The sequence below is a fragment of the Micromonospora sp. WMMC241 genome (assembly GCF_027460165.1).
GTDB classification, from domain to species: domain Bacteria; phylum Actinomycetota; class Actinomycetes; order Mycobacteriales; family Micromonosporaceae; genus Micromonospora; species Micromonospora humi.
The window spans coordinates 1-54,664 of the sequence record NZ_JAPZBF010000001.1 but is presented as its reverse complement, the minus strand read 5'-3'; the positions used below and the strand labels follow the sequence as shown (position 1 = coordinate 54,664).

General features: G+C 72.2%; 65 protein-coding genes and 2 tRNA genes (1 of these 67 cut by a window edge). 49 read left to right on the top strand and 18 right to left on the bottom strand.

Annotated features, from left to right (window positions below; genetic code table 11):
- Window positions 1–808 carry the 3' end of a hypothetical protein gene (locus tag O7598_RS00335; RefSeq protein WP_269689478.1) on the top strand. It extends 1,220 nt beyond the left edge of the window, so 808 of the gene's 2,028 nt are visible here — the last part of the coding sequence; its start codon lies beyond the left edge, outside the window; the stop codon is at window positions 806–808.
- An 11-nt stretch (window positions 809–819) separates the two neighbouring features.
- Window positions 820–3,078, top strand: coding sequence for a hypothetical protein (locus O7598_RS00330; RefSeq protein WP_269689477.1), 2,259 nt, complete (start codon window positions 820–822; stop codon window positions 3,076–3,078).
- Window positions 3,079–3,125: 47 nt separating this feature from the next.
- On the opposite strand, the gene O7598_RS00325 is transcribed toward O7598_RS00330, so the two are convergent.
- Genes O7598_RS00325 through O7598_RS00315 form a run of 3 tightly spaced genes read right to left on the bottom strand, consistent with a single transcriptional unit; the run spans window position 3,126 to window position 5,577 of the window.
- Complete coding sequence (locus tag O7598_RS00325; RefSeq protein WP_269689476.1) at window positions 3,126–3,407, bottom strand: SCO0607 family lipoprotein; 282 nt, start codon at window positions 3,405–3,407, stop codon at window positions 3,126–3,128.
- 48 nt (window positions 3,408–3,455) lie between these two features.
- Window positions 3,456–4,598, bottom strand: a complete 1,143-nt coding sequence (locus O7598_RS00320) for a glutathione-independent formaldehyde dehydrogenase (protein ID WP_269689475.1) — start codon at window positions 4,596–4,598, stop codon at window positions 3,456–3,458.
- A gap of 19 nt (window positions 4,599–4,617) precedes the next feature.
- Window positions 4,618–5,577 carry a TIGR03557 family F420-dependent LLM class oxidoreductase gene (locus tag O7598_RS00315; protein ID WP_269689474.1) on the bottom strand — a complete coding sequence of 320 codons (960 nt, stop codon included), beginning with the start codon at window positions 5,575–5,577 and terminating at the stop codon, window positions 4,618–4,620.
- A gap of 230 nt (window positions 5,578–5,807) precedes the next feature.
- Here O7598_RS00315 and O7598_RS00310 point away from each other — a divergent pair, with 230 nt between their 5' ends.
- From O7598_RS00310 to O7598_RS00295, 4 genes are all read left to right on the top strand, one after another.
- Window positions 5,808–6,227 carry a TOBE domain-containing protein gene (locus O7598_RS00310; protein ID WP_269689473.1) on the top strand — a complete coding sequence of 140 codons (420 nt, stop codon included), beginning with the start codon at window positions 5,808–5,810 and terminating at the stop codon, window positions 6,225–6,227.
- Between the two features lie 87 nt (window positions 6,228–6,314).
- On the top strand, window positions 6,315–7,058 hold the full coding sequence (gene modA / locus O7598_RS00305; protein WP_269694694.1) for a molybdate ABC transporter substrate-binding protein: 744 nt from the start codon (window positions 6,315–6,317) through the stop codon (window positions 7,056–7,058).
- 6 nt (window positions 7,059–7,064) lie between these two features.
- Window positions 7,065–7,916 carry an ABC transporter permease gene (locus O7598_RS00300; protein WP_269689472.1) on the top strand — a complete coding sequence of 284 codons (852 nt, stop codon included), beginning with the start codon at window positions 7,065–7,067 and terminating at the stop codon, window positions 7,914–7,916.
- On the top strand, window positions 7,913–8,971 hold the full coding sequence (locus tag O7598_RS00295; RefSeq protein ID WP_269689471.1) for an ABC transporter ATP-binding protein: 1,059 nt from the start codon (window positions 7,913–7,915) through the stop codon (window positions 8,969–8,971). The genes O7598_RS00300 and O7598_RS00295 overlap by 4 nt, the downstream gene beginning before the upstream one ends.
- A gap of 60 nt (window positions 8,972–9,031) precedes the next feature.
- Here the strand turns inward: O7598_RS00295 and O7598_RS00290 are convergent, their stop codons facing one another.
- From O7598_RS00290 to O7598_RS00280, 3 genes are all read right to left on the bottom strand, one after another.
- On the bottom strand, window positions 9,032–10,576 hold the full coding sequence (locus O7598_RS00290; RefSeq protein WP_269689470.1) for a non-reducing end alpha-L-arabinofuranosidase family hydrolase: 1,545 nt from the start codon (window positions 10,574–10,576) through the stop codon (window positions 9,032–9,034).
- Window positions 10,577–10,891: 315 nt separating this feature from the next.
- Window positions 10,892–13,162, bottom strand: coding sequence for a glycoside hydrolase family 44 protein (locus O7598_RS00285; RefSeq protein WP_269689469.1), 2,271 nt, complete (start codon window positions 13,160–13,162; stop codon window positions 10,892–10,894).
- Window positions 13,163–13,263: 101 nt separating this feature from the next.
- Entirely contained in the window at window positions 13,264–14,247 is a 984-nt protein-coding gene (locus O7598_RS00280) for an AraC family transcriptional regulator (RefSeq protein ID WP_269689468.1), read from the bottom strand.
- Window positions 14,248–14,480: 233 nt separating this feature from the next.
- Here O7598_RS00280 and O7598_RS00275 point away from each other — a divergent pair, with 233 nt between their 5' ends.
- The 5 genes from O7598_RS00275 (at window position 14,481) to O7598_RS00255 (ending at window position 19,303) form a co-directional block, all read left to right on the top strand.
- The gene (locus O7598_RS00275; RefSeq protein WP_269689467.1) at window positions 14,481–15,728 is read left to right on the top strand and encodes a serine hydrolase domain-containing protein; all 1,248 of its coding nucleotides are present in this window, start codon (window positions 14,481–14,483) and stop codon (window positions 15,726–15,728) included.
- Window positions 15,721–16,407 carry a VanZ family protein gene (locus O7598_RS00270; RefSeq protein WP_269689466.1) on the top strand — a complete coding sequence of 229 codons (687 nt, stop codon included), beginning with the start codon at window positions 15,721–15,723 and terminating at the stop codon, window positions 16,405–16,407. Before O7598_RS00275 ends, O7598_RS00270 begins: the two co-directional genes overlap by 8 nt.
- Window positions 16,408–16,412: 5 nt before the next feature.
- A complete protein-coding gene (locus tag O7598_RS00265) occupies window positions 16,413–17,096 on the top strand; it encodes a response regulator transcription factor (RefSeq protein ID WP_269689465.1) in 684 nt (227 codons plus the stop codon).
- A gap of 16 nt (window positions 17,097–17,112) precedes the next feature.
- Window positions 17,113–18,270: a sensor histidine kinase gene (locus tag O7598_RS00260; protein ID WP_269694693.1), complete on the top strand. Its 1,158-nt coding sequence runs from the start codon at window positions 17,113–17,115 to the stop codon at window positions 18,268–18,270.
- Window positions 18,271–18,343: 73 nt separating this feature from the next.
- Complete coding sequence (locus O7598_RS00255) at window positions 18,344–19,303, top strand: helix-turn-helix domain-containing protein (protein WP_269689464.1); 960 nt, start codon at window positions 18,344–18,346, stop codon at window positions 19,301–19,303.
- Window positions 19,304–19,372: 69 nt separating this feature from the next.
- Here the strand turns inward: O7598_RS00255 and O7598_RS00250 are convergent, their stop codons facing one another.
- Window positions 19,373–21,034 carry a cellulose-binding protein gene (locus tag O7598_RS00250; RefSeq protein ID WP_269689463.1) on the bottom strand — a complete coding sequence of 554 codons (1,662 nt, stop codon included), beginning with the start codon at window positions 21,032–21,034 and terminating at the stop codon, window positions 19,373–19,375.
- Window positions 21,035–21,337: 303 nt separating this feature from the next.
- Between O7598_RS00250 and O7598_RS00245 the strand changes: the two genes are divergently transcribed.
- Together O7598_RS00245 and O7598_RS00240 are read left to right on the top strand one after the other, a co-directional pair.
- On the top strand, window positions 21,338–22,879 hold the full coding sequence (locus tag O7598_RS00245) for a tannase/feruloyl esterase family alpha/beta hydrolase (RefSeq protein WP_269689462.1): 1,542 nt from the start codon (window positions 21,338–21,340) through the stop codon (window positions 22,877–22,879).
- An 83-nt stretch (window positions 22,880–22,962) separates the two neighbouring features.
- The gene (locus O7598_RS00240) at window positions 22,963–23,829 is read left to right on the top strand and encodes a hypothetical protein (protein ID WP_269689461.1); all 867 of its coding nucleotides are present in this window, start codon (window positions 22,963–22,965) and stop codon (window positions 23,827–23,829) included.
- 31 nt (window positions 23,830–23,860) lie between these two features.
- Here O7598_RS00240 and O7598_RS00235 read toward each other — a convergent pair whose 3' ends face one another.
- The 3 genes from O7598_RS00235 to O7598_RS00225 form a co-directional block, all read right to left on the bottom strand.
- Window positions 23,861–23,986 (bottom strand): lasso RiPP family leader peptide-containing protein, encoded by a 126-nt coding sequence (locus O7598_RS00235; RefSeq protein ID WP_269689460.1) that lies wholly within the window; start codon window positions 23,984–23,986, stop codon window positions 23,861–23,863.
- Window positions 23,987–24,181: 195 nt separating this feature from the next.
- Window positions 24,182–24,257: transfer RNA gene (locus O7598_RS00230), tRNA-Arg, on the bottom strand.
- A gap of 36 nt (window positions 24,258–24,293) precedes the next feature.
- Window positions 24,294–24,384 (bottom strand) — tRNA-Ser (locus O7598_RS00225).
- Between the two features lie 136 nt (window positions 24,385–24,520).
- Between O7598_RS00225 and O7598_RS00220 the strand changes: the two genes are divergently transcribed.
- Window positions 24,521–26,281: a hypothetical protein gene (locus tag O7598_RS00220; protein WP_269689459.1), complete on the top strand. Its 1,761-nt coding sequence runs from the start codon at window positions 24,521–24,523 to the stop codon at window positions 26,279–26,281.
- Here O7598_RS00220 and O7598_RS00215 read toward each other — a convergent pair.
- A complete protein-coding gene (locus tag O7598_RS00215) occupies window positions 26,242–27,015 on the bottom strand; it encodes a CPBP family intramembrane glutamic endopeptidase (protein ID WP_269689458.1) in 774 nt (257 codons plus the stop codon). The genes O7598_RS00220 and O7598_RS00215 overlap by 40 nt on opposite strands.
- Window positions 27,016–27,137: 122 nt before the next feature.
- On the opposite strand from O7598_RS00215, the gene O7598_RS00210 reads away from it, so the two are divergent.
- A complete protein-coding gene (locus O7598_RS00210) occupies window positions 27,138–28,259 on the top strand; it encodes a globin domain-containing protein (RefSeq protein WP_269689457.1) in 1,122 nt (373 codons plus the stop codon).
- 70 nt (window positions 28,260–28,329) lie between these two features.
- On the opposite strand, the gene O7598_RS00205 is transcribed toward O7598_RS00210, so the two are convergent.
- Entirely contained in the window at window positions 28,330–29,862 is a 1,533-nt protein-coding gene (locus O7598_RS00205; protein ID WP_269694692.1) for a peptide deformylase, read from the bottom strand.
- Window positions 29,863–30,179: 317 nt separating this feature from the next.
- Here O7598_RS00205 and O7598_RS00200 point away from each other — a divergent pair, with 317 nt between their 5' ends.
- Window positions 30,180–30,962: a ferric iron reductase gene (locus tag O7598_RS00200; RefSeq protein ID WP_269689456.1), complete on the top strand. Its 783-nt coding sequence runs from the start codon at window positions 30,180–30,182 to the stop codon at window positions 30,960–30,962.
- Window positions 30,963–30,975: 13 nt separating this feature from the next.
- Here O7598_RS00200 and O7598_RS00195 read toward each other — a convergent pair whose 3' ends face one another.
- A complete protein-coding gene (locus O7598_RS00195; RefSeq protein WP_269689455.1) occupies window positions 30,976–32,745 on the bottom strand; it encodes a hypothetical protein in 1,770 nt (589 codons plus the stop codon).
- Between the two features lie 208 nt (window positions 32,746–32,953).
- Between O7598_RS00195 and O7598_RS00190 the strand changes: the two genes are divergently transcribed.
- Window positions 32,954–33,658, top strand: coding sequence for a class I SAM-dependent methyltransferase (locus tag O7598_RS00190; RefSeq protein ID WP_269689454.1), 705 nt, complete (start codon window positions 32,954–32,956; stop codon window positions 33,656–33,658).
- 81 nt (window positions 33,659–33,739) lie between these two features.
- Here O7598_RS00190 and O7598_RS00185 read toward each other — a convergent pair whose 3' ends face one another.
- The 4 genes from O7598_RS00185 to O7598_RS00170 all read right to left on the bottom strand — a co-directional run bounded on the left by O7598_RS00185 (window position 33,740) and on the right by O7598_RS00170 (window position 36,665).
- Window positions 33,740–34,273 carry a YbhB/YbcL family Raf kinase inhibitor-like protein gene (locus O7598_RS00185; protein ID WP_269689453.1) on the bottom strand — a complete coding sequence of 178 codons (534 nt, stop codon included), beginning with the start codon at window positions 34,271–34,273 and terminating at the stop codon, window positions 33,740–33,742.
- 41 nt (window positions 34,274–34,314) lie between these two features.
- Window positions 34,315–34,992 carry a DNA alkylation repair protein gene (locus O7598_RS00180; RefSeq protein WP_269689452.1) on the bottom strand — a complete coding sequence of 226 codons (678 nt, stop codon included), beginning with the start codon at window positions 34,990–34,992 and terminating at the stop codon, window positions 34,315–34,317.
- 69 nt (window positions 34,993–35,061) lie between these two features.
- Window positions 35,062–36,240 carry a tyrosine-type recombinase/integrase gene (locus tag O7598_RS00175; RefSeq protein ID WP_269689451.1) on the bottom strand — a complete coding sequence of 393 codons (1,179 nt, stop codon included), beginning with the start codon at window positions 36,238–36,240 and terminating at the stop codon, window positions 35,062–35,064.
- A gap of 5 nt (window positions 36,241–36,245) precedes the next feature.
- On the bottom strand, window positions 36,246–36,665 hold the full coding sequence (locus tag O7598_RS00170; protein WP_269689450.1) for a helix-turn-helix domain-containing protein: 420 nt from the start codon (window positions 36,663–36,665) through the stop codon (window positions 36,246–36,248).
- A gap of 275 nt (window positions 36,666–36,940) precedes the next feature.
- Here O7598_RS00170 and O7598_RS00165 point away from each other — a divergent pair, with 275 nt between their 5' ends.
- From O7598_RS00165 to O7598_RS00035, 27 genes are all read left to right on the top strand, one after another.
- A complete protein-coding gene (locus O7598_RS00165; RefSeq protein WP_269689449.1) occupies window positions 36,941–37,180 on the top strand; it encodes a helix-turn-helix domain-containing protein in 240 nt (79 codons plus the stop codon).
- Window positions 37,181–37,273: 93 nt separating this feature from the next.
- A complete protein-coding gene (locus O7598_RS00160) occupies window positions 37,274–37,666 on the top strand; it encodes a hypothetical protein (RefSeq protein WP_269689448.1) in 393 nt (130 codons plus the stop codon).
- Window positions 37,663–37,995 (top strand): hypothetical protein, encoded by a 333-nt coding sequence (locus O7598_RS00155; protein ID WP_269689447.1) that lies wholly within the window; start codon window positions 37,663–37,665, stop codon window positions 37,993–37,995. Before O7598_RS00160 ends, O7598_RS00155 begins: the two co-directional genes overlap by 4 nt.
- Window positions 37,992–38,252 (top strand): hypothetical protein, encoded by a 261-nt coding sequence (locus O7598_RS00150; protein WP_269689446.1) that lies wholly within the window; start codon window positions 37,992–37,994, stop codon window positions 38,250–38,252. The genes O7598_RS00155 and O7598_RS00150 overlap by 4 nt, the downstream gene beginning before the upstream one ends.
- Entirely contained in the window at window positions 38,249–38,515 is a 267-nt protein-coding gene (locus O7598_RS00145; RefSeq protein WP_269689445.1) for a hypothetical protein, read from the top strand. The genes O7598_RS00150 and O7598_RS00145 overlap by 4 nt, the downstream gene beginning before the upstream one ends.
- Window positions 38,512–38,835, top strand: coding sequence for a hypothetical protein (locus O7598_RS00140; protein WP_269689444.1), 324 nt, complete (start codon window positions 38,512–38,514; stop codon window positions 38,833–38,835). Before O7598_RS00145 ends, O7598_RS00140 begins: the two co-directional genes overlap by 4 nt.
- Entirely contained in the window at window positions 38,832–39,275 is a 444-nt protein-coding gene (locus O7598_RS00135) for a hypothetical protein (protein ID WP_269689443.1), read from the top strand. Before O7598_RS00140 ends, O7598_RS00135 begins: the two co-directional genes overlap by 4 nt.
- Window positions 39,275–39,457, top strand: a complete 183-nt coding sequence (locus O7598_RS00130; RefSeq protein ID WP_269689442.1) for a hypothetical protein — start codon at window positions 39,275–39,277, stop codon at window positions 39,455–39,457. Before O7598_RS00135 ends, O7598_RS00130 begins: the two co-directional genes overlap by 1 nt.
- The gene (locus O7598_RS00125; protein ID WP_269689441.1) at window positions 39,454–39,696 is read left to right on the top strand and encodes a hypothetical protein; all 243 of its coding nucleotides are present in this window, start codon (window positions 39,454–39,456) and stop codon (window positions 39,694–39,696) included. The genes O7598_RS00130 and O7598_RS00125 overlap by 4 nt, the downstream gene beginning before the upstream one ends.
- Window positions 39,693–39,869: a hypothetical protein gene (locus O7598_RS00120; protein WP_269689440.1), complete on the top strand. Its 177-nt coding sequence runs from the start codon at window positions 39,693–39,695 to the stop codon at window positions 39,867–39,869. Before O7598_RS00125 ends, O7598_RS00120 begins: the two co-directional genes overlap by 4 nt.
- Window positions 39,870–39,981: 112 nt before the next feature.
- Window positions 39,982–40,659 carry a hypothetical protein gene (locus O7598_RS00115; RefSeq protein ID WP_269689439.1) on the top strand — a complete coding sequence of 226 codons (678 nt, stop codon included), beginning with the start codon at window positions 39,982–39,984 and terminating at the stop codon, window positions 40,657–40,659.
- Window positions 40,659–40,922 carry a hypothetical protein gene (locus O7598_RS00110; RefSeq protein ID WP_269689438.1) on the top strand — a complete coding sequence of 88 codons (264 nt, stop codon included), beginning with the start codon at window positions 40,659–40,661 and terminating at the stop codon, window positions 40,920–40,922. Before O7598_RS00115 ends, O7598_RS00110 begins: the two co-directional genes overlap by 1 nt.
- Window positions 40,919–41,230, top strand: coding sequence for a hypothetical protein (locus tag O7598_RS00105; RefSeq protein WP_269689437.1), 312 nt, complete (start codon window positions 40,919–40,921; stop codon window positions 41,228–41,230). The genes O7598_RS00110 and O7598_RS00105 overlap by 4 nt, the downstream gene beginning before the upstream one ends.
- 73 nt (window positions 41,231–41,303) lie before the next feature.
- A complete protein-coding gene (locus O7598_RS00100; RefSeq protein ID WP_269689436.1) occupies window positions 41,304–41,597 on the top strand; it encodes a WhiB family transcriptional regulator in 294 nt (97 codons plus the stop codon).
- Complete coding sequence (locus tag O7598_RS00095) at window positions 41,594–42,130, top strand: helix-turn-helix transcriptional regulator (protein ID WP_269689435.1); 537 nt, start codon at window positions 41,594–41,596, stop codon at window positions 42,128–42,130. The genes O7598_RS00100 and O7598_RS00095 overlap by 4 nt, the downstream gene beginning before the upstream one ends.
- On the top strand, window positions 42,127–42,546 hold the full coding sequence (locus O7598_RS00090) for a WhiB family transcriptional regulator (RefSeq protein ID WP_269689434.1): 420 nt from the start codon (window positions 42,127–42,129) through the stop codon (window positions 42,544–42,546). Before O7598_RS00095 ends, O7598_RS00090 begins: the two co-directional genes overlap by 4 nt.
- Window positions 42,543–42,707, top strand: coding sequence for a hypothetical protein (locus tag O7598_RS00085; protein WP_269689433.1), 165 nt, complete (start codon window positions 42,543–42,545; stop codon window positions 42,705–42,707). Before O7598_RS00090 ends, O7598_RS00085 begins: the two co-directional genes overlap by 4 nt.
- Window positions 42,704–43,552 (top strand): hypothetical protein, encoded by an 849-nt coding sequence (locus tag O7598_RS00080; protein ID WP_269689432.1) that lies wholly within the window; start codon window positions 42,704–42,706, stop codon window positions 43,550–43,552. Before O7598_RS00085 ends, O7598_RS00080 begins: the two co-directional genes overlap by 4 nt.
- The gene (locus O7598_RS00075) at window positions 43,552–44,250 is read left to right on the top strand and encodes an ERF family protein (RefSeq protein WP_269689431.1); all 699 of its coding nucleotides are present in this window, start codon (window positions 43,552–43,554) and stop codon (window positions 44,248–44,250) included. The genes O7598_RS00080 and O7598_RS00075 overlap by 1 nt, the downstream gene beginning before the upstream one ends.
- On the top strand, window positions 44,247–44,702 hold the full coding sequence (locus O7598_RS00070; RefSeq protein WP_269689430.1) for a single-stranded DNA-binding protein: 456 nt from the start codon (window positions 44,247–44,249) through the stop codon (window positions 44,700–44,702). The genes O7598_RS00075 and O7598_RS00070 overlap by 4 nt, the downstream gene beginning before the upstream one ends.
- A 104-nt stretch (window positions 44,703–44,806) precedes the next feature.
- Window positions 44,807–45,160, top strand: a complete 354-nt coding sequence (locus tag O7598_RS00065; protein WP_269689429.1) for a hypothetical protein — start codon at window positions 44,807–44,809, stop codon at window positions 45,158–45,160.
- Window positions 45,157–46,497: an AAA family ATPase gene (locus tag O7598_RS00060; RefSeq protein ID WP_269689428.1), complete on the top strand. Its 1,341-nt coding sequence runs from the start codon at window positions 45,157–45,159 to the stop codon at window positions 46,495–46,497. The genes O7598_RS00065 and O7598_RS00060 overlap by 4 nt, the downstream gene beginning before the upstream one ends.
- Before the next feature lie 404 nt (window positions 46,498–46,901).
- Entirely contained in the window at window positions 46,902–47,093 is a 192-nt protein-coding gene (locus tag O7598_RS00055; RefSeq protein WP_269689427.1) for a hypothetical protein, read from the top strand.
- Window positions 47,090–47,497, top strand: coding sequence for a hypothetical protein (locus tag O7598_RS00050; RefSeq protein ID WP_269689426.1), 408 nt, complete (start codon window positions 47,090–47,092; stop codon window positions 47,495–47,497). The genes O7598_RS00055 and O7598_RS00050 overlap by 4 nt, the downstream gene beginning before the upstream one ends.
- Window positions 47,494–47,856: a restriction endonuclease gene (locus O7598_RS00045; protein ID WP_269689425.1), complete on the top strand. Its 363-nt coding sequence runs from the start codon at window positions 47,494–47,496 to the stop codon at window positions 47,854–47,856. The genes O7598_RS00050 and O7598_RS00045 overlap by 4 nt, the downstream gene beginning before the upstream one ends.
- Window positions 47,853–47,981, top strand: a complete 129-nt coding sequence (locus O7598_RS00040) for a hypothetical protein (RefSeq protein WP_269689424.1) — start codon at window positions 47,853–47,855, stop codon at window positions 47,979–47,981. The genes O7598_RS00045 and O7598_RS00040 overlap by 4 nt, the downstream gene beginning before the upstream one ends.
- A gap of 142 nt (window positions 47,982–48,123) precedes the next feature.
- On the top strand, window positions 48,124–48,858 hold the full coding sequence (locus tag O7598_RS00035) for a hypothetical protein (protein WP_269689423.1): 735 nt from the start codon (window positions 48,124–48,126) through the stop codon (window positions 48,856–48,858).
- Between the two features lie 36 nt (window positions 48,859–48,894).
- On the opposite strand, the gene O7598_RS00030 is transcribed toward O7598_RS00035, so the two are convergent.
- Window positions 48,895–49,599, bottom strand: a complete 705-nt coding sequence (locus O7598_RS00030) for a recombinase family protein (protein WP_269689422.1) — start codon at window positions 49,597–49,599, stop codon at window positions 48,895–48,897.
- A 345-nt stretch (window positions 49,600–49,944) separates the two neighbouring features.
- On the opposite strand from O7598_RS00030, the gene O7598_RS00025 reads away from it, so the two are divergent.
- The 5 genes from O7598_RS00025 to O7598_RS00005 form a co-directional block, all read left to right on the top strand.
- Window positions 49,945–50,346: an endonuclease domain-containing protein gene (locus O7598_RS00025; protein WP_269689421.1), complete on the top strand. Its 402-nt coding sequence runs from the start codon at window positions 49,945–49,947 to the stop codon at window positions 50,344–50,346.
- 101 nt (window positions 50,347–50,447) lie between these two features.
- Window positions 50,448–51,077: a DUF7341 domain-containing protein gene (locus tag O7598_RS00020; protein ID WP_269689420.1), complete on the top strand. Its 630-nt coding sequence runs from the start codon at window positions 50,448–50,450 to the stop codon at window positions 51,075–51,077.
- A gap of 719 nt (window positions 51,078–51,796) precedes the next feature.
- A complete protein-coding gene (locus tag O7598_RS00015; RefSeq protein WP_442929908.1) occupies window positions 51,797–52,156 on the top strand; it encodes a terminase small subunit in 360 nt (119 codons plus the stop codon).
- A 91-nt stretch (window positions 52,157–52,247) separates the two neighbouring features.
- Window positions 52,248–53,666, top strand: coding sequence for a terminase large subunit (locus O7598_RS00010; protein WP_269689418.1), 1,419 nt, complete (start codon window positions 52,248–52,250; stop codon window positions 53,664–53,666).
- Window positions 53,667–53,685: 19 nt separating this feature from the next.
- Window positions 53,686–54,664, top strand: a 979-nt coding sequence (locus tag O7598_RS00005; RefSeq protein WP_269689417.1) for a phage portal protein family protein, incomplete at its 3' end; no start/stop codon positions are given.

The window sequence follows — 54,664 nt, the reverse complement described above, 5'->3', positions numbered from 1 at the left end:
GGTGCGCGCCGCCATCGCCAAGCAGCTGGAACAGCGCCTCACGACCGTGTTCAACCGGGTCCTGCAGACCGTGGCGTACGAGGAGTTCCGCGCGCTGCGCAAGGCCGGGCAGGCGCAGCCCTGGCGACTCGGCCAGGCGGTGCACCGGCGGATGGCGGCCGAGATCACCCAGCTACTGGGCGGTTCGCCCGGGCTTCAGCCGTTCGCGGAGAAGTCGCTCGCCACCGTCGTCGAGGCGGTCGCCAAGGCCAACCCGGAGCTGGGCGCGGCGATGCGGGGCTCGGAGACGGTGCTGCGGCAGACCGTGGCGCAGATGCTGCTCGGCCACCCGGACCGGGACCTGCTGCTGCGTCTCGTCGGCTTCACCGGCAACCCCTCCGCGAAGGGTGCGGAGAAGGCGCTCGCCTCGCACCTCGCCGAGCGGTTCGGCTGGAAGGCGTCCACCACGGTCGGCGAGCTCCGCTCCGACCTGTTGCTGGTCGACCCGGAGGCGGCCCGGGTGACGAACGTCGACTGGACGTCGTCGACGAAGCTGGAGCGCTTCGAGAAGACCTGGGGCACCGTCGCCGACGACCTGGGCGAGACGTTCGACGGCCGGTGGGAGGCGCTCGCCGAGGCGTACGGGCGGGCCGCCAAGGGCGGGGTGCCGGAGCAGGTCGTCGCCGGCCTGGAGGAGCTGACCGCGCACGCCGTGCGGGAGACGGTCGTCCGGCAGGCCGCCCTCAGTCAGTTGTTCCCCGGGTTCTTCGTCACCTCGCACGAGATGACGTACCAGGGCCTGCACTCCCTGTTCAAGATTCCACTGTAGAAGGAGCACCGATGGGAAGAGTCGTCGTCGCCGAGGCCGATCCGGCGACGCTGGGGTTCAGCAGCGCACCCTCCGACCGCTACGTCTACTCGAACTACTTCGTGCCGGTCCAGCTCACCTTCGGCGACGGCGAGACGCCCGTGCTGCCGTTCTACGTGAAACAGGCGTTGATCGAGGCGATCCGCTACGGCGGGCTCTCCCGGGACCGGTTGCCGCACCTGTTGAAGGAACTCGGCCTGTCCGAGGTGTGGAAGGCCAACGGGATGGACGCCGCCGAGGACGCGCTGCCCGGCACCGACTCGGGCATGACGTACCGCGAGCCGCCGGCCCGGCGCCAGACGGTGCTCGGCGACCAGGAGGCGGAGTTCGTCGCCGGGCTGCTTCAGTCCGACGTCGGCATCGCGTTCCTCGACCGGACCCGGATCCGCCCGGTGGGCTTCGCGCTCGGCGAGCACGTCTACGCGCTGGCGCTCGCCCCCGGCGAGGAGGCGGTGCTGGAGCAGCGCACCTACACCAAGCGCGAGCTGACCCTGGAGGAGCAGAACGAGACGGAGCAGCAGACCGACATCGAGCTGACCAGCGCACTCACCACCGAACTCCAGGAAGGCTTCGAGCGGCAGAAGTCGCTGACCGACACCTGGGGGCTCAACGCCAGCCACACCGGGCAGTACACCAGCCCGACCGGGGTGTGGGGCACGTTCAACGCCAGCCACACCATCGGCTACACCCGCAGCGTCACGGCGGCGAGCCAGGAGACCAGCCGCCGCGCGGTCAAGGACAGCCAGAGTGCCACCTCGAAGGTCGCCGCCCGCTACCGCACCCAGCACAAGACCGACTTCAAGCTGGTCAGCGAGACCGGCATGGAGTCGACCTCGAAGCGGACCGTACGCAACCCGAACCGGGTCACCCCGATCACGCTGCACTACTTCAAGGTGCTGCAACGGCTCGAACTGGCCCACGAGCGGTACGGCGCGCGGGTGTGCTGGGCGCCGACGGTCAAGGACCCGGCCCTCGCCTTCGCCCGGAAGATCACCGACGGGCGGCAGCGGATCCGCGAGAACGCGCTCACCGCACTGCCCCCGATGCCGGTCAAGCCGGAGCGGCCGGCGCCCGGCGCGCCCGCGGCGGTGGAGACCCGCACCATCTACTCGCCCGTGGTGACGCTGGACAAGTGGGGCTTCACCGGCGACATGAGCGCCGACTACGACATCGACATCGCGTTCGACAGCGGCTGGGAGTGGGACGGCGACATCGAGACCATCAGGCAGAACCTCAACCTGATCACCCGCCGGCCGCCGTCCGGCATCGCGGCCCGGGTGGTCGGCGTGCCGCTGGTCACCGACGCCGACGGCCGCCCGGTGCTGCGGGTCCGCGTCCACGTCGGCGCCGCCAGCTGGCTCGGCGGTCCCGGTGCCGACGTGCAGCTCGCCGCCATGTTCCGGCGCACCCCGTCGGTGGTGAACCAGAACGCCGACGACGCCGCGTACAACGCGCTGGTCGCGGGCTACCTCACCGACCTGAAGGAGTGGCAGGACCGGCGCGACGAGGCGCTGGCGGACGCCGAGACGGCCGGGGACGACTTCGAGGCGCGGCTGCGCGCCGGGTTCTCGCCGGTCAACGAGATGGTGTCGCAGATCGTCGACACCCACTTCCCGGCCAGCGTGCGGGACGAGGCGTGGGAGATCGACTTCTGGCACCGGGTCTTCGACTGGGAGCGGGCCTCGTTCGTCACGTACCCCGGCTGGTGGTCCGGCGGCGACGCCCGCGCCCCGGAGCGCGACCCCGACGACTTCCTCAACGCCAGCTGGGCGAAGCTCTACCTGCCGGTGCGCGCCGGTATGGAACTGGCCGCGCTGCGGTGGATCTTCGGCAAGGCGGTGGCCACCCGGCTGTCCGGTGAGGTGGAGCGGATCCTGGCCGACTTCGTCGACGAGCTGGCCGCGTTCCGCACCGACCACCTCGGCACCGCCGACGAGATGCCGGAACTGACCACCGAGTGCCAGGAGGTGCCGGAGAAGGTCTACTGCCTGGCGAAGTGGAGCGAGCTGATGCCCACCGACGGCACCCACCTGGAGGTGGTTCAGGGCGCCACCACCGCCGCCGACGCGGTCACCAGCCGGGAGATCACCGACGCGGAGGCGCTGCGGGCGGCGCTGCTCGACGGCGAGGTGCAGACGAACCGGCTGCGAACCAAGGCGTACGACCAGTTCACCGAGCCGGCCGACGTCGACATCCACCTCGGCGCCGCCCCCGGCGGGCCGGCGGCGTAGGCGACCGGCGCACCGGCTCCGGCGTCCCACCCGCCGGAGCCGGGCGCTCAGCGCTCCACGATGTTGTTGTTCTCGTCGATGCCGTGGGTCCGCCAGTAGACGTCCCACTCGTCGTCGACGTGCCGCGGCTCCTTGCCCTCCGGGTAGCGGACGTAGGGCGGGGTCGGCTCCTGACCGTTCGGGAAGCAGGCGCTGCCGCCCTGCGCGCCCACCGCGATGGCCGGGTATTCACCGCTGCCGCAGATGGACTCCTCGAACGAGCAACCGGTGGTGAGCATCAGCGCGCTCAGGCCGACCGCGGCCAGGGCGATCGAGATTCGGGTTCGCATGGGCAGAATTCTCGTCGCCCCGGCCGCTCCCGCCATCCGTACGGGTACTCAGTCGTTGGGGTGCAGCAGCACCTTCGTCCAGCCGTGCTCGCGCCGGTCGAAGTGCCCGTACGCCTCCGGCGCCTCGGCCAGCGGCAGCTCGTGCGAGACGAGGAACGACGGCTGGGCGCGCCCGGCGATGATCAGGTCACGGAGCTGCCGGTTGTAGCGCATCACCGGGGCCTGGCCGGTGCCCATCCGCTGGCCCTTCGTGAAGAAGGTGCCGTACTGCCAGCCGATGCGACCCTCCTGCGCCTGCTTGTCCGGGCCGTTCGGGTCCTGCGGCACGTAGACGCCGACCACGCCGATCCCGCCGGTCGAGCGGACCACGCTGACCAGGTTGTCCAGCACCAGTTCCGGGTGCTCGTCGCCGGACGGGTCGTGGGCCTGGTAGCCGACGGCCTCCACGCCGCAGTCGGCGCCCACGCCGTCGGTGGCGTCCATGATCTGCTGGACCGGGTCGCCCTCGGCGAAGTTGATCGGGAGCGCGCCGAGCTTGCCGGCCATGGCCAGGCGGTCGGGCTCCTTGTCCACCACGAACACCCGGTCGGCGCCCTTGATCATCGCGCTGTGGGCGGCCATCAGCCCGACCGGGCCGGCGCCGAACACCGCGACGGTGTCGCCCGGGGCCTGCCCGGCCAGCTCGGTGCCGTGCCAGCCGGTCGGGAAGATGTCCGACAGCATGGTGAAGTCGTTCTCGTGCTCGGTGCCGGACGGCAGGCGCAGCAGGTTGAAGTCCGCGTACGGCACCCGCAGGAACTGGGCCTGCCCTCCGTCGTACGGGCCCATGTTGGCGTAGCCGTAGGCCGCGCCGTCCATCCCCTCGGTCGGGTTGGTGCGCAGGCAGAAGCTGGTCCAGCCGTGCAGGCAGTTGCGGCAGGTGCCGCAGGCGATGTTGAACGGCACGGAGACCCGGTCGCCCACAGTGATCCGGGTGAGCGCGTCGCCGACCGCCTCGACGACGCCCATGTTCTCGTGGCCGAGGATCTTGCCTTCCTCGACCGCTGTGCGTCCCTCGTACATGTGCAGGTCGGAACCGCAGATGTTGGTGGTGGTGACGCGGATGATCGCGTCGGTGGGCGCCTGGATGGTGGGGTCGGGCCGGTCCTCGACGACGACGTCGCGGGGACCTCGGTAGACAAGTGCCTTCACGGTGAACCTCCGGATCGGGTCAGCCGAGGGCGCGGAGGCGCTCGGCCAGGGTGTCGCGGTAGAAGTCGATGAAGCCGTCCGGGTCCGGGCCGGCGTTCTGCAGCACGAGGTGGTCGAAGCCCGCGTCGACGTACGTGCGGACCGCCGCCACGTGGGTCTCCGGGTCGGGGCCGACCGCGAACTGCTGCCGGATGTCGTCCTCGGTGACGGTGCGGGAGGCGGCCTCGAAGTTCACCGGGTTTGGCAACTCGGCCATCACCTTCCAGCCGGTCACCGCCCACCGGCTGGTCTCCCAGGCCGCGCGTACCGCCTGCTGCTCGTCGGGCGCCCAGGCCACCGGCACCTCGGCGTAGCGCGGGCCGTCACCGCCACCCTTCTGGTACGCCTCGACCAGGTCGGGCTTCGGCTCGGTGGCGAACAGCCCGTCGCCGTACTCGGCGGCGATCGCGGCGGACACCGGACCGCTCGCCGCCACCGCGATCACCGGCAGGTCGTCGGGCAGGTCGAACACGCGCGCGTCCTCCAGTTGGAGGTACTTGCCCTCGTACGAGCGGTAGCCGCCCCGCCAGAGCAGCCGGATGATCTCCAGCGCTTCGCGCAGCCGCTCGTGCCGCCCCCGTACGCTCGGGAAACCCTGACCGACGACGTGCTCGTTGAGTCGCTCCCCCGCGCCCACGCCGAGCGTGAACCGGCCGTCGGAGACGATGGCCAGGGTGGCCGCGGCCTGCGCGATGATCGCCGGGTGGTAGCGCACGGTCGGGCAGGTGACGCCGGTGGCGAGGCCGATCCGCTCGGTCTTCGCGGCGATCGCGCCGAACACGGTCCAGGTGAACGACGAGTGTCCCTGCCCGTCGAGCCAGGGGTGGAAGTGGTCGCTCATCTCGACGAAGTCGAAGCCGGCCTCCTCGGCCCGGACCGCCTGGCGGATGAGGTCCTTGGGTCCGAATCCCTCGCTGGACAGCTTGTAACCGATCTTCATGGCGTTTCCCGACTCTGGGGGACTGGCACCTCTCTGACCTTTCCACCCAGGCGCGTCGGAAACAGGCGGACCGGAAAAATCTCCTGACCGATGGCTCAGGCGCGCGACGGCTCGCCACCCGGGCCGGACTCCCCCGACGCAGTTACGGCCCATCAACCGCCGGAGGCGACGCATCCGCGAGGACCAAGATGGTCTTTTCCTGGCAGGTGCACGCCGGTAGGGTGCCTGGCGTGACGATGTTCCGGATCGGGGAGGCCGCCGAACTGCTCGGCGTGAGCGCCGACACGGTGCGCCGCTGGGTCGACGCGGGCCGACTGCCGGCGTCCCGCGACGAGCAGGGCCACCGGGTGATCGACGGCGTCGAGCTGGCCGGGTTCGTCCGCGCCCAGGCGGGCGAGGCGAACGGCACGTCCGAGGAGTCCTCGGCGCGCAACCGGCTGCGGGGGATCGTGACCGCGGTCGCCAAGGACACCGTGATGGCCCAGGTGGACATCCAGGCCGGTCCGTTCCGGATCGTCTCGTTGATGAGCCGGGAGGCGGTCGAGGAGCTGGGGCTGCGGGTCGGGTCGGTCGCGGTCGCGGTGATCAAGTCGACGACGGTGGTGGTGGAGCGATCCGCCCCGACCCACCGGACACGGGCCGGCGGATGAGCCGGGGCACCCGGGATTCCCGAGGAGGAGCACGTGGTGGGTAGACGTCTCGCGCGCGCCGCGCTGGCCGGGGTGACCGCCCTGGCGATGGCGGGGCTGGCCGGCTGCGGCACCGACGAGGCAGGCTCCGCGCCGAGCGGTTCGGCCTCCGGGGTGACCGGCACGGTGACGGTGTTCGCGGCGGCCTCACTGACCGAGTCGTTCACCACCATCGGCAAGGATTTCGAGGCCGCGAACCCCGGCGTGAAGGTCACGTTCAACTTCGCCGGCAGCTCGGCGCTGGCCAACCAGATCGACCAGGGCGCGCCGGCGGACGTGTTCGCCTCCGCCGCGCCGAAGAACATGCAGTCGGTCGTCGACGCCGGCAACGCCGACGGCAGCCCCACCACGTTCGTCCGGAACCAGCTCGTCATCGCCGTGGCCAAGGGCAACCCGAAGGGCGTCCGGGCGCTGGCCGACCTCACCAGGCCCGGCCTGAAGGTGGCGGTCTGCGCCGAGCAGGTGCCCTGCGGCGCGGCCGCGACCAAGGCCCTGGCCGCCGCGCGGGTCGCGCTCACCCCGGTCACCCTGGAGCAGGACGTCAAGGGCGCCCTGTCCAAGGTGAAGCTCGGTGAGGTGGACGCCGCGCTGGTCTACCGGACCGACGCCCGGGCGGCCGCCGCCGACGTCGACGGCGTGGAATTCCCCGAATCCGCCGAGGCGATCAACGACTACCCCATCGTGGTGCTGAAGAACGCCCCCAACCGGACCGCCGCCCAGGCCTTCGTCGCCTACGTCCGCTCGGACCAGGGCACCTCCGTCCTGACGGCCGCCGGCTTCCAGGCTCCCTGACCGACGATGACCTCGACCGGCGCCCACGACACGGCGGCCCGCCCCGAACCGGGCGCGCCGCCGCGTCGCCGTCGGGCGCAACGGGTGCCGGCGGCCCTGCTGGGGCCGGCGCTGCTGGGGCTGCTGTTCCTGGTGCTGCCGCTGGCCGGCCTGGTGCTCCGGGCCCCGTGGGCCAGCCTGCCGCAACGGCTCACCGAGCCCGGCGCGTTGACCGCGTTACGGCTGTCGTTGCAGACCGCCACCGCCGCCACCGTCGTGTGCCTGCTGCTGGGCGTACCCCTGGCCTGGTTGCTGGCCCGCGCCCGGTTCCCCGGCCGCCGGTTGGTCCGGGCGCTGGTCACGGTCCCGCTGGTGCTGCCGCCGGTGGTCGGCGGGGTGGCGCTGCTGCTGGTGTTCGGACGGCGAGGGCTGCTCGGCGAGTGGCTGGACTCGACGTTCGGCTTCACGCTGCCGTTCACCACCACCGGCGTGGTCGTCGCGGAGGCGTTCGTCGCGATGCCGTTCCTGGTCATCGCCGTGGAGGGCGCGCTGCGCGGCGCCGACGCCCGCTACGAGGAGGCCGCCGCCACCCTCGGCGCCGGGCGCTGGACCACGTTCACGCACGTCACCCTGCCCCTGGTGGCACCGGGCGTGGCCGCCGGGGCGGTGCTGTGCTGGGCGCGGGCGTTGGGCGAGTTCGGCGCCACGATCACCTTCGCCGGCAACTATCCCGGCATCACCCAGACCATGCCGCTGGCGGTCTACCAGACCATCGAGGGCGGCGACCTGGACGGCGCGGTGGTGCTCAGCCTGGTCCTGCTGACTGTTTCGGTGGCCATCCTCGCCGGCCTGCGCGACAAGTGGATCACCAGCTCATGAGCCCGGTCGTGGACGCCCACCTGGTCGTCGACCGGGGTGCCTTCCGCCTGGACCTGCCACTGCGTATCGGCGCCGGCGAGGTGGTCGCGCTGCTCGGCCCCAACGGCGCCGGCAAGACCACCGCCCTGCGCGCGCTCGCCGGCCTGCAACCGCTGACCGCCGGCCACCTGACCCTCGACGGGCGGGACGTCGACCGACCCGGGCAGCGGCACTGGACGCCACCGGAGCACCGGCCGATCGGCGTGGTCTTCCAGGACTACCTGCTCTTCCCGCACCTGAGCGCGCTGGACAACATCGCCTTCGGGCCGCGGCGGCAGGGCGTCGACAGGCGCGGCGCCCGACGCCGGGCCGCGGACTGGCTGGACCGGGTCGGCCTGACCGACCAGGCACGCCGCAGGCCGAGGCAGCTCTCCGGCGGGCAGGCCCAGCGGGTCGCGCTCGCCCGGGCCCTGGCCGTCGACCCGGTGCTGCTGCTGCTCGACGAACCGCTCGCCGCGCTCGACGCCCGTACCCGGCTGGACACCCGCGCCGAACTCCACCGGCACCTCGACGCCCACCCCGGCGCCACCCTGCTGGTCACCCACGACCCTCTGGACGCCCTGGTGCTGGCCGACCGGCTCGTCATCGTCGAGGACGGCCGGGTCGTGCAGGAGGGCGACGCCGCCGCCATCACCGCCCAGCCGCGCACCGACTACGTGGCCCGCCTCGTCGGCCTCAACCTCTACCGCGGCGTCGCCGACGGCCACGCCGTACGCGTCGACGACCGGCTCACCCTGACCGTCGCGGACGCCCTGCACGGCGACGCGTTCGTCGCGTTCCCACCGTCGGCCGTCGCCCTGCACCCGCGCCGACCGGAGGGCAGTCCGCGCAACACCTGGCCCGCCGTCATCGCCGGGCTGCAACGCCACGGCGACAACCTGCGGGTGCAGCTGGACGGCCCGATCGCGGTCGCCGCCGACATCACGCCGGCCGCCGCCAGCCACCTGGACCTGGCCCCCGGCCGATCCGTGTGGGCCGCGGTGAAGGCCGCCGAGACCCGCGCCTACCCGGCCTGAGGGCCGGCCTCCCCGGGTGGGGAGACCGGCCCTCGATCCGTTCTCAGGTGCCGGGTGTCGTCAGCGTTGGAGGGTGAGCAGGCCGGGGCGGTAGGGCAGGAGGCCGTAGTCGCCGCCGGAGTTGGGGGAGCGGCCCTGGTAGAGCAGTTGCAGGTTGCAGGGGTCGACGGTGAAGGTCTGGTCGGCGGTGGTGCGGATGAGTTCGCCGTGGCTGATGTCGTTGGTCCAGGTGGCGCCGCTGTTGGCCTTGCCGGCGAACGGGTTGCTCTCGGTGGCGGCGTTCGGGGTCCAGGTGCCGCCGAGGCTGGTGGCGGTGAAGGAGCGGAAGTAGCGGCCCTGCGCGCCGATGGCTTCGACGATCATGAGGTAGCGGGTCTGGCCCTGCAGCTTGTAGACCTGCACGGCCTCGAAGAGGTTGTTGGTGCTGTCGCTCATGATGGTGGTGTAGGTGGAGCCGAAGTTGCCGGGGAAGTTCCCGATCGGCATGCTGGCCCGGTAGATCTTGCCGTTGTCACCGGCGAAGAACAGGTACATGTTCTGGCCGTCACCGATGACGGTCTGGTCGATGGGGCCGGTGCCGGAGCCGGAGATGCTGCCGGTGAACAGCGGCTGCGCCGACGACCAGCCGTTGGGGTTGGTCGGGTCGGTCGAGGTCTTGTAGGAGAACGCGGTACCGCCCCACTGGTAGGTGAGCACCCAGATGTTGCGCGGGGCGAAGTAGAACAGCGTCGGCGCGACGGTCCCCTGCGACATGCCGTTCTGGCTGGCCGACGCCATCTCCGACCAGTTCGAGAACAGGCCGAAGTTCATCGAACCCCACGACGAACCGTTGTCGTGCGTCGTCGCGTAGACGAGGTGCTTGCCGTTGTAGGGCGCGACGGTGAAGTCCTTCAGCGACACCCAGCCCGACTTCGGCTGCGCCAACGCGCCGGTCGAGGACCACCGGTAGGACGACGGCAGGTTGCAGGTGCCGCCCGGCGGCGGCGTGGTGGGCGGCGGTGTGGTCGGGTTGCCCCCGCCGTCGACGCGGACGAGCTGCCACTGCTGGTTGCTGCCGTTCCAGTCGTCGTACTGGACGATGTTGCCGCCGTCGGCGGTCGACGCGCCCTGCACCTCCACCACCTTGTTGCTGTTCCGGTTGATCAGCCGGACGTAGCCGCTGTCGGAGTCGGCCAGCCGGAACTGCTGGTTGGTCCCGTTGGCGTCGGCCCACTGGACGATGTTGCCGCCGTTGGCGGTGGAGAAGTTGTAGACGTCCAGCACCTTGCCGGAGAGCCGGGACCGCAGGCGGTAGTAGCCGCCGCCCGAGTCGACGAACTGCCACTGCTGCTGGTTGCCGTTGTTGCGCGCCCACTGCACGATCCGCGCGCCGTCGTTGGTGGCCAGGTTGTAGACGTCCAGGGCCTTGCCGCTGTTGCGGTTGACCAGCACGTACCAGGCGCTGGTGTCGACCGTTGCCGCGGCGGCCGGGGACGACAGCACCGCCGTGGCGCCGACGCCGGCCAGCACCGCCGTCACGCCGGCCGCGACGACCCGCGGCATCCATCGCCGCCGCCGCGACGGCGGCGGCGAAGTGACCGATGGGGACCTACCAAAGCCGAACATGATCCTCCTCGAAGGCCGGAACCCGGACGGCACTCCCGCCGGGTTGTTAGCGTTCACAAGATGGCGCGCGCCTTCGTGCGCACACGACACCCCGACAAGGGAGACCGCCCGGTAAGCCCCTGCCTCGTCCTTGACCATCGAATGTGGGCGATAACACGACGTTCGTCAAGTCGTAACTTTCGCGAAGCAACGGTCGCCCCGATGGGGACGCTAACATCGACTAGCGTCACGACCTCACCGCCGGTGGCCGCACCCGTGCCGCGCTGACCGACGGGCCGGGCCGGGGCGTCGCCGCGCCCCGGCCCGGGCGGTGGGTCAGCCGCAGCGTCGGCCGTTGAGGTCGAACGCGGTGGGCGCCGGGTTGGTGCCGCTCCACGTGCCGTTGAAGCCGATGCTCGTGGACGCGCCGGGAGCCAGCCTGCCGTTCCAGCTCAGGCTCTCCGCGGTCACGCCCACCCCGCTCTGCTTCCAGGTGGCCGACCAACCCTGACCGACCTTCTGGCCGGTGGTGGGGAAGTCGAACGCCAGCTTCCAGCCGTCGATCGCGGTGGTGCCGGTGTTCTTGATCGTCACGGTCGCGGTGAAGCCGCCCGGCCAACTGTTCGCCGTCCAGCCGATCGCACAACCGCCGGTCGAGGCGGCCGGCGCGGTCCGCACCGCCAGCCCGGGCGAGGCCGCCGAGACGTTGCCCGCCGCGTCCCGGGCGGTCACCACGAAGGTGTACGGGGTGTCCGGCGTCAACCCGGTCACCGTGTACGTGGTGCCGGTGGCGCTGCCCACCTTCACGGTGCCGGCGGCGTCGACCCGGTGCACGTCGTACCCGGTGACGCCGGTGTCGTCGGTGGACGGCGCCCAGCTCAGCGCGACGCTGTCGGCGGTGATCGTGCCGGCGGTCGGCTTGCCCGGCGCGGTCGGCGGCTTCGTGTCACCGGGGGTGGTCCCGCGCGGCAGCACCAGGTGGGTGACGGAGTTGGCCGGGAAGGTGGCGGTGAAGCCGTCGGCGGTCACCGGCTGGTCGGCCTCCCGGACGATCCCGGTGAGGTCGGCCCCGCTGTAGCGGTAGACCTGGGCGGTGCCGGCGGAGGCGCCGGTGAGGGCCACCGGGCTGGTCAGGTCGTCGCCGCTCTTGTTGACCACGACCACTGTCAGCGCCTTGTCGGCGGTGCGTTCGGCGGCGTACACCGCCAGCTTGTCCTGTTCGGCGCTGGTGGCCCGGACGGAGGTCTCGCCGAACGCGCCGCCGGCGCCGTCGTAGTTGCGGTAGATCCGGAAGGCGTCGGCGACCGGCTGGTCGGCGGTCGGCGCGGTCCAGAGGCTGGCCAGGTCGAGCCCTTCCCGGCCGAAGATGCCGAGCACGTCGGCCTGGGCGAGCGCGCCGTTGAGCGAGCCGTACCCGCCCCAGCTGTACTCGGTCATCGCGATCTTCGTGCCCGGGTAGTGCTGGTCGGCCAGCTCGCGCATCCGCGGGATGAAGCGGACCGGCTGGTTGATCCAGCTCTCGTCCACGTAGGTCGGGTCCCACAGCTGGCGCGTGGAGCGCAACCGCAGCGCCTGGGTGGTGGCGTCACCCGCGGCGGACCCACTGACGCCGGACTGCTGCGGGTAGAGGTGGACGTCGAAGTAGTCGAGGATCCGGGTGCCGTGCTGCTGCTCGTACTCCCGCATCCGGTCCAGGTACCACGGGCCGAGGTCCTGGCCGCCGTGCGCGGCCTTGTCCGGCGGGTTCGACCAGCAGCCGGTGCGTGAGCAGGTGTCCTGGTCCAGCCCGGAGTAGAAGATCGAGTTCAGGCCCCAACCGACCGGGCCGAGCGTCTTCGCGCCGGGGTCGGCCGCCTTGATCGCCGCGGCGTACTCGTAGGTGCGGTCGCGCAACTCGTCGTAGCCCAACCCGACCGGGCGGACGTCGCGGTGGGTGGAGTGCCACAGGTCCGGCTCGTTGTCCAGGTTGTAGAACCGGACCCCTCCGGCGCCGGCGGCGCCGAACCGGCCCTTCAGGTGGGTGACGAAGTCGGTGACGTACTCCGGCCCGGCCGCCACGCTGGTGTCCTCCGGGTCGTTGCCGGTGATCAGGGTGCCGTCCGGCTTCTTCCCGTTGCCGCAGTCCGGCGCCCACTGGTCGGTGGACTCCTGCGGGCCGTACTTGGCGACGCTGAAGCCGCACGCCCTGGCCCGGTCCTTGGCGACCCAGCCGATCATCGGCACCGTCATGATCGTGTCCGTGCCGGTGGCCTTGTTCCGCTGCACGAAGCGGTCACTCTCCGAGCCGTCGGGCAGGCTGGCCGGATCCGGGTTGTCGTTGGGGATGTTCTCGAAGTACCAGTCCGAGGCCCGGTTGGTGGTGTCGTTGCGGAAGTTGTAGCGGGTGGTGGCGTTGCCGCCGTACCGGTGCACGGGCAGCCGCAGCTCCCGGGCGAGGGCCTCGTCGGCGAAGTTCATGCCGTAGACGTACGGACTGATCGCGTGGCGGCCGGCGGTGACGTCGACGGCCAGCGCCGGACCGGCCGCGGCCTGGGCGGGCGCCGGCAGGGCCAGGCCGCCGAGGGTGGCGGCCAGCACGACCGGGAGCAGTGCTGTGGTGGGACGCACGAGCTCTTCCTTCCTGAGGAAATCGAAGCTCGCCGTTGGGAGCGCCGCCACAGCCTGCCCCGATTCCCCCGCCGCGTCAACACGCCGGCGGCCGGCGGGGATCAGTCCCGCAGCGTCCGGCCGGGTGCCTCGCCGTACTCGTCGCGGTAGCGCTCGGCGAAGCGGGAGGGATCGGCGAAGCCCCAGCGGTTCGCGATCGACGTGACGGTCCCGTCGTCACCGTCCGTGGCCCGCCTCAGGTCCTCCCGTGCCTTGTCGAGACGGACCCGGTGCAGGTAGGCCAGCGGGGTGGTGTCGAGATGGCGGCGGAAGGCGAGCCGGAGCGCGCGCACGGTGACCGCTGCGGCGCGGGCGATGTCGGCCACGCCGAGGTCGACGTCCGGGTTGGCCTCGATGAACGCGATCGCGCGCCGCAGCGTGGCCGGGTGGGCGTCCCGCCGGTCCCCGGCGCTCGGCCCCGCCGGCACGTCGCCGGGAAAGATGGTGAGCGCGGTCGCGGCCAGCATCCGCACCGCGGCACCGAGGATCAGCGGCTCGGTCGCGGTGTGCGGCTGTTCGAGCAACTCCCGGACGTAGCGCGCGGTGGCGTGCCACTGCCCGGCACATCCGGGCAACGGTTCCCAGGATCGTGGCCGCCACCGTCCGCCCGGCCGGTCCGGCGCGGTGCCGGCGACCTCGTGCAGCAGGGCTTCGGGCAGGCCGACGACGTCGAGGTCCGGCCCGTGCAGCCGGGCGTCCCACCGCACCTCCGCACGACTGCCGATGTAGGTGTCGCCGGGCCCGTAGCGGGCGCTGTCCCGACCCCGCGCGTAGGCGACCCGGCCGGCCTTGACGGTGGCGATGAGCACCTGGTCGCCGCCCTCCATCCGGAAGTCGAGGTCCGCCGCGATCCGCACCGCGCTCAGGTTGACGTCGCCGAACTCCAGACGGTCGAAGCCGACCCACATGCCGCCGTTCACCGCGTCGCCGACCCGCAGGTGCGAGTCGTACATCCGGCCGATGAACTCGCGCGCGTCGTCCGGCTCCGACGACACGAACCGGATCGGCCGGGGACTTCCGGCCGGGTTCGACGCGGATCCCGCCATGAGCTCTCCTCGCCGATGTCACTCCTGGCCGGACCCGTGTCCCATCCAGCCTAGGCGGGAAACTTTCGTAGGCAAATATCACCAACGTCGTGTTCCGGACCCGGGGCGCCGTCGTCGATCCGGATGTGGTGGCCGTATCGGAAAACGCATACGCCCCCGCAACGGCCCGGCGTCTTGGGTGGGAGGAAGGCGGCCACGACGACCGTCGCCCGTCGACCGGAAGGAGCACGAGCATGGACAGGGATCCGACAGCCGGCGTCAGCCGGCGGAGGTTCGTCGGGTGGGGCGGGCTGGCAGCCGCCGGCGCGGTAGCGGTCGGCGTGCCGCTGGCGGACGCCGGCCCCGGCCGTGCCGCCCCGCCGGCGCGCCCGTCCGGGCCCGGCCGGATCCCGCCGGCCGCCCGACCCGGCGGCGCCTACGACAGGTACGTGGCAGGGCTGGCCGCGGCGGGACGCTTCTCCGGGGTGGTGCTGCTGTCGCACCGGGGCCGCACGGTGTTGTCCCGCAGCTACGGCATGGCCGACCGGGAGCGCGGGATCCGCAACCGCGAGGACACCGCGTTCACGCTCAGCTCGGCGGGCAAGCCGTTCACCGCGGTCGCCCTCCTGCAACTCGCCCGGCGGGGCCGGCTGCGACTGTCCGACCCGGTGGGCCGGCACCTGACCGGCTTCGCCAGCGACGTCAGCGAGAAGGTCACCATCCACCACATGCTCACCGGCACGTCCGGGCTGAACACCCCGGAGGAGGACATCCACCGGATCTTCCGGAGCCGGCGGGAGGTCCACGACTACCAGGAGCGCTGGGCCCGACAGGCGAAGCTGGTCGGCACGCCCGGCCTGCCCAACGGGTTCCACGCCAGCGCCGAGGCCGCCATCCCGGCGCTGATCGTGGAGGCGGTGAGCGGGCAGAGCTACTGGGACTACGTCGAGGAGAACGTCTTCCGGCGCTGCGGCATGACCGGCTCGGCGTTCCACACCCGGCCACGGTGGCTCACCGACCCGCGCATCGCGCACCCCTACCTGACCCTGGCCGACGGCAGTCAGGTCGACGCGCTGCGCCACCTCGACCAGGGCAGCCCCTACGAGTACATGCTCGACCGGAACCCGGGGCGCGCCTTCATCGACGCCATCGGGGACGGCGGCTTCGCCACCGCGCCGGACCTGGTCCGGTTCGCCCACGCGCTCGGCGACGGCACGCTGCTCGAGCGGCCCTGGGCCGACGTGCTCACCGCGCCCCGGATGCCGCTCGGTCCGGCCTCGTTCGGCACCTACGGCCCGTCGGCCGAGATCGTCGGCGGCCAGTGGGTGATCCAACGCGCCGGCGGCAACCCGGGGGTCTGCGCCAACTGGAGCAGCTACCCGGACACCGGGTGGGTCGGCGTGATCCTGGCCAACGGCGACGACGCGCCCCTGATCGAGATGATCGAACAGGAGACGCGGGCGGTCACCGGGGCCGCGCCGGGCGGCGGGTCCGGTGGCTGAGGTGGGCTCCCGCCGTACGCCGAGGACAACGCTCGTCGTGCTCGCGGTCCTCGGCCTGGCCGCCGCGGTGTTCGCCGTGCGCCGACCACTGTTGATGGCCGCTCCGGCCTGCCGGGCCGGGCGGTGGCACGGCTGCTTCGACACCGAGAACGGCGTCGTGCTCATGACACTGGTCGGGCTGCCGCTGGCCGCGCTCGCGGTGGTGGCCCTGGCGCGGTGGCGGCGCGCCGCCGGCGCCGGCTGGGCGTGGCGGTCGTCGCTGGCCGAGGTGGGGATGGTCTACGGCACGATGCCGTTCGTCTGGATGACGCTGATGCCGGGTCCCGGGGCCGGCCTCGTTCCGGGCCGGGTGAGCCTGGTCCCGCTGCGCGACCTGGCCACCATGGGGCCGCTCGGGATCGGCGGGAACCTGCTGGTCCTCGCGGCGCTGGGGTTCTTCGCGCCGCTGCGGTTCGCCGCGTCGGCGTCCGTGCCGCGACTCCTCGCGCTCGGCGCGGCCTGCTCGGCGGCGATCGAGACGGCGCAGTACGTCCTGCGGCTGGACCGGGTGTCGTCCGTGGACGACGTGCTGGTCAACGCCGTCGGCGCCGCGCTGTTCGGGTTGGCCTCGCGCCGCTGGTGGCGGACCTCGACGCCGGCAACGGATCGGCCTCGACCGGTGCCGGCCCGGGCAGACTGAGTCGCATGCGCGTACTGATCGTGGAGGACGAGCCCTACCTGGCCGAGGCGGTCCGGGACGGGCTGCGGCGGGAGGCGATCGCGGCCGACATCGCCGGCGACGGCGACTCCGCCCTGGAGCTGCTCGGCGTCAACGCGTACGACCTGGCGGTGCTCGACCGGGACATCCCCGGGCCCTCCGGCGACGAGGTCGCCCGGCACATCGTCGCCTCCGGCAGCGGCATCCCGATCATCATGCTCACCGCCGCCGACCGGATCGACGACAAGGCCTCCGGGTTCGAGCTGGGCGCCGACGACTATCTCACCAAGCCGTTCGAGTTGCGCGAACTCGTCCTACGCCTGCGAGCGCTGGACCGCCGGCGCGGGCACGCCCGGCCGCCGGTGCGCCGGATCGCGGGCCTCCGGCTCGACCCCTTCCGCCGGGAGGTCTTCCGCGACGGGCACCACGTCGCGCTCACCCGAAAGCAGTTCGCCGTGCTGGAGGTCCTGGTCGCCGCGGAGGGCGGTGTGGTCAGCGCCGAGGAACTGCTGGAACGGGCCTGGGACGCCCACGCGGACCCGTTCACCAATGCGGTGCGCATCACGGTCTCCGCGTTGCGGAAACGGCTCGGCGAACCGTGGGTGATCGCCACCGTGCCCGGCGTCGGCTACCGCATCGAGGCGCCGGCGGCCGGGGACGCGCGTGGCTAGGCGGCCGGGGTTGAGCGTGCGGGCCAAGCTCACCCTCAGCTACGCCGGGTTCCTCGTGCTGGCCGGCGCCCTGCTGCTCACCGCGGTGTGGGTGTTCCTCCTGCGCTACGTACCGGACCGGGCCATGCTCATCGTCCCCGGCTCCGCCGACACGCTCACCCCCGGCGTCTTCCCCGTCCGGTCCAACCTGCTGCGCGTCTTCGCGCCGAGAGCGGCCGAGACGCTGGCGTTCCTGCTGGCGTTCGGCCTGCTCGGCGGATGGATCCTCGCCGGCCGGATGCTCGCGCCACTGACCCGGATCACCGAGGCGGCCCGAACGGCCGGGACCGGGTCGTTGTCGCACCGGATCCGGATGCCGGGCCGGCGGGACGAGTTCCGGGAACTCTCCGACGCGTTCGACACCATGCTCGACCAACTCGAGTCGCACGTGGCCGAGCAGCGGCGGTTCGCCGCGAACGCCTCGCACGAGCTGCGTACCCCGCTGGCGATCTCGCGGGCGCTGCTCGACGTGGCGCGCGACGACCCGGCGCGGGGTCGGGACGAACTGGTCGAGCGCCTGCACGAGGTCAACCGGCGGGCGATCGACCTCACCGAGGCGTTGTTGCTGCTCGGCCGCGGCGACCGCGGGGTGGTGGCCGGCGAGCGGGTCGACCTCTCGCTCCTCGCGGAGGAGGCCGCCGAGGCGCTGCTCCCGGTCGCCGAGCAGCGCGGCGTCACGCTGGACGTCAGCGGCGACGCGGCCCCGACGGGCGGCTCCGCCGAGCTGCTGCTGCGGATGGTGACCAACCTCGTCCAGAACGCCGTCGTGCACAACCTCCCCGACGGCGGCGCGGTGACGGTCCACACCGCGACGTCCGGCGGCACGAGCTTGCTGCGGGTGGCGAACACCGGGCCGCCGCTCCCACCGGACCTGGTGCCGACTCTCACCGAGCCGTTCCGGCGCGGCACGGAACGGGTACGCGCCGACGGACACGCCGGCGCCGGCCTCGGCCTGGCCATCGTGCGCAGCGTCGTCCACGCCCACCACGGAACTCTCGACCTGGCCCCCGGCCCGGACGGCGGGCTCCTGGTCACGGTGCGGCTGCCCGGCCCGCCTGACGACTCGTCGCGGGGGCGACGCCGCGCCGACGGAACGTCGCCTGCCCAGTGGGGGTCTCCGACTGCCGCACAATGAGAGTTGGCCGCGACGGGGCACGGGCGTGCCGTCGTGATGAGCGCCGCATGCTGGGTGCACACGAGGAGCATGCATGGGCCAAGTCTTCGAGGCGACCGATGTTGATCTTGCCGAGCAGATCCTCCGCGAAAGCTACGGCGGGAACATCCGCCTCGACGCCGGGGACTCGCCACCGAGGCTGCGGCTGGAGGCCGCCACGGTCACCCCGTCGGTGCGGCTCGACCGGATCATCTTCGGCCTGCACTTCGACGTGCGGGTCGACCCGCTCGGCACGCTGGTCATCTGCCGTCTGGGTGCCGGCCGGCTCGCCTACCACCCGGCCGGCGGCGAGGAGACCACCTACGGCCCCGGCGATGCGTTCATCCCCGCGCAGCCGGAGCGCGGCCTCACCGTCGACTGCGCGGAGGCCGACTTCCACACCGCGGTTCTGGACCCGGCTCTGCTCGACAGCGTGGCGGCCACCGCGCCGGGACGGCGTCCCGAGCCGGTCCGGTTCACCAGCCACCAGCCCGTCTCCGCGGCTGCCGCCGAGGCGTGGGACACCGTGTACGGGTACGCCCGCGAGACGGTCGACCTGGGGGTGACCGGAGAGCGGCTGCTGGCCGGGAGCGTGGCCCGGCTGCTGGCCACCACCGCGCTGACGGTCTTCCCGAACAACACGCTCAGCGATCCCACCATCGAGGACCGCCACGACGCCCATCGCCGGATGCTGCGGCGCGCGATGGTGTTCGTCGAGGAGAACGCGGACCGGGACATCACCCTCGCCGACATCGCCGCCGCGGCCCACGCGACGATACGCGCCGTGCGGTTGGCCTTCCGCCGGCATCTCGACACCACCCCGACCGCCTACCTGCGGAGCATGCGGCTGGAACGCGCTGCTGAGGAGCTAAAGCGGGCGGGGCCGGCCGACGACGTCACGGTCGCCGAGACGGCCCGACGCTGGGGATGGGCCGGCGCGCCCCAGTTAGTCGCCGCCTACCGGCGACGCTTCGGCTCCGCACCCACCGAATCGGCGCGTCCACGCACCCGGTGAGCGCGTACCCGGTCCCCGGCCGGCGGACGCCGGCGTCACCACGACGGTGACGCCGGCGCCGCCCGCTCGTTACGGCGTGACCACCCGGCCGCCGAACGTCACCACCAGGCGGCCGTCGGAGGCGAAGGACCAGCCGAGGGCGCCCGAGTACTGGGCGCACCGGGACCCGTTGCTGCCGGAGAAGAACTGGTTGGAACTGTCGGAGTTGCCGACGATCCGGTCGTTCGAGCCGCCGCTGCACGAGGTGTTGTTCCGGAACACCGAGGAACCGCCGTCGAAGTTGAAGTTCCGCTCGGTGTTGCCGACACTCGCGTTGTTCGACACCGTCATCGAGCCGACGTTGCGGTTGTAGGTGAAACCGTGCTGACCGTTGTGGTAGGCGATGTTGCCCCGGACGACGTGGTTCACCCCGATGTCCTCGCCGCCGAGCTTGAAACCGTTGCGGTCGCCGTTTCCGGCCTGGCCGCCGTTGCTCAGCGTGCCGTTGTCGTAGGCCAGGGACGACTCGATGGTCACCGCGCCGATGGCCCCGGTGTCGCTCTTGGTGTAGAGGTCGTAGCCGTCGTCGATGTTGTTGTGGGACACGGTCCAGCGGAAGACGTTGCCCGCGCCGACGGTGAGCTTCGGGGCGAATCCGTCGGCGTCCTCACCGTCGGAGTCGACATTGTCGTGCGACTCGGTGCTCACGATGAGGTTGTTGGCGGGCCACTGGTCGCGGGGCGCGTTGGCGACCAGCCGGGAGAGTTGGAGCCCGGAGTCCCGGTTGTGGCGGGTCACCACCCGCTCGATGATGTTGTTGTTGCCGGCGAGCAGGATGCCGTTGTCACCGGCCCGCTCGACGACGACGCCGCGAATGTGCCAGTACGACCCGCCCACCTGGAGGCCGCGGTTCGCCGGGTCCTCGCTCTGCGCCGAGAAGTTGAGGACCGGGGTCTCACCCGGGTAGGCGAAGATGTTCTTGCGCGCGCTCGACGTGCCGTTGTTGCCCTGGCCGATGGTGACGGTCTGCGTGTAGCGGTAGGTGCCGCCGCGCAGGTAGATGGTGCCGCCGGCGGCGACCCGGGTGATCGCCGAGGCGAGCGTCGTCGGGTTCGCCTGCGTGCCGGCCGCGCCGTCGGTGCCGCTCGGCGCCACGTACAGCGTGCTGCTCGACGGTGGGGGCGCGGTCGGCGGCGGCGTGGTCGGCCCGGTGGTGGGCGGCGGTGTGGTCGGCGGCGGCGTGCTGGAACCCGAGGCGTACGTCTCGAACTCGGCGACCCTCGGGGTCCCGGTCGAGCTGGTGATCTCAAAGTTGATCTTCTTCAGCGAGGTGGCGGCGAAAGTGATGACCCCCGCGCCGGTACCGCTGGTCAGCGTGGCGCCGGTGTCGTTGTTGACGACCCGCCAGGAACCGATGGCCCCGACCGCGCCGGCCGCCTCCCGGATGTTGATCGAGGCCACCGTGGTGGCGGCGCCCCACTTGACCGAGATGCGACCGGTCGAGCCGGCCGGTGACCACCAGGTGTTCATGTCGCCGTCGGCCACATTGCCGTAACTGGTGCCGCCGGCCTTGCTGGAACCGTCGGCGCCGGCACCGATACTCAGATTCGTTGCATTGACACTGATCGATTGGATTCCGGGCTTGCCGAATGCGCCGGACGCCTGCGTCACCGGCAGCGCCGCGACGACCGCGGTCACCGCCGCCACGGCGGTCCCGCCGGCGAGAAACTTGCGTCGCACTTCGATTCGCACTGTTACTCCTCAGGAGTAGGACATGGTTTCGGGTGCGCACGTTCAGCCCGGCCAGGGATCGAAACATCGATGAAACACAGGCTAAGAAAGCGCTTACCGACGAAGCAAGGGATTGGATGTGCAGGTTTGTTGCAGGCCTCGCGGCGCTCGCCGCCGCGCCGGATGCAAGGCGGGGCCCCTTCTTAACGCCTCCGGTCGAGAAGGGGCCCCTTCTCACCGTCTGCGGCTCCGTCGGCAGACCGAGGCGGAAGCCGTTCCGCGGACCGATCCGCCCGCCGCGCCGCATCCGTAGCGTCGGCAGGCATGAGGCGAACATTGACGGCCGCGCTGGTCGCCGTAGCGATCATGGCCCTGCCGGCACCCGCCGCCCGGGCCGCGCCCGGCGGATGCGCCGCCCTGACCCGACTGCCCGGGGTGGAGTCCGCGGTGGCGGGCGCCGACTACTGCGACGTGACGGGCACGCTGCCGCCGCACGAGCGGTACGAGATCAAGCTGCCGCTGCGGAACTGGACCGGGCAGTACGTCCAGCAGGGCTGCAGCGGCCTGTGCGGCGCGGTGCCCGAACTGACCCTGCCGCTGTTCGGTTTCCAGTGCGCGCCGGCGGTCGACAAGCGGGTCGTGCTGGCCGCGTCCGACAGCGGGCACACCGGCGCCGACCCCGGCGACGGCATCTGGGGGGCGGACGACCCCGCCGCCCGGGTCGATTTCGGGCTGACCTCGGAACACAAGCTCAAGGTGTTCGCCGACGTCGTGACGAGGGCGTTCTACGGCCACGAACCGACCTACCGGTACTTCGACGGTTGCTCCACCGGCGGCCGGCAGGGGCTGAACCTCGCCGAACGTTTCCCGGCCGACTTCGACGGCATCCTGGCCGGCGCGCCCGCGCACAACCTGGCCCCGCTCGCCCTGTCCAACGCCTGGCTCGCACAGAAGAACAAGGGCGACATCCTTCCGCCGGCGAAACTGCCGGTGCTGCACGCCGCCGTCCAGCGGGCCTGCGGCGAGCTGATCGAGGACCCCCGGACCTGCGGCTTCCAGCCCTCGTCCATCCAGTGCGCGGGCGTCGACCGGCCCGACTGCCTGACCAGGGCGCAGGTCGCGGTCGCGGTTGCGGCCTACCGGGGGCCGTCCGACGCGCGGGGCCGCAACCTCTACAACGGCGGCTTCGCGTACGGGTCGGAACTGAGCTGGCACGGCTGGTTCGTCGGGCCGGACCCGTTCGCGGCGAGGATCGGGCTGGCGTACTTCAAGAACCTGGCCTACCCGAGGAACCCGCCGGCCGACTTCACCCTGGACGACGTCACCTTCACCGAGGCCACCTTCGACCGGCTCCAGATCCTCGGCGACGCCATCTACAACGCGACGTCACCCGACCTGTCCGCGTTCCGCGCGCACGGCGGCAAGCTGATCGTGTTCCACGGCTGGGCCGACGCGCAGATCTCGCCGTTCTCCACCCTGGACTGGTACGCCGCGGTCGAGCGGCACGCGGGCGGGTTCGCGCCGAGCCAGGAGTTCTCCCGGCTCTACCTGATCCCCGGCGGTTACCACTGCCTGTTCGGGCCGGAGGTGGACCGGCCGAGCGAGATCGGCGTACCCGAGTTCCTGACGCCGCTGATGGCCTGGGTGGAGCGGCGCGAGGCGCCCGACGCGATCGACGTGCCCACCATCACCGCCACCGACCCGCCCGACCTGGTGCGCTACCTCACCGTCGACCCGTCGGACGCGCTGTCCCCGCCGCCGGCCGCACCGGGCAGCCTGAACGCGAACTACCACTACCTCGGGGACCAGCAGGATGGGATCTTCGGTCCAGAGTTTTCGCACACGGAAGGCTCGTCGGCCCGGTGAGCAGCTCGATTACGCAGAGTCCGCCCGCCCACCGTCCCCGGAGGCCGGCACCGCCCGCGAGGCACCTCCACCGGAGTCACGAGATGTGGGACACCGACCGGTACGGCTACGGGCTGCGGATCCGCGGCCTCGGCCCGGTGGCCGAGCTGCCCTTGGCCGATCCGGCCGCCGACCATCCGCTCCTTTGCTTCCGGTACGACGACAGCACGCCCCCACCGGTGCCGAAGGCCGGCCCGGACGAGTGGCGGTGCGTCCGGTCGCTCGCCGACGGCAGGCTGCTGAGCCTGGACCGGCGGGCCGGCACCGCCACCCTGCACGGGTCACTGCCGCCGCCCGACCTGTTGCCGCACCCCTACCTGACGGCGGCGGCCACCGTCGTCAACCGGTGGGCGGGGCGGGAGAGCTTCCACGCGGGCTCGTTCGCCGCCGACGGTCGGGTGTGGGCGGTGCTCGGGGTGCGTACCGCCGGCAAGAGCAGCCTGCTCGCGGCGCTGGCGGCCGACGGCGTCCCGGTGCTCTCCGACGACGTGCTCGTCACCGACGGACGGTACGGCTACGCCGGGCCACGCTGCCTGGACCTGCGCGAGCCGGTGCCCGGCAGCGACCTCGCCACCGTCCCGGTCCGGTACGGCGCCCGGTTACGGGTCGCGCTGCCCCCGGTCCCCGACCGTCTACCGGTCGGCGGCTGGTGCTTCCTGCGTTGGGGGGACGAACCGGCGCTGCTCCCGGTCACGGCGACCGACCTGATCGGCCGGCTCGCCGCGCGCCGCGCCTGGCCGGGGCTGCCCTCGGACCCGACGGTGCTGTTCAGCCTGGCCACCCTGCCGGCGTGGGAGGTGGTCCGCCCGCGTGACTGGCGGGCGATGCCGGAGGTCCTCCGGCTGCTGCGGGACGCGACCGGCCGGGCTGCGCGGGCGGTGCCGGCGGGGTCGGCGTCAGGCTGGCGGTGAACCAGGGCTGCTGGGCCAGGTCGGCCGGCGGTCAGCCGGAGGAGCCGCCGAGCAGCCCGCCGGGCTCCGGCTGGGTGCCGGCGGGGCGCCTGGTCAAATCGGCCAGGGTGCCGAGTTGCCGGAGCCGCGGCGGCTGGTATTCCTTCTGAACCGGCACGGCACTACTCCGATTTTTGTTCATTTTAGGGCCCTATCGCCGATTGCGTGCTCAAAGCGCAAATATAGGCGACTAGTCCGTTTCGCGACAAGCAAGTCGGCGGGTGTCGTGCACCGGCGCGCCCCCACCGTCCACCGGAGCCGGACAGCAGAAAGGGCCCGGCCCGCATTCCTGCGGATCAGGCCCTCTGTGTCGTGGTGCGCCCGAAGGGACTCGAACCCCTAACCTTCTGATCCGTAGTCAGATGCTCTATCCATTGAGCTACGGGCGCTTGCTGCTCGGCCAGTCTACACAACCGGCTTTCGCGCGGAGACTCCGGGATTCGAACCCGGGAGGGGCTTTAAAACCCCAACCGCATTAGCAGTGCGGCGCCATAGACCAGACTAGGCGAAGTCTCCCCGGTGACCCCGTGAGGCCACCGGGCCCGAGGATACAGGTCCGCACCCGCCGGGGGCAAAGCGACTACCGGCGCCCCGCCGGGTCGCCGTGTCGTCGCCGTGTGCCAGGTCACGTCCCCGACTACGCTCCATCGATATGCAGGAGCAGCCGCCGAGCGATCCCCCCCGTCGCGAGCCCGCCGCCAAGGCCCGGCGGAGCCGCTCTCCCCGACCGACCTTCAGCCCGCCGCCGGCCCCCGAGCCGCCGCCGACGGACGCGACCGACGACGCGCCGCCGCGCAGGCGGGCGCGCCGGGCCGCGCCGACCGTCCTGTTCCAGCCGCCGCCCGAGCCGGCCGCCGACGCCCCGTCGGCTCCGCGCCCACGCCCGGGCGTCGAGCCGGCCGCGCCCGTTCCGGGTACGCCGACCGCCGAGGCCTCCCCGAACGATCCCGGTACGCCTGTCGTCGCGCCGTCGCCGACCGGCCCCGGTCGACCGGTCACCACGCCGCCGCCCGTGGCCGAGCCGGGCAAGCCGGCGGGCATCACCGCGCCGCGCCCGAGCCCCGGCGACTCGACGCCTGCGTCCGCGCCGATCACACCTCCCGGCGGGGCGCCCGTCGGGAACGCGCCCACTGACGCACCGATCCGACGGGTGCCCGCCGCGGAGACGGTGGCCGCCACCCCGACGCCGGCCGCGGAGACCTCGGCCGCCGAGGGGCGGACGCGCCGCGCCCCCGCCGAGAAGAAGGCGGTCAGGAAGACCGCGCGAAAGGCACCCGCCGCGCCCCGGGAGACTGCCGTCGCACCCGACTTCACCGCACCGGCCGGGGCGGACCCGGCCGCGACGGACGCGCCAGGTGGAGCAGCGGAGGAGGCGGGCTCAGCCCTTCGGGCCCCGCGGGCCCGCCGGAGCACCAAGGCCGCCCCGGCGGCGAGGACCAGCCCGGCGAAGCGCACGGCCAGGCGGGCCCCCGCCGAAACCCCGTCGGCCGAGACGGCCGGCGACCAGCCGACGATCCGACCCGCCGCGACGAGCCGCGCCGCCACCGCCGACCAGCGGCCCGAGCACGAGCAGCCCGAGCCGGAGCAGGCCGAGCCGGAGCAGGCCGAGCCGGAGCAGGCCGAGCCGGAGCAGGCCGAGCACAAGCAGCCCGGGCCGGAACAGGCCGGGCCGGAACAGGCCGGGCCGGAACAGGGCGTGCACGAGCAGGCCGGCGTCGAGGTGACGGGAGCGGCGGTGGCGCGTACCCCGGTGGCGGGCTGGCGGGCGGTGGGGCCGCGCCTGCGTGACCACCCGGGGTTCGCGCCGGAGCTGCTGGCCCTGGCCGCGGTGGACGCGCTCGGGCCGCGGGCCCGGCACTGGGTGGAGCAGGTCCGCGACGCCTACCCGCAGGCGGACGCCGACGGGGTGGCGCGGTTGGCGTCCCGGCGGTTCGTGCGGATGGCCGGTACGGGCGGTGCGCTCGCGGCGGGGGCCGGGCTGTTCGCGCCGGCGGCCGAGCTGGCGGCGGTGCTCTGGACGCAGGCGAACCTGGTGTTGCACGTGGCCGCCGCCTACGGCCAGGATCCGACGGATCCGGAGCGGGCGGCGGAGTTGCTGGTGCTGACGTCGGTGCATCCGGACGAGGGTGCCGCGCGGGCGGCGTTGGCGGCGGCCCGGGAGGCCGGCGAGCCGGCGGACGCACCGTGGGGCCGGGCGGCCGAGGCGGCCTGGCGGTTGGCCACGCCGGCGGCCGCGCAGGCGGGCGGCTGGCTCGGGTTGCGGCTGGCCGCGCGGTTGCTGCCGGGTGCGGCGGTGCTGGCTGCGGTGACCGGCGGGACGGCCGCCGCCGAGCGGGTCGCCGCCCGGGCGGTGGGTCGATACCGGCCCGGGGGTCAGAGCCAGCCGAACCAGGACCTGGGCAGCAGCGCGTAACCGACGAAGGCGACCACGTCGAGCAGCGTGTGCGCGACGATCAGCGGGGCCACCCGGCGGGTGCGCAGGTAGACCAGCCCGAAGATCACGCCCATCACGGCGTTGCCGACGAACGCGCCGAAGCCCTGGTAGAGGTGGTAGGAGCCGCGCAGCACGGCGCTCGTCGCGAGCACCGCGCCGAGTCGCCAGTTGAGCTGTCGTAGCCGGGTGACCAGGTAGCCGACCACGATCACCTCCTCCAGCACGGCGTTCTGCACGGCCGCCAGGATCAGCACCGGCACCGCCCACCACAGGTCCGGCAGCGCGGCCGGGACCAGTGTGGCGTTCACGCCGAGCTGGGCGGCCACCCAGAACAGCGCCAACCCCGGCAGGCCGATGAGCGCGGCCAGGCCGGCGCCGCGGGCCAGGTCCGAGCCGGGCCGGGTGAGATCGACGCCGAGCGTCCGCGCCGGGTCGCCGGGGTCGCGCGCCAGCAGGTGTACGGCGAGCAGCACCGGCAGCAGCGCGAAGACGATCCCGAGCAGCTGGTAGGTGAGGTCGAGGTACGGCCGGGCCGAGGTGGACGTGTTCAGCGCGGCGGTCTGCTTGGACAGCCCGCCCGACGCGGTCAGCTTGGCGATCAGCGAGATCAGCGCGTACACGGCCGACTGGCCGAGGGAGAGACCGAGCACCAGCAGCGTCTCGGTGCCCAGCACCCGGCGGGAGACCGGGCGGGCCAGCTCGTCGACCGTCACCGGACCATGAAACCACTTCCGACGGCGAATGAGCCGGTCGCACATTGTGTGCGACCGGTGGACACGCTCCGTGGACATTCTATGGGGGCCGATCCGCCCGTCCCGGAGAAGGAGCGTGCCCTGTGGAGAACGTCGCGCGGCTGCTGAAGGAGAGCTGGGCCCTCGTCGAGGAGCACGGGGAGCGACTCTGCGGTCACTTCTACGCCCGGCTGTTCCTGCTCGACCCGGAGCTGCGCAAGCTCTTCCCGGTGCAGATGAGCGGGCAGCGCGACCGGCTGCTGGAGGCGATCGTCACGGCCGCCCAGACGATGGACGACCCGGAGACGTTCGACGACTACCTGCGCGGGCTGGGCCGCGACCACCGGAAGTACCACGTGACGCCGGAGCACTACGAGACGCTCGGTGTCGCCCTGCTGGACGGGCTGCGCAGCGTCGCCGGGGACGGCTGGAACCTGGAGTACGACCAGGCGTGGCGGGACGCGTACGCGGGGATCAGCGAGCGGATGCAGGCCGGCGCGGAGGCCGACGGGAACCCGCCGTTCTGGCACGCCGAGGTGCTGACCCACGAGCGGCACGGCCCGGACACGGCGGTGCTGACCGTGCGGGCGCTGCAGCACCCGCTGCCCTGGCAGGCCGGGCAGTACGTCAGCGTCGAGGCACCCCGATACCTGCCGCGCACCTGGCGGACGTACTCGGTGGCGAACGCGCCGAACGAGGAGAACGTGCTGGAGTTCCACGTCCGTACGCCGGAGGGCGGCGCCGGTTGGGTGTCCGGCGCACTGGTCCGCCGGACCAGGCCGGGTGACCTGCTGCGGCTGGCCGCGCCGATGGGTTCGATGACGCTGGACCCGGACTCCACCCGGGACATCCTCTGCGTGGCGGGCGGTGTGGGGCTGGCCCCGATCAAGGCGCTGGTGGAGGAGCTGACCCGGGTCAACCGGACCCGCTGGGTGCACGTCTTCTACGGCGCCCGCCACCCGGACGAGCTGTACGGGCTGCCCGGGCTGGAGGAGCTGGTGGCCACGCACCCCTGGTTGTCGGTGACGCCGGCGTGCAGCGACGACCTGGACTTCGCCGGTGAGATCGGCGACATCTCCGAGGTGGTCACTCGGTACGGGCCGTGGACCACGCACGACTGCTACGTCTCCGGCTCCGCCGCGATGGTCCGGGCGACCCTGCGGGCGCTCGCCGCCGACGACGTCCCGCCGGACCACATCCGCTACGACACGTTCGGCGCCCTCTAAGCCTTACTCCCCCCGAGCCGGGTCGCGTGCCCCCGCCCCCTGGGGCACGCGACCCGGCCCCCCGTTCGCGTCAGTAGCGCCAGGGGGTGCCGGTCTCGCGGTATTCCTCGACCGGCACCAGCGGCACGTTGGGCGCCATCCGGTCGACGTAGAGCCGCCCCTCCAGGTGGTCGATCTCGTGCGCGACCAGCCGCGCCATCGCGTACTCGAAGGACGTGATGACCCGGCTGCCGTCCCACTGGGCGTGTTCCACGTCGATCCGCAGCGGCCGGGGCACCAGGCCACGGTGGTCGAAGAAGGAGAGGCAGCCCTCGTACTGCTCGTCGGTCTCCGCGGCGGCGTCGACCACCCGGGGGTTGAGCAGCACGACCGGCTCGGCGGCCCGGTCGGCGGGGCGGACCAGCGCGGCGGCCCAGCCCAGGCCGAGCTGCGGCGCGGCGAGGCCGACGCCCTTGCTGAACGGGTGCAGCTCGTCGAGGCGGGTCAGCATCCCGGCGAGCCGGTCCACCACCTGCCGGGCGTGCGGCTCCTCGGCCGGCAGGTCGAACTGGCGGGCGGGTTGCCGGAGCACGTCGTCGCCGCGCTGCACGATGCCCACCGCGCGCATCCGGTCGCTGGCGCGTACCCGGGCGTCACCGGCGGGCGGGGTGTCGGGTTCGGCGTCCGACGCCTGGCTGCGGAACCGCCACTGCATCCGGTAGCGGGCGTTCAGCGGCGGGTCGTCGGTTCCCCAGTCGTAGATCACCCGGTCGTCCGCCGCGGTGCGTTGGATCGGGGTACGCAGCGGCCCCTCCTCCGCCGACAGCGAGGTCTCCGCGCCCCACACCTTCGGGTCGAGGTCCGCGGGCAGGTCGAGCCGCACCGCCAGGTGCCGGGTGGGCAGGCGTACGGCGCGCTGGAACCAGGGGCCCCACTTGTCCCGGCCGACGCGGTACGCGTACTCGATGGTGACCCGGTCGCCCGGGTAGAGCGGGAAGCGGCCCTCGTCGTTCTCGAAGAGCAGCCAGATCTCCTTGAACGCGTCCCGGTCGTGCTTGGCCCGCCAGTGCATCGGCTCGCGCCCGCCGCCGTCGTCCCGGTACGCGGTGAGTTGCAGCTCGGCGAACGTGAGCGGGTGTTCCCGGTGGTGCCGGTTGGAGCGACCCGGGTCGTTCGGGTAGCGGTCGACGGCGACCCGGACCAGGTAGCGGGTGACCGGCTCGGTGCCGGCGTTGTAGAGCTCCCGCCGGATCGCGCAGTGGTAGCCGTCGCCGGTGTAGGTGAGCGTGGCGACCTCGCGTTCCACCACCAGGCCGGTGCCGGGGGGCAGCCACTGGCCGGGGACGGGCGGCTCCCGGTGCGCTCCGCCGGCCCGGCTGTGCCGCAGCTCGTCGTACTCCCGGAAGCGCTGCCAGATCGCGCCGCTGGCCTCCAGGACGGCCTCGGCCCGGCGGGCGAAGTCCTCGGTGGGCCGGTGCCGGCGCCCTTCGACGTGGCTGACGTAGGACGGATCGAAGCCCATCAGCGTCGCCAACTGCTTCTTGGACAGCCCTCGGCCGGTCCGGTGCCGGGCGAGTTCGGCCGCGAACGAGTCGGCGGCACGCTCGATCGGTGAGGTCATCAGCATCCTCGTACGCGGGAAGCCCATCTTCACGTTTCGTGTCCGACCGTGTACGGAAACTGCCTCGTATTCGACACTCACCTTGACAATTCAGCGGCATACGTCAATGCTTGCGCGGTCCGCCGGCGTTCCCGGCGGCGTTTTCCGCCCACCCCGCCGGGTAGTACGCGACGGCGACGGAGTGACCGGGACCTCCCCCTCGAGCCCGTGGCACCACTTCCCCTCCGCCGGGGAGTGTGGTTAGGCTAGCCTTAGCTTCGGTCGACGGCACGCGCCGGCCGACGGGCGACCAGACAGGGGACGGCCAGGTGACTGCGGTGATGCCGGGGCGCGAAGCCGCCACCCCGTTCGCCCCGGTGACCGCGACCCTGCGCGCCATGTTCGGCACTGACGACCTGCCCGGGCTGGCGCCCGGCCTGCTGGTCCGCGACGAGTTGGACCGCTGGGCCCCGGCCACCCGTCTGATCGACGGCACGCTGCTCCCGGAGTTCCTGACCGCCGCCGGGCGACGCTGGGGCGGCACCCCGCACGCCTGCGCCGCGCTCGCCTGGAAGTCCTACAGCTACTGGACCGCGCTGCCGGCCGTGCTCGGCTGGGCCTCGGCGCGGCGGGTGCCGCTGCTCGACCCCACAAACGTGCTGGTGCACTTCGAGGACCACCACCAACTGCTCACCCTGGGCCTGCGCGCCTCCACCGGCGTCGCAGTGCTGCCCGGCGACCCGCTGGCGCTGGCCGGCGCGCCCGGCGTGCGGGTGGTCGCCGACGAGGCCGCCCTGCTCGGCGCGCTGCGCGCGTCGCTGCTCGACGCCCACTTCGCCCCGCTGATCGCCGCCATCCAGGGCGAGGTCCGGATCGGCACCCGTACCCTGCTCGGCTCGGTGGCCTCCGGCATCGCGCACGGCATCCTGCGCGCGGCGGACGCGCTGCCCGGCCCGACCACCGCGACCGTCGGCACGCTGCTCGACGCGCTCGACCTGGCCGACCTGGTCGACCTGGTGCCCGGCCCGGCCGGTGAGCCGACCGTGCAGCGGCGCACCTGCTGCCTCGCCTTCACGCTGCCCCGACCGAAGGTCTGCCAGGGCTGCTGCGTCCGCCAGGCCTGACCGGCCCCGGCGGTCAGTCGACCAGCGGGCGCACGTCCCAGAGCCAGACCCCGCCCACGCGGGTCGGTGCGACCCCGGTCAGCTCGGTCATCGCCCGGCGCAGCGACTCGGCCGGCCGTAGCCGGGGGTCGAGGATCACCGCCCCGGCCCGCCAGTGGCGCAGGTCGTCGACGGCTGCCACCCGGTCCTGCGGGGTGATCGGCGGGACCGCGTCGGCCCGGCGCACCGTCTCGAAGAACGTGCTGGTGGGGCGCGGTGGCGCGGTGAAGAGCGCGATCCGGCCGGCGCCCGGCCGGGTGTCCGGATAGAGGAAGTAGCCCCGGGCCAGCGGCATGTCCAGCCGGGTCTCGGCGGACCAGCGCAACGGCACCGCGTAGGTGGTGTCGGGCAGCGGGAGCGTGACGATGCTCCGCCCGCCCGCCACGTACGGCCGCCACGCCCCGGAGGTGACGAACGCCGGGGTCGGGTCCAGGCGGGTGGCCGGCAGCGGGGTGGGCAGGATCGGCAGCAGCGCCATGGCGAGCACGGTGCCGGCGGCGAACCGGATCTGCCCCCGGGCCGCCGGGTGCCGCCGCGCCAGCCGTCGCGCCCGGTCGGCGCCGAGCGCCAGCAGCACGCCGATGATCGGGGTGAGCGCGAGCGACCAGCGGGTCGGCACCACCGAGTGCAGGATCGGCAGGTTCTCCAGCGCGGCCCACGGGCCCGGCACGCCGGTGTCGCGCCCGTCGAACCGGATCTCCCGGCCGAGCGAGAAGAGGCCGAATACCACCCCGACCGCGGCCAGCCCGAGCACCACCACGTTGCGGCGCAGCCACCAGACCAGCGCGACCACCAGCACCACGAGCGGCCAGCCGAAGAACGCGTTCTCCTCGGTGGCGTTCTTGACCAGCGGCGCGCTGCCCCGGGCGTCGCCGGCCACCGACTCCCGGGACCACGCCAGGTAGGCGGCCAGGTCGGTGGAGTAGCCCCGGATCAGCGTGGAGAGCCCGGAGTACGCGCCGGGACCGGCGAACTGCACCCACAGCGGGTACGCGAGCAGCGCCCCGGCGACCACGGCGGCCACGGCGAGCCCGGCGGCGAAGGGCCGGGCCGCCGAGCGCAGCGCCGGCCGGCCGAGCGCGAGCGCCAGCACCACCACGCCCAGGCCGATGGCGGTCATCAGCAGGATCTCCAGGTTGAGGAACGCCTGCCAGACGATCACCAGAGCGAGCAGCAGCCCGTTGCGCGCCCAGCGGCCGGGCTGCGCCAGCCGCAGCGTCCGCCAGACGATCAGCGGCACCACGAACTGGCTGACGATGTTGGGGTGGGCGTTGGCGTGCGACACCATGGCCGGCGCGAACGCGCAGAAGCCGGCGCCCAGCCAGGCCGGCCCCCGGGCGCCGATCACCACCCGGGAGAGCAGGAAATACCAGGCCGCTCCGGTGGCGGCCAGGCCGAGCGTGAGGAAAATGAGGAACGACCAGCGCGGCCCGAACCACACCGTGACCGGCGCGAGGGGCACGGAAATGGATAATACGGAGGTATTAGCCATCAAATTGACGGCATCCGGCACATTCATCCGATCCGAGGTGAACGGATAGGCGAAATGCGTCACGACGCGCGCACCGTGCGCCATCATCCATTCGAATTGCGCTTGATCGGTGCGATTGTCCCGTACACCGTTCGCCGGATTCACCCACAGCCGGGCGGTCACCCAGAACGCCAGCAGCACGAAGCCGAGCACGGCGAGCGCGTCGATCCGCCGCCCCCGCCGCGGGTCCGCGTCCGGTTGGGGAGTAGTCATGACATTTCAGAGCGTAGTCAGTGTATGACGGGCCCGTGACATTTTTCGGGGACTCACGTACTATGTGCCGAGTTCGCCGACCGCCGATCACGTGCCCCACCCGACCGCAATTCGGCCACTCCGGTGCCCCCGATTTTCCCGCCAGCCATCCAGATGGTTGACTCTGACGGTCCAGGCGCGGGTCAGTAATATCGTGAGGAATCGACGCATGGCAGAAATCACTGGGGATCAGCGCGTCCAGGCGGAGGTGCTCGAAGGCCTGGCCACGGCGGTCAACCACCGGCGGTGGTTCGTCGAGCTGGCCGTGCCCTACCTCGGTGACAACCCCATCGAGATCGGCAGCGGCCTGGGCGACTACGCCCTCGAGTGGGCCGAGCACATCCCCCGGATCACCGCCACCGAGGCCGACCCCGACCGGCTGGTCAAGCTCAAGGAACGGCTCAGCCAGCACCCCGGCGTCGAGGTCCGGCAGATGCTGCTGCCGCACACCGAGCGGGGCGACTACAGCGCCGCCGTGTCCTACAACGTGCTGGAGCACATCGACGACCACGTGGGCGCGCTGCGCAGCATGCGCGACCTGGTCCGGCCCGGCGGCGCGGTGATCATCATCGTGCCGGCGTTCCAGTTCGCCATGGGCCCGGCGGACATCGCGACCGGCCACGTCCGGCGCTACACCAAGAAGACGCTGGGCGCGGCGATGACCGAGGCCGGGCTCACCGTCGAGAAGATCCACTACGCGAACGCGCTGGGCCTGATCGGTTACTTCATGGCCACCAAGGTCTTCCGGCTGATGCCGAAGGAGGGCCCGATGGTGAAGGTCTACGACACCCTGGTGCTGCCCGCCACCAAGGCCGCCGAGCAGCGCATCCGCCCCCCGTTCGGGCAGTCGGTGTTCGCCGTGGCCCGGGTGTAAGGAAGGGCCCCCTGTTAACGCCTCCGGTATAGAGGGGGCCCCTTCTCACACCGAGGTGTTAAGAAGGGGCCCCTCCTTACTTCACTCCTTGACCTGGTAGGTGGGGCGGATCACCGCCCGGGCCACGGTGTGGAACGCGAGGTTGAAGCCGACGAAGGCCGGGCTCGCCTCCTTGCCCACGTCGAGACGCTCCACGTCGACCGCGTGCACCGCGAAGACGTACCGGTGCGGGCGGTCCCCCGGCGGCGGCGCGGCGCCGCCGTAGCCGCTGTCGCCGTAGTCGTTGCGGATGCCGAACGCGCCGCCGAGGTCGGCCTCCCGCACCGCGGTGGGCAGCTCGGTGACCGAGGCGGGCACGTCCACCAGGACCCAGTGCCAGAAACCGCTGCCGGTCGGGGCGTCCGGGTCGAAGCAGGTCACCACGAAGCTCTTCGTCTCCGCCGGGAAGCCCGACCACGACAGGTGCGGCGACACGTTCTCGCCGCCGACGCTGCCGTGCGCGTACCTGGCGTCCATCGGCTCGCCGTTGTGCACGTCGTTGCTGGTCAGCTCGAACGACGGCACGGTCGGCAGCAGCTCGTACGGGTCCGGGGCGATCGGTCGTTCCAGGGTCATCGAAACGGGTCCTTCCGGGTGCGCGAATGTTCTGCGCCCCTTCATACCCCGCTGTCGTGCTGCCGGCGCACCATCTCGGTGATCCAGACCGGCGCGTACGGCGACGTGCAGCCCGGTGGCGTCGGATAGTCCTTCAGCACCGCCAGGCGCTCACCGACGGCGATCGCCCGGTCACGCAGACCGGCGTGCTCGATCCCGATCTGGGCCAGGCAGTGGTTCATCGCCCACTGGAGGCGGTCCGGCGCGTCCCGCATCCCCGCCTCGATCACGTCGAGCAGGCCGGGCAGGTCGAGCCCGTCCGGCTTGCGCGCCACCCGGTCCGTGGTCAGCGCCCAGCCGGCGCTGGCCACCACCGGATCCGGGTCGGCGAGCCACGCCACCCGCAGCGGTTCGGCGTGCGGGCTCTTCTTCACCACGTAGCTGACCAGCCAGTCGTGCACCTTGGGTGTGCGGGCCTCGCGCAGCATCGCGTCCAGCTCGTCCGCCGCGTACGCCTTCGGCCGGCAGATCAGCAGCGCCAGCAGCCGCGCCGCGCTGTCGCCGGTCGCCCACAGCTCCCGGGCCAGCTCATGCTGCGTCTTCAGCCGCTTCGCGATCGCGCGCAGGCTGCCCAGGTTGACCCCGTGGTCGTCACCGTGCCGCTCGTTGACCGCGCGGGCCCTCGGGTCGTCGAGCGCGGCCAGTTCGGCCGTCAGCTCGGCCACCGACGCGTCCGTCACCTGGGCCTCCCCGGCGTTGCGGGCGGAGGGTGTGGGATTCGAACCCGAACCGGGCTCCTGGTGGAGCCGCTACCGCCGTACCTGGCCTGCATTCTGCTCCTGTCGGCTCCGGTCCGCTCCGGTCTGCTCCGGCGGCGTTCCCCCCACCAGCCCCCCATCGGCGGGCGCCGGGAGCATCCCCGCGACCGTCGCCATCACCCCCTCGTCAACCTCGGCGAGCAGGTGCCCGTACACGTCCGACGTGACCGAGATCGACGCGTGACCCATCCGCCGGGACACCGCCGTCAACGGCACCCCCGCACTGATCAGATGCGCGACGTGGGTGTGCCTCAGGTCATGAAGCCGCACCCGACCCAGCCCCGCCTCCGCCAGGACGCGGGGCCACACGCGCTGCCGGAAGTTCCGCGTCACCGCCCGCACGCCATCCAGGTCCCGGAACACCAGATCATCGCGGCCCTTGTCGACCAGCAGCGGCGCCAGCGCATGGCCGACCGCCGGCGGGAACGTAACGGTCCGCCGCGACCGCTCCGACTTCGGATCGGTGAAGATCGGCACCCCGCCGATCCCGTCGTGCATCGCCTCCAGCACCTCCAGCCGGCCGGCGAGCACATCCACCCGGCCCACCTTCAGCGCCACCGCCTCCCCGTACCGCAGCCCCGTCGCGACGAGCAGCGTGACGAAGGGCTTCCAGTGCTCCGGCGTCGCCGCGAGCAGCCGGCCGATCTCCGGCGTGGTCAGGAACCGCATCTCCTGTCGGCGAACCTTCGGCAGGCCGGTCGAGCCAGCGGGGTTGACCCGGATCAGCCGCTGAGCGACCGCGGCGTCGAGCAGCTTGTGGAGGATCGCGTGGCTGTTGCGGATCGTCTTCGGCGTCAGTGGGCGCCCGCCCGGGTACCGGCCGGCGGCGAGCCGGGACACGAACTGCTGCACGGCGAGGGTGTCCACCTCGTCGAGCGGCAAGTCGCCGAGGATCGGGCGGACGTGGTTGCGCACCCGGGAGTCCTCGGTGCGCTGGGTGGTGGCCTTCAGCGTCGCCGCGTACGACGGCCACCAGGCGTCGATCCAGGTGTTGAGGGTGACTCGGCCGGCCCGCGGGTCGATGTACTCCCCCCGCCACCGGTCTGCGGTCATGCGGGTCATGGCGGCCTTGGCGGCGGTCTTCGTCGGGTAGCCGGATTCGATGGTCAGCTTCCGGCCGCCGACTTGCTCGCGGATGCGCCAGCCTGGGCCGTGCTTCTCGACCCACACGGGGGTCAGCCTGCCCGGCGGGAACGGCCCTCGGCCGGGCGAGGCGCGGTGGCCTCGAACCACTCGTTGACTCGCGCCACGAAGCTCAACAGCTCGGCCCGCCGGTTGGGCTCCGCGGTCTGGTAGTGATCCAGCAGCGCCTCCAGCTCCGGGGGGAGCTGGGTGGGGGTGGACGCCTGCGCGAACCCTTCGGCGACACCCGCCCGGGCGGCCAGGTCGTGCGCGGACACGTCGAGCGCTGACGCCAGCTTGGTGATGGCGGCGAGGCTCGGCTTCTGCTTCCCGGAGCGCCAGTTGCTGATCGCGGAGTGGGAGATGTCGGCGGCTTCGGCCAGCGCAACGTCGTAGCGGAACCCGCGGGCATCCTTCAGCCGGTCGAGGTGGGCGACGAACGCCTCACGCTCCGGCCATTCGACTGTGCGCACGCGCACGAGATTAGGGACGGCTGCGCGGGCTGTCACGTGCGTGTGATCACGCACATCGTCGATGCCTTGCGTGTAAGTGCCGAGGTTGGGCGACATCCTCTTGCTCTCCCCGCATTCCTCGGTTGTGCGCGGCTCGCACATCCGACTTTCAGATGATGCCAGACCAGCCCTCCGTACCCCTTGTGCGTGCGCACACATTCGGGCTACGTTCTGTGCGCGGCCAGAAACCGGAGCAGACCGGAGAAGGCCGGAGAGAGATCGAAAGGAGGTACGCCATGACCAGCGAGAAGTGGCTGACGATCGACGAACTCGCCGAGCTGATGAACGTCAAGCGCTCCTGGGTGCGGGACAAGGTCACCGCCCGGGTTCTCCCCCACCGCCGGCCCGCCGGCGGCGTGCGCTTCGCGCCGGAGGACGTCGAGGCCATCAAGCAGCAGCTGTTCGAGCCTGCGGTGACCGCCACCCCCAGCCGCGCCGCTGGCCGCGTTCGCCGCGCCGCTCGCACGGCCGCCTGATCCACCCCGGACCCGACCGGGCCCGGACAGCGAACAGCGCCCCGCATCCCGGCAAGGACATCGCGGAGCGCCGACCGAAAGGCAGGTTACCGGATGACCGGGACCACCAGCACCAAGACCGAACACCCCGCGGACGGGTCGCCCCGCTGGACCGTCGTCGGCGACGCCGGCCGGGTCGTCTACGACACCCTCGGCAACCACCTGGCGCTCATCCCCGCCGGCGGCGACATCGACTCGGTGATGGGGAAGACCCTCGCCCGGGTCCGCGAGTACGCGCAGCTCGGCGAGGACGACGTGGTGTTCGAGATCCTCGGCGAGCTGTACAGCAACGAGCTGGAGTTCCAGGCGATCGTCGAGACGTCGTACACGGACAGGCGGTGCCGCCGCTGCGGTGCCACGCAGGACCTGAAGACGCTGTACTCCGGCCTCGGCTACTCCCAGCGGGAGTGGGAGTGCTGGGACGGCTGCAAGGGTGGCCTCAAGTGACCGCCGCGCCCACCATCCCGAGCTACCCGCACTTCGCGCCCGGCGAGCACCGGCAGGCCATCGCCGAGATCGTCCGCTGGCTGCGCACCAACGGCTGGCCCCGCCTCGGCTCCTACGGCTACCGGTACAACGCCCCCGACACGGCCGACGCGACGATGTGCATCGGCTGGTCGGACGCCTGCGAGCTGATCGGCGTCAGCCGGCGTAGCGGGGGCGGCGAGTGGCAGTTGACGCCGTTCCACCACCGGGTGACGCACCCCGCCGAGGCCGTCAGGTGCCTAATCGCGGTCGGTGTGCTTCCCGTCGGCTTCGAGCAGGTGTCCCGGTGACCGCCCCGACGCGCCCGCCCCGCGTGGTCGACGTCTACCGGGCCGCACACGCCAGCGGCGACCCCGCCCAGCTCCTCGCCGCCGCGATCCTCGCCATGGCCGAGCGCTGCGCCCGCGCCGCCAGCGACCACGGGTACGCGTGGGCGGCGGGTGACTCCGCCGGCCGCACCCGGGCGATCCGGGCGATGAAGCGCCGCTGGGTCGCGCTCAACCGGCTCACCGCCGCCCACACCGCCCTGACCGGGGGTGCCCGGTGACCGCCCCGACGCTGCGGGAGGTCGTCGTCACCGACGCCTGCCACGCCGAATGCGCCGCGATTCGCCCCCTCACCGTCGCCGACGCCTGCCGCCGCTACGCCGTCCGCCTCGTCCGCATGACCGACGAGCAGCTCGCCGTGGAGGCCGCCCGCGTCGAGGCCCTGCCCGGCTCCGAGTACCGGGCGCTGGTCGACGAGCAGATCCAGATCCGTCGGGCCCAGGGCACGGTCCTGCGCCCCACGACCACCGGGAGCACCCGATGAGCAACGACCCCAACGTCCTGCGCGAGCGTCTCGCCACCGAGCTGCACCGCATCGCCTACGACATCGTCAACCTGAAGCTGCCCGTCGCCGACCTGATGAGCGCCCGCCTCTCCGTCGGGGTGCTCGACAGCCGAGCCGACCTGGAGCGGTGGGCCGACCACCTCGGCGTCGAGATCGAGGAGGACGGCGGCACCAGCGGGGACATCCCCCGCATCGAGCACGTGACCCTCTTCGATGGCGAGCGGTGGGGGCCGTCGTTCTCCGTCCACGCGCAGATCCAGCCGGACGGCGGAGCCGCGACTGAGGACGGCACCCGATGACCGGCCCGCTCGACCTCGCCGCCGTCCTCGCCCACACCGGCTGGACCGTCCCCGCACCCCGCAGCGAACTGGAACCCCGCACCCCCACCAACCCCATGCCCAACACCCCCGGCCCCAACGCGTGGCCCGCCACCGCCGAACCCACCACCCACCTCGACCACTGGTGGCGGAACGGCAGCAACGACTTCCCGGTCGCCACCGACCCGGCGCTCGCCGGCCACAACCCCGACGCGCCCACCGCCACCGTCACCCCGCTGCTCCCGGCGGGTGTCGCCGAAGACGCCGAGATCGTCGGCCGGCTGCGGTTCCTCACCCGCGAGATCGCCCACCTCGCCGGCGAGCACCGGGTGCCCGCCGACCTCGCCCAGCTCATCGACCAGGCCCGGCGGATCGCCCACGGCGACCTGCCCCGCACCACCGACACCCGGAGGGCCGCCTGATGACCGCCCCGCTCACCGTCTACATCACGCCCACCGGCCAGCCCGCCGGCATCCCGCCGTGCTGCCCCAACAGCCCCACCGGCTGCCCCGACGACGAGACCGCCTGCGGCACCTGCCTGAACGGCTGCCCCGCCCCCGCCGGCGAGCGGTGCTGCCTCGACGGCCCGGAGGTGACCCAGTGAAGACGCTGCTCATCTCCGCCGGGGTCCTCACCCCCACCATCGCCCTCCCACCCGCCATCACCAGCCGGATCCTCGTCCTCGTCCTGCTCCTGCTCGCCGTCCGCGCCTGGCGGCACGCCCGCGCCGCCGACGGACTCCGGCACCGGCTGTGGGCCGCCGACATCGCGATCCGCGACCCGGAGCTGCGCCGCCAGGCCGCCGCCGACGCGCACCTTCCCGCCGGGCGGCGGGCGGCATGACCACCACCGGCTGGCTGATCGTCACGCTCCTCGGCGTCCTCTGCGCCGTCGTCACCGCTGCGCTGTGGCAGGCCGAGGGCGACCTAGACAAGGTCACCGCCGAGCGCGACGCGGCCCGCCGGCACATCGCCCAACTCCACGCCGAACGCCACGCCACCCGAGGTCACCTGTGAACCGCACCTTCTGGGCTGTCGCCCTCGCCACCGGCGCAGCCCTCTACCTGACCGTGTGGGCCGCCCAGACCGCCACCTGGCGCGTCCTCAACCTCCTGATCGGAGCAGCAGCATGACCACCGACACTGTCACCCCCGCCGACATCGCCGCCGAGCTGATGCTCAACGCGGCCCGCGACATCGACACCCTGACCATCAGCGAGCGCCTCGACGACACCGAGATGCCCGACGAGCCCGACGGGTTCGCCGAGCAGGTCGCCGAGCTGGTCAAGACCGCCAGCATCAGCATCGACTGGCCGGACACCACCGACGGCACCGTCAACGTCGGCGACGGCCTGGTCGGCGCGCTGGTCGCCAAGCTCGGTCAGGAGCGCGACGCCCTCGGCGTCAAGGCCGACGACCAGGCCGCCGAGCTGGACCGGCTCCGCGCGCAGCTCGCCGAGAAGCACGCCGACCTCCACCGCGCCCAGGCCGAGATCGCCAGCCACGCCCAGGCCGTCACCCACTGGGCCAACCAGGTCAACGAGCTGAAGACCGAGCTGACGGCGATGCAGGAGAAGGCAGCCAAGACCGAGCGCGAGCAGGCGCTGGTCGTCGAGTTCAACAGCCGCCACCTGATCGGTACGCCCGTCCGCTACTGGAAGGGCGCGCGCGAGGGCGAGGGCCGCACCAGCAAGACCCGCACCGGCGCCCAGATGCTCAGCGGTCACACCGCTGTCGTGTGGGTCGAGGACGAGGGGGCGTGCATCGCTCTCAGCCACATCGAACCGGTCGAGACGGCGGCCGTCTGATGCCCGTCGGCGACGTCGTCACCCTCACCGCCCTCGGCACCTGCGTCATCGCCGCCGCGCTCCTCCTGGCCGACGCCCTCGCCGAACTCCGACGCGAAGGAAACGGCGTCGCCGACACCGCCCGGGCCGCCACCACCGCCATCCACAACCGCGCGAAGGCCGTGCACCTCACCCACGCCCAAGAGGCAGAACTGGCCCGCTTCCGGGCGTGGATCGACGACACCTCACCCGCCGCGTTCACCTGGAAGGACCTGCTCCCGTGACCGACACCAACACCACCGGCGGCCAGCACCGCTGGCGCAAAGGCGACCCCATCAACGAACACGGCCGCCGCACCATCAGCACCTCCAACTGCGTCTCCGCCGGCTACCGGCCCCCGCCCCGCGACGACGACAACCGGGCCGTCCGCGCCGTCGCCCCCGTCGTCAGCCACGAACGCATCCGCGACGCCATCCGCGACCAGCTCGACAAGCTCCGCGCCGACATCACCGACCCGACCGCGCCCATGCGCGTCGTCCGCGAGGTGTTCGCCGCCGCCGGCGCCGACGACACCCAGGAGGCGACGTCGTGAGCACCCTCCTCGCCATCGCCCTACCCGCCATCGGCACCTACCTCCTCCTGCACCTGCCCACCCGGAGAAAGCCATGAGCACCGGACCGATGAAGCTCGGCGAGTTCCCCGCCTTCCTCGACGAACCCGACGCCGACCCCGCCTGCCGCGGCCAGAACACCGACCTGTTCTTCAGCGACAAGCCCACCGACATCGACGCCGCGAAAGCCATCTGCGGCGACTGCCCCCTGCGCATCCGCTGCCGCCGGTGGGCCATCGACCAGCCCACCGACAAGGTGTACGGCGTGTGGGGCGCCACCAGCCACGCCGACCGCAAAGCCATCAAGCGCCGCAAGAACAGCGGCCGACAGCTGGGGGTGGCGGCGTGATCCTCTTCGACGACCTGCACCCCGACGACCACACCGCCCGCATCAACCTGCGCAACATGCTCGTCGAGCGGCGCGTCGACCTCGGCTACAGCCAGGCCGCCCTCGCCCAGCACATCGGCGCCAGCCAGGGCTGGGTCGCCAACATCGAGACCGGCACCAACTGGCACATCGCCGTCCTCCAACGCCTCGCCCGCGGCATCAACGCCCGCATCGTCCTCTACCCCGACGGCGTCCCCGGCGGCCCCTACGACAACCCCGCCGCCGGCCTGTTCCGCCCCACCGACCCCACCGACGCCGACCGGTGGGACCAGCAAAACCTCCTCGCCGACCTCGCGACCGCCCGCGAGGCGACCGGCCTCACCCGCCGGCAGGTCGGGGAGCGGCTCGGCTGCTCGGGTAGCGCCGTCGGCAACTACGAGCGCACCCGGACCGGCCTGGTGCTGATCAGCCCGCAGCGGTACTGCCGGGCCATCGGCGGGCGGCTCGCCGTCGAGCTGGAACACCTCGACGCGGCCGTGGCGGTGCCGGCATGAGCAACTACCCGGACTTCCTCAACGCCACCACGGCCGCCCCGGCGTGCCGCGGCGTCGACACCACCCTGTTCTTCCCGCCTCGCGGCCAGGACTCCACCGAGGCGAAAGCCATCTTCCGCCGATGCCCGCTGCTCGCCCGCTGCCGGCTGTGGGCACTCGACCAGCCGGTCACCGAACTGCACGGCGTGTGGGGCGGACTCAGCCACGTCGAGCGCATCGACCTGAAGCGGGTGCAGCTGCGCCGGTGGCGCGGCGGACCCGGCGAGCACCACGACCAGATGGTCCAGATGCGCGCCAACGGCGCCACCTGGTCGGAGATCGCTAAGGCGATCGGGTCGACCACCGAGAGCGTCAAGTCGTACTGGAAGCGCCAGCGGCGCGTCCGGCGGATCGCTCAAGAGCAGGTCGCCGCATGACCGCCCCCGCCGAACCCCGCGCCCTCTGCACCGGCTGCGGCAGCCTCCTCGACCCCGCCGCCGCAGCCGGCTGGGACGGCACACCCGCCATCTACGACCGACACCCCGGCTGCGAGAAGCGCGGCGGACACCTCCGACTCGTCAAGGGAAGTGGCAAGTGAAGATCCAGCGCGTCAACCGAGGACGCAACCACTGGTACGTCGACCTCGACACCGGCCAGAAAGTCGACGGCGTCACCACCACCACCGGCAACGGCCTCCCCAAGCCCGCCCTGCTCAACTGGGCCGGCGACGCCACCGCCGAATACGCCGTCGACCACTGGGACGACCTCGCCAAACTCCCCACCTCCGAACGCCTCAAGAAGATCAAGGGCGGCCGGTACGAGAAGCGCGACGCCGCCGCGAACAAAGGCTCCGAGATCCACACCCTCGCCGAGAAGCTCGTCGCCGGCGAACGCGTCACCGTCCCCGACCACCTCACCGGCTACGTCCAAGCCTGCGTCCGGTTCCTCGACGACTTCGACGTCCGGCCCCTCCACGTCGAAGCCGTCGTCTACTCCGAAACCCAGCGGCACGTCGGCACCCTCGACCTGATCGCCGACGTTCTGCTCCCCGACGAGGCGCGCTACGAACACATCCCACGCCGCGACGACGGCTACGCCCGCGGCCTCGTCGACTGGAAGACCGGCAAGTCGGGGATCTTCGGCGACGTCGCCCTCCAGCTCTCCCCGTACCGGTTCTCCGAGTACCTCATCGGCGCCGACGGCGAGCCCGTCGACATGCCCAACGTGGACTTCTGCGCCGGCGTGCACCTGCGCCCCGACGGCGTCTACGACTTCGTGCCGCTGGAGTGCGGCGAGGACCAGTACCGGGACTTCCTCTACGTCAAGGAGGTCGCCCGGATCGTCGGCAGCCTCCGCGACCTGGTCGGTGAGCCGATCGTCGCGCCGACCGCCTCCACCTACGTCCTGGCCAAGGCCGACGAGACCGAAGAGGTGCCGTTCTGATGACCACCAGCCCGCTGCTCGCCGCGCTCGCCGACTTCCAGGCCAAGCCGCCCACCCTCACCAAGAACAAGGCCGGACACCAGTCGAAGTACGCCGACCTCGTTCAGGTCAACGAGCAGGTGCTGGCCCGCCTCAACGAGCTGGGCATCGTCTACACCTGCGCGCCGACCCTCGACGACGACGGCAAGTTCGTCCTCGCCTACGAGCTGACCCACGTCGCGTCGGGCGAGAAGCTTGCCGGCCGGTACCCGCTGAAGCTGGCGGAGAACCCGCAGCAGATGGGCTCGGCGATCACCTACGCCCGCCGGTACGTGCTGCTGGCGCTGACGGGTGTCGCCGCGGAGGACGAGGACGACGACGGGCAGGCCGCGTCGGGCCGGCGCACCGCCCAGCGCGCCCAGCAGAACCGCCCCGCACCCGCCGCCACGGCGGCGCCGGAGCGGGCCACCGCGCAGCGCTCCCCCCGCCCCGCCGGCCCGCCGCTTCCCGGTGACAGCGACGGCATCACCCCGCGTCAGCAGTCCCTGCTGCACGTCCTGCTCGGCAAGGCCGGCAAGGGCCAGCGCGAAGCCGGGCTCGGCTACATCAGCGACGTCCTGGAGCGGGAGATCACCACCACCAAGGAACTGAGCAAGGACGACGCCAAGCGCGTCATCGACCACCTCCAGGCCGCCGTCGACCAGCAGGAGCAGCAGTGAGCAACGAGACCGTCATCACCGTCGTCGGCAACCTGACCGACGACCCCGAGCTGAGGTTCACCCCGTCCGGTGCCCCGGTCGCCAAGTTCCGCATCGCCTCCACCCCCCGCATGTTCGACAAGCAGTCGCAGGAGTGGAAGGACGGGGAGCCGCTGTTCCTGTCCTGCAACGTGTGGCGGCAGGCGGCCGAGAACGTCGCCGAGTCCCTCACCCGTGGCACCCGCGTCATCGTGCAGGGCCGGCTGCGGCAGCGCTCTTTCGAGACCCGCGAGGGTGAGAAGCGCACCGTCATGGAGATCGAGGTCGACGAGATCGGCCCGTCGCTGTTCCGGGCCACCGCGAAGGTCGAGCGCAACAGCAGCGGCGGCGGGGAGCGGCGGCAGTCCCGGCCCGCGCCGGCCCGGCAGGACGACGGCTGGGGCTCGACCCCCGAGGGCGACATCCCGTTCTGATCCACCGGCCCCGCCCGGGCGGCACCACGCCAGGCCGGCACCGCGCATCGAGCGCGCGACGGGGCGCCAACCCGACCACCAGATCAAGCACCAAGGGGGACCTGATGACCAGCACCACCCCGAGCGCCGGCGACATCCTCGCCGCCGCCGACTCCTTGCAGGGCCCTCAGCAGACCTACACCCGAGACGAGGTGGCCCTCCTCATGCACCTCGCCTACGACTCCGGGCGCACCGCCCAGTACGTCGGCGACATCGCCGAACTCCACGCCACCTGGGCCCGCAACCCCATCCACCGGCCCACCGCCGAGGAGCGCTACCGCGAACGGATGGCCGAGATGGACGCCCTCGGGCAGGCCCGCGCCGCCGCCGAAGGCCGCCCCTACCGGCTGCACCCCGGCGGGCCCGTCGACTGGGAAACCGGCCGCGTGCTGGCACCCGGCGAGGACGTGAACGCGTGAGCCTCGACACCGATTGGGACCGCTGGGAAGGCATGGACGTCATCGCCCCCGTCGAACCCAACCCGTTCGACCCGCAGCGGCACCCGGACGAGCACGCCGCTTTCGAGCGGCAGACCGCCGGCGCCCGCGAAGAGGTCGAGCAGGCCAAGGAGCGCCGCCGGCAGGAGCGGAAGGAGGCGAAGGCCCGCTACCTCGAAGACGAGACCGAACGCGAGCTGGTCCGGCTGAAGGCCCGGCACGCCGCCGAGCAGCGGTGGACGCAGGAGCAGGCGGAACTGGCCAAGGCTGCCGCCGACGACGCCGCCCGCGTCCACGACGGCGCCACGTTCCTGCTCGACCTGCCGCCCACCCCGCCCGCCCTGTGGGGCAAGGGCGAGGACATCCTGTGGGCCCGCGGTGAGGCGCTGATGATCGCCGGCCCGCAGGGCGTCGGGAAGACCACCATCGCCGGGCAGCTCCTGCGCGCGGTCGCCGGCATCACGGGGGACGTCCTCGGCTACCCGGTCGAGCCGTGCGAGCGGCGGATCCTCTACCTGGCCATGGACCGGCCCGAGCAGGCCCGCCGCAACCTGGCCCGCATGTTCGCCGACGCCGAGGTGGAGATCGGCCGGGACTACCTCGCCGAGATCCTCCGGTTCTGGTCCGGGCCGCCGCCGTCGGACTTCGCCGCCGACCCGGCAGCGCTGCTGCGGCTGGCCCAGCAGCACGACGCCGACGTGGTGTTCGTCGACAGCTTGAAGGACGCCGCGGTCGGTCTGTCGAAGGACGAGGTCGGCGCCGGCTACAACCGGGCGCGGCAGCTCGCCCTCGCCGAGGGTGTCCAACTCGTCGAGCTGCATCACGTCGTCAAGTCCGGCGCGGACGGAGCCAAACCGAACAACATCAACGGCATCTACGGCTCCACCTGGCTGACCTCGGGCGCCGGATCCGTCGTCATGTTGTGGGGCGACCCGGGCGACCCGGTGATCGAGCTACTGCACCTGAAGCAGCCCATGAACGAGGTGGGGCCGCTGAGTGTGCGGCACAACCGGGAGACGGGGCTGTCGGAGGTGTTCCACGACGAGGACACCGACGTGGTGGCGCTGGCTCGGCGCTGCGCGGAGACGGGTGTGTCGGCGGCTGAGGCTGCCCGGTGCCAGTTCTCGACGGAGACCCCGTCGAAGGCGCAGGTCGAGAAGGCTCGGCGGAAGCTGCGGCAGCTGGTGAAGCAGGGGCTGTTGACGGAGCGCGCCGCGACGGATGGGAAGGGCGGTCGGGGCAACGGTGACCGCTGGTTCGCGGTCGCTCCGGCGTCGTGGGTCGTGGGTGAGGAGGCCCCCGATGACCGATACCAGTAGTGATGCGGCGGGCACGCATCGTGCCGAAGAAAGTCACGGAGAAAGTCACGCGTCGATGTCTGCCCGAAAGTCACGAGGAAAGTCACGCGTCGATACCCCCGTCGAGTTTCCGCAGGTCAGAAAGTCACGCACCGCCGTGGAGAAAGTCACGCGGCCCCTCCCTCGGAAAGTCACGTTTTCCGCCCTTCCTTTAGGGAGGGCGGAACGTGACCCCGAGAGGGGGGAGGTCAACAAAAACCCCACCGCGCCGGCCGCCGCGGACCCCGAGCCCGTCGGCCCCTCGCTGCGCAGTTCCTCGACCGGCTCGCCGCGCAACAGGCCGACCCGGACCTCGCCGCCCGACGACGCGAAGCCCTCGCACGCCTCCGCCAGCAGAAGCCCGCCATCCGCACCAAGGAGCAGCCGTGACCCAGCCGATGCCCGCCTGCGACTTCCCCGGCAAGCCCGGACCCGCCGGCCACATCCCCGCCTGCCAGCTCTGCCCCAACTCGCCCACCTACTGGCGCAACCAGCTCACCGCCGAGGAGCGCGACCTGGCCGCCGCCGTCGACGCCGGGCAGTGGAAAGCCCCGACGCCCGCCGAGGCCACCCCGTGACCCCGCGGACCCTCGCCGACATCCACCGCCACCGCCCACCCCTGGAGCCCGCCATGGCCACCCACCCCATCGCCGACCCCCGCCACACCACCGTCGAACGCCTCCGCCGCGAACGCGACGCCGCCCGCCTCGAAGCCGACGCCCAACGCGCCCGCGCCGACCGCCTCGACGCGCAACTCGCCGCACTCCGCGCCGACCGCGCCACCCTCCCCGCCGCATTCCACGTCACCCGCGGCACCTGGCCTGGCTTCCCCGAAGCCAACTGCCCCTGCCCGAAGGAGCCGTGCGGGTCGGTGGACACCCGGCGCGCGGACCCGGCGTGCGAGCAGCACCCCGCCGGGCGGGCACGGACCATGCGGCAGATGCACCGCGCCGACCGGTGCCCGGCGGAGGTGACCCGGTGAGCCACTACCAGGCGGGTACGAGGTTTGAGCACAAGATCCGCGACGACCTCCGCGACAACGGCTACGAGGTCATGCGAGCCGCGGGGAGCAAGGGCGCATCCAAGGTGGACCTCGTCGCACTGAAGCCCGGCCAGCTCCTGTTCATCCAGGCCAAGCGCTCGGGCACCCTGCCGCCCGCCGAGTGGGACCGGGTGTTCGAGGTCGCCGGCTGGGTCGGCGCCGTGCCGCTGCTCGCCGCGAACGGGCCCCGCGGTCGGGGTGTCGTCTACACGCGGCTGCTGGGTCGGAAGGTGCCGAGGGCGCGGACCCAGCCGTGCGAGCCGTTCCTCCTCGACCAGATCGCGCAGGCCGCGTCGTGATCCCTTCGTGCGCCGTCGAAGCCCACGCCCGCTGGCAGTCCACCCCGCTGCTACGCCGCGCCCGGATCCTCGCCCTCGCCCGCCGGCGTCGGGCCCGCCTGACCGCCCGCCTCTGGAGGAACTGACCATGCGCCCCCTGCACGTCGCGAAAGCGGCCGCTCACGACGCCTGCCACTGCGGCCACGGCCAGTGGTCCCACAAGCGCGGCTCGGGCACCTGCACCGAATGGCCCTGCCGCTGCGACCGCTACGAGCCCAAGGAGGAAGCGTGAAGCGGCCGCTTTTGCTCGACCTGTTCGGCGGAGAAGGCCTCGCCGCCTACGGCTACGCCCTCGCCGGATTCGACGTCACCAGCGTCGAGATCAACCCCGAGCGCATCGCCAACCACGTCCGCCACCCCAACGTCACCGTCGTCGAAGGCGACGCCACCACCTTCCCGCTCGACGGGTTCGAGGTGGTGGTCGCCTCCCCGCCGTGCACCGACCACACCACCCGCGCCACCCTCGCCGAGCACCGCCGCGGCGCCAGCACCGACACCGGCTGGATGCTGCCGCACACCATCAACCGCCTCCGCGCGTGGGGCGACGCCACCGGCGGACTCTGGGTCGTCGAGAACGTCGAGGGCGCCAAGACCATCATGGGATCCCCGCTGATGCTCTGCGGCACCATGTTCGGCCTCACCGACGGCGGGTGGCACCTCGCCCGCCACCGCCTATTCGAGTCCAACGCCCTCCTGATGGCGCCCGGCCCGCACCGGTGCCGCAACCGGGGTGTACGGATCGTCGGCGTCTACGGCGACCTGACCAAGAACGACCGGGCGTGCGGCGGCCGCAATCGACCCGGAGGTGACGTGCGCGCCGGAGTCGACCGGGCCCGCCGGCTGATGGGCGCCCCGTGGGCGTCGCCCCGCGGCCTGGCCCTCGGCATCCCGCCGGCGTACACGCGGTTCATCGGAGAGCAGATCCTCGACCACCTCGGCGCCCGAACCCGCACCGCCGCCTGACCTGATAGCTCCCAGAGACCGGTGAGATCAGCTATGTCAGCTCAGACCAGCCCGTCGGGCCACCGACCGGACCGCCATCGCGGACCATCGGTCGGCCCGGCGCGGCCGGAGCCCAGCGGCGTCCAGCGCGGCGGCAATGACCCGGTACGACTCGCCGGCCTTCCGGCGACGCACGACCTCGTCCCGGGCCACCTGCTCGGCGGGGTTCGGCGCGGCGTCACGCTCGCGCCCCTTGCCCTCACCCCGGAGGCCGAAGGCGTACTGGCCGACCGCGTGCCGGCCCGCCTCGGCTTTGGCCTTGCGGCCGTCGCGCATCCGCTTCACGATCATGCGCCGCTCCAGCCCGGCGAAGACGCCGGCCATCTCCCGCATGGCGGTGCGCATCGGGTCGTCGGGGTCGTCGCGGAGCACCTCGCCGCCGTCGACCGCGAACACCCGGCCGCCCTGGCGCCACACGAGCGCGAGGGTGGCCTCCTGGACGGTGACGGCACGGGCCAGCCGGTCAAGCCGGGGGACGAGCAGACCCTCAGCGGTCCGGGACTCGATGTCGTAGAGCGCGGCGGACAGGCCGGGTCGGTCGGCGGCGTCCTTCGCTCCGGAGATGCCGGCGTCGGTGTGGAGCGAGACGAGGCGGTGCCCGTTGGCGCGGCACCAGGACCGAACGGCCTTTTCCTGGACGTTGAGCCCGAACCCGTCCATCTGGGATTCGGTGCTGACGCGGAGGTATCCGGTGAGCTTCATGATGCCCCTGACCTGCTATGTAAACGAAACTCCAGATTACTTTACAATGGACCTGTGGACGACAGCGACGTAGAGGCGTTCCTGAGCCGGGTTCATGGTCTCCCGCCTCGGCATATCAGCGACGCTTGTGAGGCGCTCACAGGCGCCCGCGAGGCCCGATCCTGCGGTCGTCCTACCCGTCGAGGCACCGCATGCCGCGCCCTCTGCGCCCGCTTCACCCCGGCCTGCTCCGCCCACGCAACGGAGGAAGAGCAGCTCGTCGCCAGGGTCGAGGCCGAGCGACTGTCCTCCCTCATCGTCGAGTGGGAGGACAGTCTCGCGCCGGCGTGCCATGGCTGGTCTGTCATGGATGAACACCGAGCGGAGGCGGCGGCACTGGCCGACATCGGCGACGAGCTGCGCCGATCCCGCCAGGGTCAGGATCTGCTCTGGAAGTGGCAGCGCGGACGGTGCGCCATCTGCGGAGGCGGCGGCCACCAGTGGGCGCCGGACTTTGGTGCCGGCCCGGACTTCGTGGTCGACCACGACCACCACACCGCGCTGGTCCGGGGGTGGCTCTGCCGGTCCTGCAACATCGGCGAGGCTCGCAGCGACCGTGGGGATGCCGCGAAGTACCGCGATCGGCCGCCGGCCGTGATGCTCGGCGTCGCCGTCCGGTACGAGCACCCGTGGTACGGGCTGGTTGAGCCGCAGGAGACGAATGCCGAGTGGTTCGCCCGCACTGTGACGAGCCAGCCGCCGCCCTGAAACCAGCGGTGGGCCGGTCGGGGTCGCCCACCCCGCCGGCCCACCAACGCCACCCGCAGGTAGCCGCCCAACCGCCGGCAAGCCTACAAGGGGGGACCACCATGGACCGGACGCAAACCCTCACCACCATCACCGGCCTCGCCGAGCAACTCTGCGACCCCGGACAACACACCGAACGCATCCCCTACTGGGACGACAACCGCAACCGCAAATACCGCGAATGGCGGACCATCCAACCCGGTCTCCTCGAACAGCTCCACCAAGCCGCTGTAGAGCCCGCAGACGGCCGTACAGAGCCCGGCCCGCGCCCGGTGCCGCGCAGCCGTCCCCCGCTCGCCCTCGAAGCGCTCAGCACCCACGCGGCGATCTGCACCCACGCCGCCCACTGGTGCACATCCCTGGGCATCGACCTCCGCGACACCGTGGAAGCGAACATCCGAGCCCTCGTCGGCGCCGCACCGCAACTCGACGACGACGACCTGCAACTGCTCGCCGGGGAACTGCGCACCTGGCGGCGCTGGGCCGCCGTCGCCACCGGCTGGATCGCCCCCCTCTACCAGCCGCACGTGCCCTGCCCCGCCTGCCACACCACCGGCAAGCTGCGCATCAACCTCACCGCCCAGGCGGCGCACTGCCGGGCCTGCCAAGCCACCTGGGCCGCCGACGACGGCAGCCTCCACGCCCTCGGCGAGTACGTCACCAGCCGCAGCGAACGCGTCACCGCGGCGTGACCAGCGGGTCAGCTTGACGCCAACGCGAGTTGACCTACGATGAATGCCAGCAGCACCACTGTCTCCGAAGCCCCGCCGCATCCCCCAGGACGGCGGGGCTTCGTCATGCCCGGGGGTGAGCCGGTGGCCAGGCGCAGCACCGCAGCCCGCGGCTACGGCCGCAAGCACGAGGATCTGCGGAAGCAGTGGGCGCCGAAGGTGGACGCCGGCACGGTGGACTGCTGGCGGTGTGGTGATCTGATCCAGCCGGGCAGGCCGTGGGACCTGGGCCACGATGATGACGACCGTGGTCAGTACCGGGGGCCTGAGCACAGGACGTGCAACAGGCGAGCCGGTGGTGCGAACGGTGCGCGGGTGGCGAACGCGGGTCGCGGCGTCGGAGTGCGAACGTCCCGTGAGTGGTGACAACGAGTCAACGTTACTCTGCGTGACGTTCGGCAATGTATAACTATGCAATGGTTATGCATAGCGGTGACGGAATGTCCGGTTCAGAAAAATTCGGCAGCAGGCCAGGGGACCACCGGGGCAGTCGCGGAAATCTCCCCCCGGCCAACCCCGTGCCCCCCACTGCATAACCATGCATTGCATATTCATGCATCACATTCCGTGACATACCCACAGTGACTTTCCGTGAGGAGGTGCCGGTCGTGCCGCCTCGCGCTCGCCGCCTCGCAGCGGTTTCCGCCGACCCGGAGGCCACCCGGGAAAGAACCCCTGACCTGCGTGATGCTGTCCGGTCGACGGTCGACGCCATGGACTGGCTCACCCCGACCGACGAGGCGTTGAAGACCCTCGCCCTGCGACAGGCCGAGGAGATCGAGGGGGCTATCGACCGGGCGCGCGAGCTGGAAGCGCTGCGCCGGGACTTGGCCGGCGACGAGTCGGCGTACAAGCGGCTGAAGGCACTCGAAGCGATGTGTGAGGTCACCAAGACCGTCGGCTGGCTGGGCCCGCAGCTCCAGGGCGTGCTGCGCGACCTGGGCGGGACGCCGGCGGCGCGGGCGGCGATGAAGAAGGACAAGCCGGTGGGGGGTCGTCTTGCTCAGATCCGCGCCGCTGCTGGGCAGCACGACTCCTAGGATCTGGACGCCGCCGCTGGTGGTCGGACCGCCTGGGCCGTGTGGCTGCGGGTGCGCGCTCACTCCGGCGACGTCGCACGGCTTCTCGGCTGTGGAGTTCGCCGAGGAGGTGCTCGGCTTCCACCTGATGCCGTGGCAGCGCTGGCTGCTCATTCACTCGCTGGAGCTGCTCGCCGACGGCCGGTTCCGCTTCCGCACGGTGTTGGTGCTGGTGGCCCGCCAGAACGGCAAGACGACGCTGGTGGAGGTCAAGAACCTCTGGAAGATGTTCGTCCTGCGGATCCCGCTGGTCATCGGCACGGCGCAGAACCTGGACGTGTCTGAGGAGTCGTGGGACAAGGCCGTCGAGATCGTCGAGTCGGTGCCGGAGCTGGCCGCCGAGGTCCCGCGTGACGGCGGGATCGTGCGGGTCAACGGCAAGAAGTCGCTGAAGCTCGCGCACGGGTCGCGGTGGAAGGTCGCCGCGGCGTCCCGCAAGGGCGGTCGTGGCTTGTCGGGCGACGACGTGAACCTCGATGAGCTGCGCGAGCATCACACGTGGGAGTCGTGGGCGGCTGTCACGAAGACGACGATGGCCCGCCGCAAGGCGCAGATCTGGGCGTTCTCCAACGCCGGTGACGACCGGTCGGTGGTGCTCAACGCGTTGCAGGAGAAAGGCCGGGCGACCGCCGAGGATCCTGCCGCTGATGCGTCGATGGGCATCTTCGAGTGGTCGGCGCCGGATGACTGCCCGGTCGACGACCCGCAGATGTGGCGGTTGGCGAATCCGTCGCTGGGCTACCCGCAGGGCATCTCGTTCGAGGCGTTGCGGGCGGCGCTGGAGACGGACCCGGAGCCGATTTTCCGCACCGAGTGCCTGTGTCAGCGGGTGCCGGACCTGGAGCCGTCGAAGATCCCGCTGACGGCGTGGGTGAAGTGCGCGGATCCGTCCTCGCGGATCGTCGGGCCGGTGGTGCTGGCGTGGGAGGTGTCGTGGCATCGGGACCGGGCGGCGATCGCCGCGGCGGGTCTACGCGCTGACGGGCTGCCGCATGTGGAGTTGGTCGAGTACCGGGACGGCACGGACTGGGTGGCGGGCCGGCTGGGTGAGATCGCGGGCCGGCAGCCGGTGACGGCGGTGCTGGTGGACCCGTCGGGGCCGGGTGGGTCGCTGCTGTCGGAGGTGACGGAGCGGCTTCCGGCGCGGCTGGATCCGACGCCGCTGACGATGCGTGGTCTGGCGCACGCCTGTGGCCGGCTGTACGACGCGGCGTTGACCGGCCAGTTGCGGCAGTTGGGCGATGACCGGTTGCTGGAGATGCTGCGCAAGTCGTCGACTCGGCAGTTGGCGGATGCGTGGGCGTGGGACCGCAAGCACTCGGGCGGTGACATCTCCGGCCTGGTCGCGGTGACCGCCGCGCTGCACGGGCTGGGCACGGCGGAGAAGCCGCAGCCGCCGGCGGCGCCGGTTATCACTGAGACGTTGACGGTGCGATCCGAGACGAACGAGCTGGCCAGCGCGGGTTTCTGAGAGAGGGGGTGTCGTACCGATGACCGCACCGGTGAACGAGATCGGATACGCCCACCTCGGCGGCAACTGGTGGACCTCTGACGATGAGCCGACGCCGGAGCTGCGGTGGCCGGAGTCGGTGGCCGTGTACGACGCCATGCGCAGCCAGGACTCGCAGGTCGGGTCGGTGCTGCGGGCGGTCACCTATCCGTTGCGGCGGACACCGTGGCGTCTGGACCCGGCGGGCGCCCGCGATGAGGTGGTGCGGCTGGTCGCCGAGGACCTCGGCCTGCCGGTGGCGGGCCGGAACCCGGAGCCGATGCCGCGCACCCGGGACCGTTTCTCCTGGTCTGAGCATCTGCGGCTGGCGTTGCTGATGCTGCCGTTCGGGTTCATGCCGTTCGAGCAGGTGTACCGCATCGACGAGCAGGGACGGGCGCGGCTGCGGAAGCTCGCAGAGCGGATGCCCCGCACCATCGAGAAGATCGATGTGGCGCCGGATGGTGGGCTGGTCTCGATCACGCAGTACGGCGCGAAGACCGAACAGCGGGCCCGCCCGATTCCGGTGGACCGGCTGGTCGTGTACGTGTTGGAGCGTGAGGGCGGCAACTGGCTGGGCCGGTCGGTGCTGCGGTCCTGCTACAAGAACTGGCTGATCAAGGATCGGCTGCTGCGGGTGCAGGCGCAGACGATCGAACGCAACGGCATGGGCGTGCCCTTGTACGAGGGCGCCGAGGGCGAAGAGGACCTGACCAAGGGCGCGCAGATGGCGCAGGCCTGGCGCGCCGGGCAGTCCGCCGGGTCGGCCATCCCGCACGGGGCGAAGATGCGTCTGCTGGGTGTCGAGGGATCCCTCCCGGACGCTGACAAGCCGATCCGCTACCACGACGAGCAGATCGCCCGGGCGGTCCTCGCGCACTTCCTCAACCTCGGCACGCAGACCGGCAGCTGGGCGTTGGGCACGACCTTCGCGGACTTCTTCACCCTCAGCTTGCAGACCCTCGCGCAGCAGATCGCGG

Coding starts and splice junctions, on each gene's coding strand:
- O7598_RS00065 (WP_269689429.1), top strand. CDS start 44,807: ATGACCAGCACCACCCCGAGCGCCGGCGACATCCTCGCCGCCGCCGAC.
- O7598_RS00120 (WP_269689440.1), top strand. CDS start 39,693: ATGACCACCACCGGCTGGCTGATCGTCACGCTCCTCGGCGTCCTCTGC.
- O7598_RS00115 (WP_269689439.1), top strand. CDS start 39,982: ATGACCACCGACACTGTCACCCCCGCCGACATCGCCGCCGAGCTGATG.
- O7598_RS00020 (WP_269689420.1), top strand. CDS start 50,448: ATGGACCGGACGCAAACCCTCACCACCATCACCGGCCTCGCCGAGCAA.
- O7598_RS00185 (WP_269689453.1), bottom strand. CDS start 34,273: ATGACCCTGGAACGACCGATCGCCCCGGACCCGTACGAGCTGCTGCCG.
- O7598_RS00325 (WP_269689476.1), bottom strand. CDS start 3,407: ATGCGAACCCGAATCTCGATCGCCCTGGCCGCGGTCGGCCTGAGCGCG.
- O7598_RS00315 (WP_269689474.1), bottom strand. CDS start 5,577: ATGAAGATCGGTTACAAGCTGTCCAGCGAGGGATTCGGACCCAAGGAC.
- O7598_RS00330 (WP_269689477.1), top strand. CDS start 820: ATGGGAAGAGTCGTCGTCGCCGAGGCCGATCCGGCGACGCTGGGGTTC.
- O7598_RS00165 (WP_269689449.1), top strand. CDS start 36,941: ATGACCAGCGAGAAGTGGCTGACGATCGACGAACTCGCCGAGCTGATG.
- O7598_RS00135 (WP_269689443.1), top strand. CDS start 38,832: ATGACCGGCCCGCTCGACCTCGCCGCCGTCCTCGCCCACACCGGCTGG.
- O7598_RS00265 (WP_269689465.1), top strand. CDS start 16,413: ATGCGCGTACTGATCGTGGAGGACGAGCCCTACCTGGCCGAGGCGGTC.
- O7598_RS00130 (WP_269689442.1), top strand. CDS start 39,275: ATGACCGCCCCGCTCACCGTCTACATCACGCCCACCGGCCAGCCCGCC.
- O7598_RS00240 (WP_269689461.1), top strand. CDS start 22,963: ATGTGGGACACCGACCGGTACGGCTACGGGCTGCGGATCCGCGGCCTC.
- O7598_RS00220 (WP_269689459.1), top strand. CDS start 24,521: ATGCAGGAGCAGCCGCCGAGCGATCCCCCCCGTCGCGAGCCCGCCGCC.
- O7598_RS00290 (WP_269689470.1), bottom strand. CDS start 10,576: ATGTTCGGCTTTGGTAGGTCCCCATCGGTCACTTCGCCGCCGCCGTCG.
- O7598_RS00200 (WP_269689456.1), top strand. CDS start 30,180: ATGCCGGGGCGCGAAGCCGCCACCCCGTTCGCCCCGGTGACCGCGACC.
- O7598_RS00100 (WP_269689436.1), top strand. CDS start 41,304: ATGAGCACCGGACCGATGAAGCTCGGCGAGTTCCCCGCCTTCCTCGAC.
- O7598_RS00255 (WP_269689464.1), top strand. CDS start 18,344: ATGGGCCAAGTCTTCGAGGCGACCGATGTTGATCTTGCCGAGCAGATC.
- modA (WP_269694694.1), top strand. CDS start 6,315: ATGGCGGGGCTGGCCGGCTGCGGCACCGACGAGGCAGGCTCCGCGCCG.
- O7598_RS00275 (WP_269689467.1), top strand. CDS start 14,481: ATGGACAGGGATCCGACAGCCGGCGTCAGCCGGCGGAGGTTCGTCGGG.
- O7598_RS00280 (WP_269689468.1), bottom strand. CDS start 14,247: ATGGCGGGATCCGCGTCGAACCCGGCCGGAAGTCCCCGGCCGATCCGG.
- O7598_RS00110 (WP_269689438.1), top strand. CDS start 40,659: ATGCCCGTCGGCGACGTCGTCACCCTCACCGCCCTCGGCACCTGCGTC.
- O7598_RS00085 (WP_269689433.1), top strand. CDS start 42,543: ATGACCGCCCCCGCCGAACCCCGCGCCCTCTGCACCGGCTGCGGCAGC.
- O7598_RS00160 (WP_269689448.1), top strand. CDS start 37,274: ATGACCGGGACCACCAGCACCAAGACCGAACACCCCGCGGACGGGTCG.
- O7598_RS00190 (WP_269689454.1), top strand. CDS start 32,954: ATGGCAGAAATCACTGGGGATCAGCGCGTCCAGGCGGAGGTGCTCGAA.
- O7598_RS00195 (WP_269689455.1), bottom strand. CDS start 32,745: ATGACTACTCCCCAACCGGACGCGGACCCGCGGCGGGGGCGGCGGATC.
- O7598_RS00295 (WP_269689471.1), top strand. CDS start 7,913: ATGAGCCCGGTCGTGGACGCCCACCTGGTCGTCGACCGGGGTGCCTTC.
- O7598_RS00245 (WP_269689462.1), top strand. CDS start 21,338: ATGAGGCGAACATTGACGGCCGCGCTGGTCGCCGTAGCGATCATGGCC.
- O7598_RS00025 (WP_269689421.1), top strand. CDS start 49,945: ATGGATGAACACCGAGCGGAGGCGGCGGCACTGGCCGACATCGGCGAC.
- O7598_RS00140 (WP_269689444.1), top strand. CDS start 38,512: ATGAGCAACGACCCCAACGTCCTGCGCGAGCGTCTCGCCACCGAGCTG.
- O7598_RS00090 (WP_269689434.1), top strand. CDS start 42,127: ATGAGCAACTACCCGGACTTCCTCAACGCCACCACGGCCGCCCCGGCG.
- O7598_RS00030 (WP_269689422.1), bottom strand. CDS start 49,599: ATGAAGCTCACCGGATACCTCCGCGTCAGCACCGAATCCCAGATGGAC.
- O7598_RS00075 (WP_269689431.1), top strand. CDS start 43,552: ATGACCACCAGCCCGCTGCTCGCCGCGCTCGCCGACTTCCAGGCCAAG.
- O7598_RS00300 (WP_269689472.1), top strand. CDS start 7,065: ATGACCTCGACCGGCGCCCACGACACGGCGGCCCGCCCCGAACCGGGC.